The following is a 57091-nucleotide window of genomic DNA, read 5'->3' as shown; positions in this document are numbered from 1 at the left end:
AGACTGTGTAAATCATTGTCGAATAAATACGCAATGTGATAGAATGGGAGAGTATGGCTGGTCCCAGGTCGATATTTTATACTATAAACTCGCTGATTGGGTGAAGCATTGTGGGACTATTGACATGGCTGGACTTAAGCCTCTTTCTTATTCTGTTTATACTATTTATCTACGTTTTCGCTTTTAATGTGATTACGAATTTGCATAAAGTCTATCTATTATTCCACTTCTTTATGATGATTTGGCCCCTTGGACAAGTTGCCGTTCACACGACAGACAATCCTCAACTCCAGCTTACCTACATCACGATTTCGTTTGTCGGCATATCTATGCTCGGCTTTGGTTGGGTTCTTTTTTCCAAGTTTCTGATTGATCCGACCTATGCGCCAAAACGGAAATCACTCTATTTTATGCTGCTGCCGTCTCTGCTTCCTGTAATCGGAATCGTTTGGAATCCGGGCAATGCCTTTATATCCGGGGTCGAGGGAGAGTACGTGACACGGGTTTACGGACCGATATTTTGGTTTATGGTCGCCGTGCTTCTTTGCTATTATATACATTCATTTCGTTTGCTTTGGAGGGCTTTTCGCAAATCTGAACCGCTGCAGGGAAGGCCTCAGATTGCCAACGCGATATTAGGCATCTTCATCTTTGTCGGCTTTGCCGTATTGGACTTGTTATTCAATGTCGTATTTGATTATTGGTTTCCTGTTATATCTGGTCTTACATCAATTGGTATAGTCGTTTCGGATATTTATTTTATTATATCGATTCATAAACATCGTGCATTCGATATTATCAAAATCGCTAAGCAGGATGTTGTGGATACAATGTCGGTAGGCATCATTGTTCTGGATGATCAGGAACAAGTCATTGAAATAAACCGAACCGTCAGCCCTCTGCTGGAGCTTAAAGTCGGTGACAACTTTGAAATGGATAAACTGATCGGCTCTTTCTCGCCAGGCAATCAGGCGTCAGCGTTTCTTGAAGCGTATTGGATGAGTCCGGGTGACCGGCTGCAAACTGAAATTTGTTTAAACACGGAAGATAAACTGCTCTATCTGTCTTTGCATGTAGCGCCGATTGTCATAGGGAACCATATGATCGGAAGAGTCATTACGCTTCAAGATATTTCGGAGCTGAGAAAGCTAATTGATGATTCATACAAGCAATTTGCTGCTCTTCAAGAACGGAACCGGGCACTGATGTTTATGCAGGATGAACTGTTTCAAGCGAATCAGAAGCTCGAGATAATGGCGATTACAGATGGCTTAACCGGATGCTTCAATCGTAGATATCTCATGCAGCAGCTGGAGCATGAAGTAATAACGAATGTAAGATACCGCATTCCGTTTGCTATCTTTTTATTTGATATCGATTTGTTCAAATCGGTTAATGATCAGTATGGGCATCCTGTCGGAGATGAAGTCATTAAACGTACGGCCGATGTGGTACGCGCATCCTTGAGAAGAACAGATATACTTGCAAGATACGGGGGAGAAGAATTCACCGTTTACCTGCCTCATACGAACCGGGCTCAAGCCGAAATATTGGCTCAGCGGATCCGGGCAGCCGTGGAGGGGAACAAAATTCCAACGGGTATCGAACATGAAGCGATTTCGGTAACGATCAGTATGGGTGTACTCGCCGTAGAAGAACAAACCGAGGTTTTTGTTGTGGATGCGAATGCCTATTTGCGAGAGTTGTTTGTTAAAGTGGATTTGGCTCTTTACCGGGCCAAAGAAGATGGGCGTAATCGCATCGTTAATTTCTAAGGAGCGGAGAGGAAGCCTATGTCGTACGAAGGGCGTATTACAGCAGGAACGGCAGCAATTGGCGTTATACTGTTTACGGCCGGATTCAGTTATTGGTCAAATGGACTCAATAGCTTTACGGCGGCTTCTTCTGGCGCAGCGATCGCTGCTTTAGCCGGTTTACCGCTTGCTTGGCTGTTTGGCCGTAAATTTGATCGACTAAAAGCAGAGTCTTTCACCGACAGTGTAACGGGGATTTACAATCGCCGGTTTATTGGATCGGGATTCCCGAAGCTGGGCCGGCAAGCACAGCGCAGAAACAAAAGAATGTCGGTTTTACTGCTCGATGTGAATGATTTTAAAGAAGTGAATGATCGCTTTGGACATGCTCAGGGAGATGCAGCACTCCGGATGATTGCGGAGACATTGAAAGCATGCTCCATCAAAGGTGAGATTGTAGGCAGATGGGGCGGAGACGAGTTCATTATGATTTGTCCTTATGCCGACGACAAAGGGATAGAGAAATTAGCGGCTCACATTCATGATCAGCTGCTGAAGCTTTCCCTGCATGCCGGGATGCGATTATCGGTATCGCTTGGCAGTTCCGTGTTCCCGGAGGATGGGACACAATTGATTCAGCTGGTACAGTCCGCTGATAAACGGATGTATGCAGACAAGCTTGTAACGAAGCGCAGACCAGTCGAGCCTGAGGTAAAGCAAGCTTAGGGCGTAGCAGGAAGTGATTAAAGGCGGGAGTACACAGATGAGAAAATTACACATTCACTCCGTAAAGCCTGGAGATAAATTAGCTCGTGCCGTTCTTCAGGAAAATGGAAATATATTACTTGGATCAGGTGTGGAACTGAACGAACGGTTTATAACCCGCTTAACGGGACTTGGCATTGATACCCTTTACATTGATGATCCGATGACAGAAGGTCTGGAACCGACTAGTGCAGTTCGCGATGATACGCTGAAAAAGGCGACTGAAACGGTCTACAAAACGATGAGCACGCTCGTCGATCAGCCTGTCATTAGAGGCAGAACGATTGCGCCGGAGATGGGTCGCTCGTTTCGTAAGGTGTTCGGGGATATTATGCAGGACCTGATCACACGTGAAGATGTCTTGGTCAGTCTGACGAATATCCATGTCGCAGACGGTTATCTGTTCCAGCATTCGGTTAATGTTGCTATATTATCCGGTATTATGGGACTCGCCAAAGGCTATAATCGAAACCAGCTTGAAGAGCTTGGGATGGGTGCATTGTTATTCGATATCGGAATGACGAAGCTCCCGAAAGAGCTGTTAAATAAGACATCTCCGTTTACAGATGCGGAGAGGGCCGCAATGGAGAAGCATACGGAGGAGGGATTTAATATCATTCGGGCGCAGCATGATATCTCGCTGTTGTCCGCTCATTGTGCTCTGCAGCATCATGAGAGATTTAATGGATCCGGTTACCCCAGGAAGCTTAAGAATGACGCGATTCATGAATATGCACAAATTATCGCAATTGCTGATGTATACGATGCCCTAACCTCCCCCAGACCGTATCGGAAGCGTTATAATCCTTCAGAGGCCATTGAATTTCTGTTTGGAGCGGGAAGTACCTTTTTCGATCTGGAGTTGATTAAAACCTTTTGCAAGCATATTTCGATTTATCCGGTTTCGACTTCGGTACTTCTGAGTTCAGGTCAGGTTGGTGTAGTAGCGCTCAATAATCCGCTGGCTCTTCATCGTCCTACCGTGAGGATCCTGCGTGAAGCTGATGGAACAGTACCTGCTTCACCTTACCAAATTGACCTTAAGGACGAGAACAATCTAATGATTGCCGAAGAACTTTAAACGGGGTCCAATTTCATACCATCGATAATAGCAAACTTGTTGAAAAGCAAGGACGCAAAGCTATAGGGTCTAAGATTCCTAAAGGAATGAATGACAGCCTGGCTGCCGAAAGGAACACCTTGCAGAATAGGTGAAACCAGGGCGGCTTTCAAGTAGGGGAGTCTATTTTTGTTGGCAGAGGTAAACGCCGAAAATCCAATGGAGCCCAAATGAAACGGGAATCGCAGCGGTTTTTGAAATGGGGAATCATGCAGGAACAGAGCAAAGGCGCGGGCGGGTCAATGGCCAGTCGCGCCTTTGTTTTATGGTGATTCGTTATATGTCACGTCTTAGGGCTCGCAGCACATCAATTCGTGTCGCTCTTGAAGCAGGGCGCATTCCGGATAGGATCGCCACACCCAAACTGATAACAACGCTAACCAAGGTTAAGGTGATCGGAATGTCGGAGAAGGTAAAGTTCTCAGGCGGCTTGCTGTCCAGCACGGAGGATAAGATTGGCGGTACCACCCTGTTAATAACTGCACTGAGTCCATAGGAGACGAGCGTTCCGATTGTTATGCCCAGTAAGCCGATACCGAAGCTCTCTAACAAGAATACACTGCGGATGGTCCGCGGATGTGCACCTATCGCTTTCATGATACCGATATCCTGTGAACGTTCGGTCACCGCCATTGTCATGGTGTTATAGATACCGATCGAAGCGATGAGGACGGCAATCGTACCTACGAATATGAGGCCGATTTTCATAACGAGAAAGACAAGATCCATCTTTTTGATGGAATCCGCTACCGAGTAAATCACATAATTCTGCTCCCGCAGCACTTTGGAAATCGTGGTTACTTGCTTTGCGCTATCTGCATAGACGTAAACAGCCGGGAGGTTTTCTTCATTTGGCGGAAACAGCTTGCCCGAGAGTTTGTCGGATAAATAGATATTCGTGCCCTCGATCCATTCTTTGGCCGGCTTTTCCAGTATGCCGACAACGGTTGCTGTGACTGTGCCCAGCTGTATTTCCTTGTTCGTTTGTGGATCATACCCTTTTGCTTGGAAGGTCAATGTTTGACCGATTGGATCGCCCTGGTAGGTTTCCTTGGTTCCGTTCTTGACTAGATTCTTCGCAAAATCAAATCCGACAATGGTCTCCGATTCATCCTTGGGCATCCGGCCTGAAGAAAGCTTTAGCCCTGCTTTTGTTTCTTCTTCGAAGTCGGTCACGACGACATTGGTGCCTGCTTGAAAACCGTCTATGTCAGATTCACCGTTTGCAGCACGCTGCGCAGTGACCGCTTTTACATGGTCGAGCTGCTTCAAACCCTTAATATCTTCAGGCTTAACATTTTCGTAATCATTCCCGTTTTGCTTCGAGTGAACCTGGATTTGCGTTAGTGTCTGATCTTCGAGCATATCGCTCACAATGCTCTTCTGCAGGCCGAAGGCGACCGATGCAATCATGATGAGAAAGGAACAGCCCATAGCGGTTGCGAGCACGGTCATGAAGATCCTTGATTTGTTCTTCTTCATATTCTGTCTGACGAATCTTATTTTATCGCTTGTTTTCATGAGTGAATGACCTCCAGCTTGCGCGTGTCCGTTTGGTTAAGCAGCCTGCCATCTTCAATACGTAACGTTTTATGACCGATTGCAGCAACCTTGTCATCGTGGGTAATAATGAGTAGGGTCAGCTTGCGTTCCCGGTTGAGTGATTTAAGCAGCTGCAGAAATTGCTCCTCATTCTCACTGTCGAGACTTCCTGTCGGTTCATCGGCAAGAACGATTGGCGGATTCAGGATCAGCGAGCGGGCAATTCCGACGCGCTGCTGCTGTCCGCCGGAGAGCTCGCTTGGATAATGGTCGCTGTATTCAGCAATGCCAAGCTGCTCCATCAGCTCAAGCGTCAGCTTGCGGCGGACTGTCGGCGCAGTGCCCTGCAGGACAAGCGGAAGCTCGATATTCTCATAGGCGGTCATACTCGGAATAAGCTGGAAGTTTTGAAATACAACTCCGAGATGCCGTCTGCGAAAATCAGCCCACTGCCCCTCGGTATAAGCGGTCGTATCTTGTGAGGCAATGCTGATCGTACCGCTGGTAGGCCGAATAAAACCGCCCACAATATGGAGAAGTGTGGACTTGCCGGAACCGCTCCTTCCGATTAACGTAACGATTTCCCCGCTGTTTACCGTTAGGTCAATGCCTTTAAGGACGGGCACATGGCGCTCATTTCCCTTGCGTCCAAGCGTAAAGGCGTGTTCGATTTGTTTTAGGTGGATCATCATTGAATTCCTCCATGGGCTGCGGTTTTGGGGTTTGTGCTCTCGTGGTACTTCGTACCAAAGTCGCTCAAACCCTCAAAACCTCCGCTGCAAAGTTAAAGGCTGCGGTTTTGGGGTTTGTGCTCTCGTGGTACTTCGTACCAAAGTCGCTCGAACCCTCAAAACCTGCGCTGCAAATTGGCGCTGCGGACCAAAGTCCCTCAATCCTTGCTTAAATACGCCAAACCTCCGCGGTAGGTTTATTGCGTTTTCGAGCAGGGATAATGATGTGTTTGCTGTGCTGATAACGAACTGTGGAATCAAAAAGTTTTAGACCGCTTATCAACTTTTTTGGAATGAAAAGGCTTTTAATTAGAAACAGTGGGAAGAATGGGTAAAATATAGGTGGGAAAATCGATGAGTCCAAAAAAACTTAAATCATCATTAGGTTTGGGGATTGCTGCGCTGCTAACTGCGTTGGCGCTAGGCTGCAGCGCTTTTGTGTACGGTATGTTTTTTGATGAGAACTTTTATCGTTTGGAAGGGATCATTCTTTTCGCTGTTCTTTTGCTAATCGCAATCAAAATTGTTGATTTCTGTTTAAGCAGACTGGCGGTGACTTCTCCGTTTGCCTCTTTGGGGCTGGCGGATATTCGTATGCCGCGTTTTACAGGGCCTGTACTGGGACTTGTCCTCATCGCGATTCTTTATCTGTCGTCTTTGCTGCATGAACCCGCTTCGGTTCAAAGTACAATCAAGGAGGCGATTCGCTGGTCTGTCTATGCGGCCTACATGTGGCTGATTGCCCTTGCATTTGGATCCGAAAGCAGCCGTATCTGGCTTTCTGCTGCCCTGCAGGCAGCGGGTGCTTTTGTCATATGGGGGGCGCTGGCGGGGTGGATGGGATGGATCTCCTTTCCAGGAATCGTCATGATAACTGGAGATCCCCGTTTGTCGGCAGTCGGCGCGAGATTATCAGGTTTCGTCCAATATCCGAATTTCCTCGGCGCCGCTATGAGCGCCTATTTGGTTTGGTTCTGGCTGCTGCTTGTAAGGACGCGTTCGAATGCGGCCTTCTGGTTCGCAGCCATGCAAACCGTGCCGGCAATGCTGGTAGTATTGCTCACTGAATCCAGAGGTGCATGGCTTGCCGCTGCACTGAGCTGGATGATCGCTCTAGCGCTTGTTTCGAAAGCAGAACGATCCAGCTGGCTGCTGTACAGCGGCTGGACCTTATTGGCAGCCGGGACTGCCTATCGGTTCGTTGTTCGTGCCGGCGCACACAGCGGGAATTCCTTCAGCATCTCAAATAAGCTGCTTGTTGGGGCTGTATTCTTACTTGCATTGATGATTGCCGCCCTTGCAGGGTACGCGCTTCTTCGCAGGCTGATTACGAGAGAAACCGGGAATCGCAGACTTGGGTATTATGCATGGTCCGGCGGGGCAGCGGCGATTATGTTTACTCTGCTGCTGCTTCCGGCAGACATTCATGGACGTGTGGGCAGCCACTTTCAAACTGCAGCGGCGCGTAAGCTGTTTTATACGGATGCACTCATGTTGATTAAGAAAAATCCGCTGCTTGGCCATGGCGGCGACAGCTGGCGGATGCAGTTTACGCAAATTCAAACACAGCCGTATGTGGGAACGGAAGTTCACAGCGGCTATTTGGACCTGCTGCTGGACGTAGGCATTATCGGCTGCCTTCTCTTCCTTCTTGTGCTCGCGCTGATGGCTGGCCGGGTGTGGCTCTATGATCGCGCGGGTCTGCTGCCGGTCATCGCGCTTCTTGCCCATGCAAGCATTGATTTTGATATGTCTTACGGCTATTATTGGCTGCTGCTTTTAAGCTGGGTCGTTCTGTACAGCCGGGCGGATGGCGCCAAAGAGGACAACAGACAAGAGCGCTTGCTGCGGCAGCGCTTCCCGATTAATCAGGCAGCCGCCGTGCTGCTTGCTGCCGCAGTATTCACCGTCAGCGGCTTGTACAGCTGGCGGTTCGACCGCTCCGTGCAGTACCGCGAGTCGGCACTGGCCGCCTCCGGAACTGCACGGGCTGCCGCGCTGCGCGCGGCGCTCGAGACGAATCCGTACTGGAGCCGGATTCGCATCGAGCTGGCCAAGCTCGCGCCGCCGCAGGAGAGGGCGGCGCTGCTCGCTGCCGGACTGCGCTATGAGCCGCAGTCCGTTCCGCTCTTATGGGAGCTCGGCAGTAATGAAGCCGAGCTTGGCCGCTGGGCGCAGGCGGCGGACTGCATGCGCGCCGCCTTGCGCCTTGACCGGTTCAACCGCGACAAGCAATCGGTCGCGGTTGTGACCATGACCCGGCTCGCGCAGCAGCTGCGGGCCGATAAACAGCAAAGCGCCGCGCGGCAAGCGGCGGAGCAGGCTGTGGCATTCTATCAAGCTTATGAAGCGCAAACCCATTATATCAAGATCAACGGACGTGAATTTTATGTAACTCAAGCTGCCAAGGAAGCGGAGGAGGAGAGTCAGATGATCTTCATGAATTTGCTCCGTCCATAGAAGTACTTAAATGATCCTCTAGAATCTGAGTCAGCCGCAGCTGAGCTCTCGAATGTCTCGAATCTCGAACGTCTCGAATGTCTCGAATCTTGAATGTCTCGAATCTCTCTAATGTCTCGAATGTCTCGAATGTCTCGAATCTCGAACGTCTCGAATGTCTCGAATCTCGAATGTCTCAAATAGCGCAGATTAGCCATTTCTCCCGCAAATAAGAATTAAAAAAGGTAAGATTGTCCACTCCCTTGGGGCTGTCCCGGCATATGCTGTAACAAACTCAGGGGAGGAGTGATGACCATGGCATCTTCTCGTGTCAAACCGACTCTTTACGTGCCCAGTTCAGGAAAAGTCATTCGTAAAGCGTCGAGACCAACAAGCTTAAACCAAAGTTCGGGTCCGATCTTCAATCGGCTTACCGTCGTTTGGGTCCAGCAAAATGGGGTACCGTTCAATACGACTGGATTTTTCGCCCGTTTATTCCGGGGCAACCAACTCGTTTCCACAGCAACTTTCGATCGTTTCGGTGTCGTCCGATTCAATAATATCGGCACATTGACGAATGCAGCTTTCACCATTCAGGCCATAAGAAACGATGGAGTTCTGTTTAGAACCCGCAGAATTCCAGCAGGTGTAGAGACTTTCGCCATCATCGGCTAAATCATCCCCGTCACTTTTAATGATCCCCCATTTACGACAACAGCAGCGCAGCTCCTTTGAGGGGGCTGTGCTGCTGTTATTTGTGTTTTCATTTAGCCCCCGAAAGCATCCCGGAAAGCGGTGGACAGCTTCATGTGATCGACTTCCCACAGCTCTGCAATTTCCGCGCAGACATTCTCATCCCACCAGTCCGACAGCAGCTTCCGATTGCTGTAATTCTCATGGATCCACTGCAGATTAAGAATAACCTTCTGAAAATAAAGCTTTTCCGCTTGCGCAAGCCGATCCTTGGGCACATAAACACCCAACCGTTTGATCGTTCGATACAGCTCGTTCTCGCAGGAGCGTCTGATTTTACGGGCGCTTGGATAACCTGAATCATGCTTCTGGGCAGTAGATTTCATCGTGAACGACTCCTCTCTACCCTTATATATGCGCCCTGCTTTTATGCGGTCACACGCTTACTGCACATAGATGTAGCCGACCATCGGGCCTCCGTGCTCCATGGTGGTGTGGGTGAGACAGACGATCGGGAAGGTGCCTTTGGCTGTGGCAGTGAATCGTACAATGGTGGTTTTGCCTTTGGTTACTTCACCCTTAATGCCGAGCTCCTCGATGACAAAAGGATGCGATTTTCCGTTAACGCCTGTGATGTGCAGCTCCACATGATCGCCTTGATGGACAGTAATGGAGCCTGGATCCCAGCGGTACACTTCAATTTCCTTGCCATCATCGGTTGTGGAAGAAAACTCCCCTGTTACGAGCTGGAATATTCGGGTTTCCTGCGGAAGTGCGGAGGCTGCCCGGGATTGATTCCATTTGAGACAGGCCGCGGCGATAATCACAACCAGCAGGAGGATGGAAAATAATCGAAGCTGCTTGCGGCTGACGATAAAAATTTTTGACATAGGGGTTTGTCACCTTCTTTTCATTTTGATAGATTACACTATTCTATGCGGGGGCTTGGCCCAGCATGACTGGTATGGAGGCGGGTCTGGAAGTATGCTAGAATACCGTAAGAGGCCTACAATAGAGACATAGAAGACTAAATGATAGGAGATGGAGAATGAGTTGGTTTCATGATTTGGTTGACAGCCTGCTTCAATGGATCGAAGGATTAGGTTATTTTGGGATCATCATCGGTCTTATGCTGGAAGTTATCCCAAGCGAAATTGTACTTGGCTACGCAGGCTATATGGTATCGGATGCGGGCGGAAACCAATTTACGTTTATTGGGGCTGTGATTGCAGGGACGGTCGGAGCTGTTATTCAGCAGTGGATTTTGTATGGAATTGGCCGTTATGCAGGTCGTCCGTTCTTCGAGAAATATGGCAAAATCATTAAAATCGGCCCCAAACAGCTCGACAAAGCGGAAAGCTGGTTTAATAAGTATGGCGCAGGCATCGTGTTCACCGCTCGTTTCGTCCCTGTCATGCGGCAGGCGATTTCAATTCCCGCCGGAATGGCCCGGATGTCATTTTGGTACTTTACTTTCCTAAGCGCACTTGCTTCGCTTCCGTGGTCGCTGTTATTCGTTTATTTAGGATCGAGTCTGGGAGATCAGTGGGAAAATATCGATGAGAAGGCGGCTCCATACGTACAGCCTGCCATACTGATCGCACTGGCTCTGCTGGTAGCTTATGTCTTGTTTAAAGTAATCAGAAGCCGCGGTAAATCCGTATAATTTGTGATCACTATGCTTCGTTTGGTACAATAGCTTAAGAGACTATCATCGTACATACACCCATATATAATCAATCTAAGGAGGCGCTACCTTGAGCAAAAATGTAGCCAATAAGCTGAACAAAGGAATCAGCCCGCAGCAATTTATTGATTCCATGGAGAAAAACAAAGAGGCTTTTCTGGACTGGTCTAGCCGCTTTGAGTTTGCAAATGATGAAGATCGCGAGTTTTTCGAGTCCTTGAACAACCGCGATGACCTGCGCTGCTTGATTTTGATGGCAGATTGGTGCGGCGATGTAGTTCGCAACATTCCCGTTGTTTTCAAAGTGCTCGAGAATACCGGTATTCCGACTGAGGTTCTGATTATGGAGCAGCACCTGGATACGATGGATCAGTTTCTGACCATGGGCGGACGCGGGATTCCGATCGTCATCTTCGCAGATACCGGCGGGCATGTGCTCGGTCAATGGGGACCGCGTCCTAGCCACGTACAGGAAGCGATGACAGCGTTCAAGCTGGCCAACCCTGACCGCGATGCAGCCGATTATCAAGAAAAGCTTAGTCTGACCCGCCAAGAAATGGGACGCCGTTACGGAGAAGGCGCGGATTACCAGCAAATCATCGTACAAGAGCTGCATAAGCTGCTTGCTGCTTTATAAGATGTTGAAAATCGAGACGTTTACATTAGGACCGCTGCAGACGAATTGCTACCTCGTTACAGAGGAATCCGGCGAACGGGGGTTTATCGTCGATCCGGGCATGCAGCCGAAGCGTTTGCTTGAGAGAATAAAGGATTTGAAGATAGAGGCAATCGTGCTGACGCATGCGCATTTTGATCATATGGGCGGTGTCGATGCTGTCCGCAAAGCGGCGGGCTGTCCGGTTTATCTTCATGATCTGGAAGCCGATTGGCTGACCGATGCGAAGAAGAATGGCTCTGCCAGATGGTCGGATGTGACCCCGCCGCTCACGACGGATCCAGCGGAATTCAGCTTAGCAGAAGGGCAGATGCTGGAATTGATCGGTCATACCTTTAAGGTGATGCATACGCCGGGCCACTCGCCCGGCAGTGTCAGCTTGTTATGTGATCACCATTTGATCAGCGGAGACGTGCTCTTCCGGATGTCGGTTGGACGTACGGATCTGCCCGGCGGCCGCGAGCGTGATCTGTATGATTCGATTCGCGGCAAACTGTATAAGCTTGATCCGAACGTGCGCGTATATCCCGGTCACGGGGGGCAAACCACGATCGGCTATGAAATGGCTAACAACCCTTACGTGCCTGCTTAAGCGGGCAAGTAGGGGTTTTATCCCTTTAAAGGAGAGGAAGTTAAGAAGTGGCTGAGACGAAACAACGGATGAAGGAAGAAGATATGGAAGCAGCTTCTGCGAAGATCGAGCTTACACCCGAGGAAAGAGCGGCAGAGCAGGAACGCATCGTGAAGCGGATTGCTGCGGAGATCAGCTTGCCGATTACGAAGGTGAAGTCGGCGGTAAGCCTGCTTGACGAAGGGAATACGATCCCTTTTATCGCCCGGTACCGGAAGGAAATGACAGGCGAGCTGGATGAGAACGAGCTGCGCTCCATTGAAGAGAAGCTGCAGTATATGCGAAACCTGGAGACGCGAAAGCGCGAGGTTATTCGCCTGATTGACGAGCAGGGTAAACTGACGGAGGAGCTCCGGCAATCCATCGAATCGTCAGTCAAGCTGCAGGAAGTGGAGGATTTATACCGCCCTTACCGCCAGAAACGCAAAACGCGTGCAAGCGTTGCGAAGGAGCGGGGACTTGAGCCGCTTGCCGCCTGGATGCTGTCGCAGCCTCGGCAAGGCGATCCGAATATGGAGGCTAAACGCTACATAGATACCCAGAAGGGTGTGGAAACCGCGGAGGATGCCCTTCAAGGCGCAATGGATATCATCGCAGAACAGCTTGCAGATGATGCTAAGATCCGTGCCTGGGTGCGCCGATTCACCTTTGACCAGGGGATTCTCCGAACCGAAGCGAAGGATCCTAAGCAGGAGACGGTTTACGAAATGTACTACAACTACCAAGAACCGTTCCGCAAGCTGCCGCCTCACCGCATATTGGCCATTAACCGCGCAGAACGGGAAGATGTGCTTCGGGTTTCCTTGGATGTAGCTCCTGAACGGATTCATGACTATATCGACCGCCAAACGATCCGCGGCGGAACGACAGGCGCCATCCGGGACATCCTGCTGCAGACGATCACGGATGCCTATAAACGGCTTCTTGCACCATCGATTGAGCGCGAGGTTCGCGGGGAATTGACGGAGAAGGCAGAGGAGCATGCCATTCAGATTTTCTCCATGAATCTGCGTAATTTGCTGCTGCAGCCGCCTGTCCGCGGTCATGTCGTGCTTGGTGTCGATCCCGCGTTCCGTACCGGCTGTAAGCTGGCTGCCATCGATGAGACAGGCAAGCTGCTCGAGGTTGCTGTCTGCTACCCAACAGCCCCCAACCACAAGATTGCTGAAGCGGAGAAGCTCATTAACGGGCTGATCGATCGTTACAAAGTGGAATTAATCGTAATCGGCAACGGTACTGCATCCCGTGAGACCGAGCAGTTTATTGCTGATTTGATCAGTAAACGCAAAGCTGCAGGCACAGCCGGGGCAAGCGGGCTTAAGTACATTATTGTGAACGAAGCGGGTGCGAGTGTATATTCGGCATCCAAGCTCGCAGCAGAGGAGTTCCCGAAGCTGGACGTAGCAGAACGCAGTGCGGTATCCATCGCAAGACGGCTTCAGGATCCATTGGCTGAGCTTGTGAAAATCGAGCCCAAAGCCATTGGCGTCGGGCAATACCAGCATGATGTCAGTCAGAAGCGGCTCGAGGAGACGCTCGGAGGTGTCGTCGAATCGGCGGTTAACCACGTCGGCGTTGATGTGAATACCGCTTCGCCATCACTGCTGTCCTACGTGGCAGGCATTAATGCAACCACTGCGAAGAACATTGTTAAATTCCGCGAGGAAAAAGGCAAGTTCACTGACCGGAAGACACTGCAGAGCGTACCGCGTCTAGGGGCTAAGACATATGAGCAGTGTATCGGCTTTATTCGCGTACCGGAGAGCGGTAATCTGCTGGACCGGACACCGATTCATCCGGAATCCTACAAGGTTGTAGACGCGCTCTGTAAGGAGCTTGGATTGAAGCTGGAACATTTGGGCACCGATGACTTTAAGGCCGCTCTAAACGCCGCTCAAGCCGGGGAGATTGCGCCTAAACTGGGTGTCGGCGTACCGACTCTGCGCGATATTCTGGACAGTCTGCTTCGTCCGGGAAGAGATCCCCGTGAAGAGCTGCCGGCACCGATTTTTCATACCGACGTTCTGAGCATGGAGGATTTGAAGCCGGGAATGGAGCTTCACGGAACGGTCCGCAACGTCATTGATTTCGGGGCATTCGTTGATATCGGAATCAAGAATGACGGGCTGGTTCATATCTCCCAGCTTAGCAGCAAATTCGTCAAGCATCCGACAGATGTCGTATCCGTCGGGGATACCGTAACCGTTTGGGTGCTCGGCGTGGATGAGAAGAAGGGGAGAGTCAGCTTGACGATGCGCAAGCCTGACTAAGCTCCGCTTAAGAATTCAAGATCATATTCTCAAAAAGAAAGGGCGTTATCTTCAAGCAGTCTTCACGACTGCCGGTAGATAACACCCTTTTTTTCATTCCAATATTCAAGTTAATCCAAGTAGAGTTCATCACTTACAGGCTTGCTGAGTCGTCTTCTGGACGCTGTGTCGTGCGGTAGAAATACCAGCAATCGTTCAATAGACGAATTTGTCGTTGATCTTTCTTCAGAAATGCGCGCATCAATTGGTTGCACAGCCATTGAGGCATGAACTTCGCCCTCCTTCCAGCCGTCACTTGTTGTATTAACAGCATATGAGTTTAGGCGAATGTCCGTGCAGGTCCTACTCCAACTCTTCCTCGTACCACTGCTCAAGCTGGGCTTGCAGGGCGCGAATTTCCGTTAAGAGCGAGATTAGCGGATACGATTTCTCTTGAATGGATGAGAAATCATGCTCCAGCGCATTCAAATAATCCAATCCGGAATAGACGATAACGGATTTGTCATGGAGCTCAAGATCCGCGCATTCCGCGATTGCATAAGGCAGGGACGGAACATTGCTTGCGGTTAATTTGTCGATTTCTTTATGCAGACGCAGATTAAGCGCGCTCAGCTGGTAAGCATGCGATTCAGGCATTTCGACAAAGGTGACGCCTTGACCATCTTGTAATACAATATAACGCATAAGTGCCATTTTTAGGGCCTCCCTCAAATTTAACAGGTTAATACTACTTGACAGTGTAGCGTATCTGTACTTTAAAATTCAAGTAGAACATGCAATATGATTGAAGGAGAATATAACGTGCATGATGATATGCTTCAAGCATGGGTGGAGAAGGTCTCGCTCGAACATTTTAACCTGCCTTTTCGACACAAAGCGACTTTTAACGGAAGACTGACCTCAACCGGCGGCCGCTATTTTACGAAAACGCATCATATTGAGATCAGTCCGCATCAGCTCAAGAACCACGGTATGGAAGAAACAGAGAAAATTATCAAGCATGAACTATGCCATTATCATTTGCATCTTCTGAAGCGGGGATACCAGCATCGTGACGCTGATTTCAAACAACTGCTTGCGAAGGTTGGAGGGACGAGGTTCTGCAAGTCGGTCCCTGAAGGCAGCAAACGAAAGGTTATTCCTTATAAATATAAGCTTGTCTGCCGCAGCTGCGGGATGGAATATTTGCGCAAACGCAAACTGGATCCTAACCGATTTGCCTGCGGAAAGTGCAGGGGAGCCTTGAAAATTTTTGTGCTTGACTTCAAAACCCTCACATGATATATTCTTTCTTGTCACTAAATCACATTCCCTGATAGCTCAGTTGGTAGAGCACTCGACTGTTAATCGAGTTGTCACAGGTTCGAGTCCTGTTCGGGGAGCCATTCATGGAGAGATACCCAAGTGGCTCAAGGGGACCCTCTGCTAAGGGGTTAGACTGCGTAAGTGGTGCGAGGGTTCGAATCCCTCTCTCTCCGCCATCTCATGAATGTAACGAGGGCCGTTAAGCCGGCTCTTTTTCTTTGCTCAAATCTTCATTGTGAGCTAGCTCCTCAATAACTCACTTCGTCAATGATGAAAAAAAAGCTTGCATCAAACATAAGAATTTGATATTATAAATTCTGTTGTTTGGACAACTTATCTCATTGAAGTAATTTGCATGGCCCGTTGGTCAAGTGGTTAAGACACCTCCCTTTCACGGAGGTAACAGGGGTTCGAGTCCCCTACGGGTCACCATTATGAGCCATTAGCTCAGTTGGTAGAGCACCTGACTTTTAATCAGGGTGTCGTAGGTTCGAGTCCTACATGGCTCACCATTTCTCATAATAGCATACATCACTTATAATTTGCGGTCGTGGTGGAACGGCAGACACACCATCTTGAGGGGGTGGCGCCTGTATGGGCGTGAGGGTTCAAATCCCTCCGACCGCATCCTCGAAAAAAGCCTTGATAATAATCAAGGCTTTTTTCTTTGTCGTTATTCTCTTTAACGTCTCAATTCTTGGTATTTTGTGTGATCCGTTTGTTAGGCGCTCCCAAACCGGCTTGGACATTTCAATGGAGTGAATGCTTTTGCGAATCCAATTCGGTTATTCCTCATCATTCATATGTGACCACTCAAGAGCAGTCAATTTTCTTCTTCTGAATCCTCCGATTCATGCGCACTTACGCGATATAATACCATGCTCGAACCGCGGCAGTTATGGTAAGCTCTCCCGGTTGGATAGGCGTAACCGTGCTGTCGGCAAACAGAGCGGCCTTGAAAGGTATTGGCCCGGTTGGACGCGGAAGCTCTTGGACCCGGAAGGGGATAGCGGCAATGGTTGCTCCCAATGTTTGGGCAATAGTCACAGCCTTTTGACGGGCGTTCCGGACGGCAAGCGACAAGGCCTGATTCTCATAGATTTCCGGATTTATCAACGTGAACTGAATGTTTGAGACGGAGTTGGCGCCTTGAGACACAGCGGTATCAACAATGACCCCTGTCTGTTCTACTCGATCCGTGGTGATTTGCAGGAGATGGGTCACTTTATAGCCCCGAAATATTTGTTTCCCATCTTCATAATCGTACTGGGGATCAATTCGAAAATCATACGTTTGTATCTTCTCCTTGGGAATGCCTAAATTCTGCAGAGATTGGATGATATTCGTTACGATCATTGCGTTCTCGGCTTGGACTAACTGCAAAGCGTCCCCTTCTGTTATGGCTCCCAGCACGACTAAGACTCTGTCTGGGGAAGCGGTCACTGTTCCTTCACCTTGCACTTCGATCGTCGAAGGGGATTTTGCAGCCGTATTGTAGAATGGATAACCGTTCATCGCGGAAACTCCTTTCAGGGGTGGAGGTTATTATAATGTATGGGAATCTGCGCCGGATAGAATTTTAAGATAAAAATGAATAAAAGGAATATTGAGTTTTTCTATTATTTATAGTATTGTTATTTCGTTAATATAAATACGAATTTGATTAAAGTTTTGAAAGCGCTTTATAATTTGCTGTTGCTCAGCGTAAGTACGTGATTTTGAGAGAGGTTGCTCCTTACCGCTATGCAGGAGAAACGATCGATAAAGTGAAAAGAGAAGACATCATTGGCGATTACCAGTATATTAACCATGGAAAAGATATTTCTGCAAACATCAAACAATCTGTATACATCCAATTGAAAAAGGATAATACGATATCCGGCGAAATTAGCGGCACGTGGAAAAAAACAGGTCATAACAGCGCCGAATTAACGGTAGATGGAATCCAATATGACGGCGTATTCTTGCGCCAATGGAATCCGACATCGGCAAGCTATGTCATGACATTCAGCGCTTTGTCGAAAAAGGGAGCAGCGATTTGGGGCAGCAAGCTGCAGGATAAACCGGACGCAGAAATCGCAGCCGATGTGCAAAATGATTTGAGCCTTGGGGACACAAGCAGCGTCACGAATAACTTAATACTTCCTAATGAGGGTACCCGTCAGGCTGACATTACGTGGCATTCCTCGGACGCCGGCATTGTGTCCGATAGCGGAGTCGTTAATCGCCCAATTCCGGGTGCAGGGAACGCGGCGGTTACACTCACCGCGACCATTACCAAGGGTGAAGCGACAGCAGTTAAGAAATTCACGGTTGTTGTCAAAGAACAATCGATAGACGGATTAACCGCCCATTACGGCTTCGATAATGATCTGACGGATCGCACGGGTTCTGCCGGAGCGGGTACCGTTACCGGCGGTAAAATCGATGAATCAGGCGGCGCAATCACTTATGCGAAGGGCATATCCGGCAATGCGGCAGCGTTCGATGGAACCTCCGGGGTACGCCTGCCAAACGGCCTCATCTCGGGCAATACGTACTCCGTTTCGTTATGGGTCAATCCTGAGCAGCTTACGGATTACACAACAACCTTCTTCGGCGCCAGGGACAGCGGCAGCTGGGTAAGCTTTCTGCCGAGAGGGCATGAATTTGTGAACAACGATACGATGGTCTGGTCAGGTACAGCATGGTATGATGCCGGTTCCGGCATGAAAATCAATACGGGCGAGTGGTCGCATCTGGCTTTCACCGTTAATAACGGCCGTATAGCCGTATATATCAACGGTGTTCAGAAGTTTTCCGGTACTGGGTTCCCGAACCTATTCACAACAACAGACGGCATCTTCAGCTTGGGCGTTAACTGGTGGGATACTCCGTATAAGGGACTAATGGATGAACTGCGAATTTATGAGGTGGCACTAACGGCAGAACAGGTTGCCAATTTAGCAAAGATAACGCCGTAATCGCAAGATGGTAAAGGCCTCTAGCCCATGCGCTTCAGGCCTTTGCTGTCAATTGGAGGATGGGGGGAATTACCGGATTCAGGCTAAGAGCGACAGCTTCCACAACAATAACCCCGAAGCGAATTTTCCCCCGAGGTTATATCAGAATTGAATATAGGATTGTTCGTCCTTCCAGAAATCCTTTAGGCTCCTAGTCGGTGTCCGTTTTAAAGTGGCGATATCCGGCGGTACGCCAATCACCTGCGCGGCCTCCTGTAAGGTGAGCTGAAGCAGCAATTCGTCTGGAATGAGAAGCTCGGCAACAAATTCATTGGCTTCTCTTTCGATACGATCAATCGAGAACAAGGTGTTGCTTCGGAGAAAAGGGGTATTTACTTTCGGATGAAGCAATGCATGTCCGAGTTCATGAGAGCATGTTAAGCGCTGCTCGCTCTCGCTTAACTGATTATTGATATGAATCATTTTAATACGCTTGTAAGTATTAAAATAACCCATAATTTCACCTAGCGGCTCGTATAGAACTTCGATCTTTCTCTGAGATGCGATCACAAAGGGGTTGTTCGTTCCGTGCTTCTGGGTGAGCTGAGATACTAGTTTTTTGATACCCATTGATTACGCCCCTTTGCGAACTAATTCTTTAGATTGTTCGGGGTGAATTTTTTCTTCGCTATTCCTTTGGCTAACCTTAATGAATTCTCCAATGAAATCCGCATCAGTTCCTTCGTTTCTTCATTCATGGGCTCGCCTTGAAAGGCAAGTGCATTGTTTGACTCCAGATCATTGATCATCCGCTCCAGATCCGCTGCAATATCGCGTTCCTCCCGCGGGGAAAACAATTGTTCCGTCGATGAGGTCGAAGAGGATTTATAGTCGGATGGCTTAGACTCCTCCATGTATCCGGCATGCATCAGTAAATCCGAATAGGTGATGTTCTTGAAGAATTTGGAAAGTGTTTTTAATGTCTCGGGAACAGGCAGCTGCAGGCCTGCTTCAATTCTTGAAAGTGTAGCTTGTGAAATGCCTGAAATATTGGATAATTCCTTTTGTGTGGAATATCCATTGTCGATCCGGATTTTTCTTAAGCGTTGTCCCAAACTCGAAAGAATAAGTTCGTCGTTCATTGTCGATCACTCCTCAAATGGATTATATCCGATAAATTGCGTGCATGCAATTATTTTTATTTATTGTTGCGCACTCGTATATTTTAGTGTTACATTCAATATACGAGCTCGTATAAAATGCGCAGACGAATAATTCGCAGCAATTCAAGTGACTTAGAGGGAGCCGGGTGTCTTGCAGGTGTACCAGCATAGGTTTGAATTCCTCAATAGTTGGGAGATGGACTAGTTATGGATAATGTCATAAGAGAGATACAGGATCAGGATCGGCTCAAACATGTCGAGGATTTAATCGAAGGGCTTCAAGATAGGCAGCTGCAGATGAAGATAGAATTATCAGCAAATGTGGAGCGCTTTAAACGACTCGAAGAGATTAATAAGCTGCACGAAGAAGAATGGTGTGGGCTTAAAGAAGCTGCACAAGGACTGCAGAAGCAGGTGGATCAGTTGGCGCCGAAATTGAATACCCTGGAAATGAAATTGTTTAGCTATTTGCAGCAAATTCAGAAAGATTCCAGCAAGGAGCGGCAATCGAGCCAAAAAGAATGGATGCGTTTCCTGCAAATTGTTTTAGGAGGGACGATCTTTCTGATTGTGGCCTACATTTTTAGTGTGGATTATCAAGGATAGGAGGGGGAAAGAAAGGAATGGCGGTAGCGTTAGCGGCAAGCGGGTCAAATAGGCCAATAATGCGGGACCGGGGCCGGCTAACGATCGGTTAGTTCGTAACGCGGGGAGGCGCTTCGTGTTCCTTCTCAATCGAGTGTACAAGCATAGACGGGAAGCTTCAAATGAGGGAAAATGTCTCTGGCTGCGACCGAGGGATCACAGCCAGAGGTAAAGTCAATTAAAACTTTGAGTTTGGGTCCTGCAACGCTTCTACACTAATGATTTTAGTATCTAAGGTAGTTATCCATTCGCCTGCGGCAGTTTTAATAAGAGTAACGACCAGGCGGACGCGGCTGTTTTGGAACTGTGGCCCCTTTATTTTCTCTGTTGCTTGGGTCAGATAAACCTGTGCCTCTGTGCCGGTATAATTGATGATAGATACGTCCTCGAAACTAAACTTCAGATCATATTGATCAAAGATTTGCTGGGTAGGTGCCAATAATTCATCCAAATGAGGTGTTGCGGGATCAATTGTTTCTTTGTAAGCGGCAAGATCCTCGTTGTTGGAAGCCTCAAGCTGTTTATTAAGTACAGCAATGATTTTCTCTTTGTCGGCTGCAGGCACATCTGCCACTTGGTTAAGAATTTCCTCTGTGTCAATATAGTTCAAGCTGAGAAGCTCTAGATCGGATAAGTCCCATTTCCCGTCGGAACCGCGGACCAATGTCATCTGGGCATCATCTTCGTTATTCAAATAGAAACCGCCGCTAACCTTCTCTGAAAGTTGATGGACGAGAATTGTAGCCGTATTCGGTTGCCATTCAATGATTTGTACAAGCTTAGTCGTTGTATGGACAATTACCTTATTGTATTCTTCAGGAGAAATATTCTTGAAATATGTATACAGCGGAGATGCCGGATCAATCGTTGATAAGAAGCCCTCTCGATCACCGGCCATATCATAGGCGTCCTGCTGTGTAAGAAGGGCTTGAATTTCCTGCTGATCAGCAGCAGTCGGCCCTTTTTCCTTGATTTTAATTGATTGCTCGGATGGATTCCATTCCACAAGCTTGCCGGTTGCTTCACCGACAAAACGGAGCGGAATCAGCGTACGTCCATTCAAGGCAAGCGGCTGAACAGTCTGGGCGGCAGCTTTGCCGTTGACGACAGCTTGTCCCGTTGTCAGATTGATCTTAATAGAGCTCGAGCCTGATTGGCCCGTAACGGTCTTGGTTACAGCCTCATAAGCAATGGTATATTTTAACGCAGTAAACAAGCCTTTGAATTCGACATAGGTGGTATTATTGGCAACGACAGGCGGAATGTCAAATTTAACCTCCTGATCACCCACCCACACGCGAATGGATTTTTGTGCGGCAGCAGATGCTGCTCCGGAGAAAGCAAGAGTGAACAGCGCGAGTACAAGTATAAGGGCTTGGATTTTTTTCAAACGAAGAATCTCCTCTCAAAATAGATATTCTTATACGGTTTGTAGGTTGCTGCAGCTTTCCTTGCGGACGGCATAGCTCTCCCCTCTATTCAGGCTATAGAGAGTATATCTATTTTTCTATCAATCAACAAGAACCAGTTATGTCTTTATTTGTATCGATAATTGGATATCTGTGCCATCCTGCCCGGGGTTTGATTTGTAACTAAATGATGAATAAGCTTATAATCATGATGGAGTCGACCCGAATGTTGATTGTAATTTGCGCATGAAAGGGATGGATCAGCAGAATGAATGCCTTATATCATGTTCTTGGTGCCAAACAATTCGATCGTATAACGCTTGATCAGCTTTTCCTGTCGGCGCAAGAGATGGAGCTGGTTGTCCGGCACGGAGGGACTGGCCGGTTTTCTACTAAAATCATGAGTACGCTTTTTTTCGAGGCCAGCACACGCACCCGGTTCTCCTTCGAATCGGCGATGCATCGTTTGGGCGGCCGTGTGATCGGGACGGAGAATGCCAGTCAGTTCTCGTCAACGATCAAAGGTGAAACGCTAGAGGATACCATTCGAATTATATCCGGCTACAGCGATCTCATCGTAATGCGGCATACAGACGTAGGTGCTGCGAAGCGTGCCGCTGCTGTATCGAGCGTGCCTGTCATTAATGCCGGTGACGGCTCCGGTGAGCATCCCACGCAGGCACTGCTGGATTTGTACACGATCCAGAAGGAATTTGGCCGAATCGATGGGCTGCATATCGCGATGATTGGGGATTTAACCTACGGAAGAACGGTCCATTCGCTTAGCTATCTATTAGCGAACTACTCAGACATACATATTTATTTTATCGCGCCGGATAATGTCGTCATCCCGGAATCAGTTAAACAATACTTGGATGAGAAGAACGTCAGCTATCAAGAGACAACCGATCTCGTGGAGGTGGCGAAGTCAGCCGATGTGTTCTATCAGACGCGAATCCAGAAGGAACGCTTCACTTCCCAGGATGAATATAATAAGGCGGCGGGCAAATATATCATTGACCGTCAGCTGCTTGAGCATATGAAGGAAAACGCAATGATTCTGCATCCGCTTCCGCGTGCAGGAGAGATTGACCCTGAGGTGGATATGGATCCGCGTGCAGCGTATTTCCGTCAAGCCCAGAATGGGCTATATCTTCGTATGGCTGTTATTGAGAAATGTTTGGTTGATTAATAAGGGAAAAGCAAAAGCCTCCAACCGACTGCCACGGCAGCGGGAATGGAGGCTTATTTTGTTTAACTGCAGGTACAATTTAAGACCGGTTTTCGGGCGGCGGCCGTTTCATCGAGCCTTTTGATGACCGTATTATAAGGTGCATTGCGGACGAGCTCCGGCGTATGCTCGGCCTCGTGCGCAATCTGAATCATTTTCTCAATAAAGGCATCAAGGGTTTCCTTGCTTTCCGTTTCGGTTGGTTCAATCATAATCGCTTCTTCGACATTAAGCGGAAAATAGATCGTCGGCGGATGATAGCCAAAGTCGAGCAGCCGTTTGGCCACATCAAGCGTACGAATGCCATAAGCCTTGAGACCTTTGCCGGAGAGGACGAACTCATGCTTGCAGACGCCCGGATAAGGAACCTCGTAGTAGGGGGCCAGCCGGTGCATCATATAATTCGCATTGAGCACGGCGCATTCGGAAACCCGCCGCAGACCCTCCGGCCCATAGGTGCGGATGTAGGTGTAGGCGCGAACGAGAATACCGAAGTTGCCGTAGAAAGCTTTGACTCTGCCGATTGACTGCGGCCTGTCGGAATCCCAGAAGAAGGTGCCGTCAGAGCGTTTGCCGACAACCGGTACAGGCAGAAACGGGATAAGCCTGTTCTTCACGCCGACCGGCCCGGCACCGGGACCTCCGCCGCCATGGGGCGTGCTCATGGTTTTATGAAGGTTGAGATGAACAACGTCGAAGCCCATATCGCCGGGTCTCGTGATACCCATAATGGCATTGGAATTGGCTCCGTCATAATAGAGAAGGCCGCCTGCTTCATGAACGATATCGGCGATCTCGACAATCTGTTCTTCGAATAAGCCCAGTGTACTGGGATTGGTCAGCATCAGCGCTGCTGTATCGTTTCCTACGGCCGCGCGTAATGCTTCCAAATCAACCATGCCGCGCTCATTGGATTTGATTGTTATGGTGTCAAATCCGGCCGTCGTTGCGCTGGCCGGGTTGGTTCCGTGGGAGGAATCGGGCACGATGACCTTCGTGCGTACTTCGCCGCGGCTCTCATGATATGCACGAATGAGCATAAGTCCCGTCCATTCGCCATGTGCCCCGGCTGCAGGCTGAAGGGTAACGAAATCCATGCCGGTCAGAGCAGCGAGATCCTGCTGCAGGGTATAGAGCAGCTCGAGGGCGCCCTGTATGCTCTCTTCAGGCTGATAGGGATGGATTTTGGCGAATCCGGCGAATCTGGCGGTATCTTCATTGATCTTGGGATTGTATTTCATCGTGCAGGAACCAAGCGGATAGAAGCCATTATCAACGCCGAAGTTGCGCCTGGATAATTCGGTATAATGACGAATGACATCGACCTCGTATACTTCAGGCAGCGCTGCCGGTGCGCTTCGCAGCAGCGAAGCTGGAATCACATCAGACGGGGCAATCTCCGGAACATCGCATGCCGGAAGAGAATAAGCGACGCGTCCTCGCTTGCTGAGCTCGAATATGAGTGCTTTCTCGGGTTTCATATACAGGCCTCCAATTCAAGGACGAACCGGTCGATTTCGTCCTTCGTTCTCCGTTCCGTAACAGCAACTAATAGATGACCCTGAAGCTCCGGATAAGCACGGCCAAGATCATAGCCGCCAATGAACCCGGCTTCCAACAGCTTCTTATTGATGACGGCGGGATCGGCACCCTCCGGCAGCCGGAGGACGAATTCGTTGAAGAAGGGGGCTGAAAATGGCAGACTGAGCTTCCCTTCGTTAGTAAGCGTGAATTGTTCCGCTGCATAATGTGCTTTGCGCAAATTGAGCAAAGCCGTTTCCTGCATGCCCTGCTTGCCCATCGTTGACATGTAAATGGATGCACAAAGGGCAAGCAGCGCTTGATTGGAGCATATATTAGAGGTCGCTTTCTCCCGGCGGATATGCTGTTCGCGTGCCTGCAGCGTGAGCACGAAGCCTCTTTGCCCGTTCTGATCGACGGTCTGGCCGACGATTCGCCCGGGAATGCGGCGCATCAGCGCTTCTGTTACTGCGAAGAAGCCGCAGGTCGGACCGCCGAGTGCCGCAGGAATGCCAAGCGGCTGCGCATCGCCGACAGCTATGTCTGCACCAAGTTCCCCGGGGGATTCCAATAAACCGAGCGACATCGGGTTGGTGCTTAAGACGAGCAGTCCTTTCTTGGCGTGAATAAGCGGCTCAATGGCTCTGACATCCTCGATGCAGCCGAAAAAATTCGGGCTTTGGATCAGAACGGCGGCAGTATCCTCAGTAACAGCGGCAGCAAGCTCATTCAGATCTGTTGTGCCATTGCTGCAGCCGATCTCGGTAATCTTAAGGCCCAGACCGTGTGCCGATGTCAGCAGAATTTCTCTAGCCTCGGGATGAACGGTGCGGGAAACAAGAATCTGCTTCCGCTTCACTGCACCGCTGGCCAGCGCGGCAGCCTCCGCGAGAGCGGTTGCTCCGTCGTACATGCTGGCATTGGCCACCTTCATGCCTGTTAATTCACAAATATAGGATTGGAATTCAAAGATGGCCTGCAGCTCTCCTTGGCTGATCTCCGGCTGGTAAGGGGTGTAGGCTGTATAAAATTCGGAGCGGGAAATCATGTGGTTGATGATGACAGGAATATGGTGATCATAGATACCTGCGCCGAGGAAGCAGGCATAACGGTCAAAGTCTGCATTGCGGTCGGATAATTGGCGCATATGCTTCAGCAGATCCGGCTCGCTAAGCGCAGCGGACATGGGGAGGACGCCGGAGTAACGCACGGATTCCGGTATGTCGATGAAGAGATCTTCGATGGAGTCTGCCCCTATCGTCTGGAGCATATCAGCCTGATCCTGCTCCGTCATCGGTAAGTAGCGGTGGTTCATGGCGCAGTCACTCCTTTGCCGGATGCGGGCGTATTTTTGTAAAAAGGGGTTTTCACAATGCGGGCCCTCAGCATCTTCCCCCGGATCTCGACGAGAACTTCCGTATCTAAAGCCGTATAGTCCATTTTTATCATCGCCAGCCCCAGGTTCCGCTTCAGAGAGGGGGACTGCGTACCGGTTGTCACCTCGCCGATGAGTGAGCCGTCCGCATAGACGGGATAATGCGGCCTCGGAATTCCGCGGTCGATCAGCTCGAGCCCGACTAATTTACGCGTTAACCCTAATTTTTGCTGCTCCAGCAATGCCCCGCGTCCGATAAAATCCCCTTTAAGCAGTTTAACGAAATAGCCAAGTCCGGCCTCAAGCGGCGAAATATCAGGAGATAATTCCTGTCCGTACAAAGGAAGCCTCGCTTCGAAACGCAGCGTGTCGCGAGCGCCAAGTCCGGCAGGAATAAGTCCGTCCCCATGCCCGGCAGCAAGCAAGCCTTTCCATACGATCCCCGCTTGATCAGCTGGAGCATAAATCTCAAAGCCATCTTCGCCGGTGTAGCCCGTGCGGGAAACAAGCGCGGGAACACCGCAGACGACGGCTGGATGGATAAAGTGGAAGGAAGCGAGGCTGCCGGTGTCTGCATCGGTAACCCGGGATAATATGGCCGAGGCAAGAGGCCCCTGCAGGGCAAGAAGAGCCGTTACACGGGAACGGTTCTCCATCACAACGTCGCCAATAATATGATCCTGCAGCCAAGCCCAATCCTTGTCGATGTTGGAGGCGTTGACGACGAGCATGAATTGATCGTCTGAATATTTGTATACGAGCAAATCATCTACGACCCCGCCATTCGGATAACACATGAGTGTGTACTGCGCTTGTCCCGCAGCCAGATTCGCGATATCGTTCGTCGTCATCTGCTGCAAAAAAGCTTCTGCATACATTCCGGTTACCAGGAATTCACCCATGTGGGAGACGTCGAATAACCCTGCCTGACGGCGCACGGCATCATGCTCCTGTTGAATGCCGGTAAACTGAACAGGCAGCTCCCAGCCGCCAAAATCGATGCATCGGACGGCTGGGAAGGCGGCATAATGCGGGAAGAGCGGTGTGCGTTGTAAAGGCTCCATCTCATCACCTCTTTCATAAATTAGCTTCCATAACCGACAGGTCACACCAATTAAAAAAGACAGGCAAAAGGAATCCGAATACGCAGCTAAAGCTGCGCAGTCTCTTCCTTCTGCTCTGTCCTTTGTACCTGAGAGTTACCTGTTAAGTTACATGCAAACATAAATTAATGTTATCCACATGTTGCTTAACAGTTTCACCTTGGGTGATCCTAAAGAAATTAGGATGCTCTCCAGAGATGCGTCCGATAAAAGTCCTTTTGCCTGAGAGATTCACCTGCGGGCAGGCTTACTCCTTCGGCGTTACCCCGGTTTCAGGTAATCTCTCCCTCTACCATCATCCGCGTATTCAATTGTCCATTCACACTGATAGCTTTATTATAAACGTTGTGCATCAATCAATGTCAACCTTTGATTATACGAAATCTATTTTTATTGTTAACTATATTGACATAAAAAGAGAGAGTGAACTATGCTTGATGGAGACAACTGGATATGATGCGGATGAAGATAGTCGGGAGAGACCGCTCAGGCAGCTTGCCGATGCGGCACCGAAGGAGCAAGCCGTTAACCCGCCGGTTAACGGGTAATCTCTCAGGTAAACGAACCGGTATCGGACGCAGCTCTGGAGAGCGCGAAAGCCACCCAAGGTGTAAGGACTGCATGGCCTTGAAAGCCGTCATGTCTTAAACTCTCAGGTACCGAGGACAGAGAAGAGGCGCAATTCCTTTTCTCTGTCCTTTTTTTTGGACGGGGAATGATGAATTTTCGCTTCGTTCCCGCTATAGATTTAAGGGAAGAGACTTGTATGACCTCCTTAGCGGATAGCGCAATGGCGTTTCTTCCTGCTTTTAGAACAGCTGATGCTCCTTTATTCTATTCTTCGCTTCACCAACTAATTCGAAAAGAGGCGTGTACCGATGAGTGAGGTTAGAGAAAATCTGGTCTATAGCGATGAACATGAGTGGGTACTGGCGGTTGAAGGGCAAATCGTTCGGGTCGGCATAACGGATTACGCGCAGAGCTTGCTTGGAGACATCGTTTTTGTTGAATTTCCTGAGACGGGCACGGCCGTCACAGCAGGTGAGAGCATCGGATCCATTGAATCCGTGAAGACCGTTTCGGAGCTCTACTGTCCCGTTTCGGGGACGGTCACTAAGGTGAATCAGACGCTTATGGAACAGCCGGAGCTTGTTAACGGCGAGCCTTACGAGGGTGGTTGGATCGTTGAGGTAGAAGTCGATGGAAATGTAGAAAATGCGCTGAACAAACTTTTATCCGCGGATCGATATCGGACGTTGATTGACTAATACGCAATCGAATCAGCAAGACAACCGCCTGTCATCAAAAGGAGCTGATTGAAGGGAGCGTAGTTATGGGTGCACCTTGGAGATTCGTTCATACCGGCAGCCGTTCACCGGAGGAGAACATGGCGATTGACGAGGCCATGCTTATCGCCCACAGCGAGGGCCGCACGCTTCCATCCGTCCGTTTCTATGGCTGGAATCCGCCTACGTTATCGATCGGATATTTTCAACGGGTCCATAAGGAAATAGACGTATCAAGGGTAATGGAGAACGGGATCGGTTTTGTCAGAAGGGCGACCGGCGGACGTGCCGTGCTTCATGATCAGGAGCTGACTTACAGTATCATCGTCTCTGAGAGCTATCCGGGTATGCCGGCAAATGTGACGGATGCTTACCGTGTGCTCAGCATGGGCTTGCTCTACGGGTTTCAAAAATTGGGGCTGCATGCTGAAATGACCGGCCTTGCCGCACAGGACTCCCCCCAGCAGGTTGAGAAGGGGATAACGTCCCCGGCTTGCTTTGATTCGCCTTCGAAGTATGAGCTTGTCCTGGAGGGGAAGAAAATAGCCGGCAGTGCGCAGATGCGAGCCAGGGGAATGATTTTGCAGCATGGCTCAGTCCTGCTGGATCTGGATACGGACTTGTTATTCCGCCTGCTTCTCTTCAAGGACGTGAAGGCGAGGGAGGAAATCAAGCAGACATTTGATCAGAAAGCTGCTGCCATTAATCCTTGCTTACAGTCGAAGAACGGCAGTCCGGTTACGATTAGGGAGGTCGAAGAAGCCTTTCGACAAGGCTTCGCCGAAGGTCTTGAAACGGAATTCATCGTAGAGAAGCTGAGCGGCTACGAGGAGGAGCTTGCGGCTAAGCTTGTTCGGGAGAAATACGGCACGCAGGAATGGAACTTCCGCCGGTAAGTCAGAGAAGCCTGCCGCCTGCATCAATCACATAAGGGCTGTGCCTGTCTGCGGTGATCATCGTCACTGAGCCAGGCACAGCCCTTATTGATTAAAGCTTGGTGAGAATAAATGGTCCATCCTCTGTAATAGCAAGCGTGTGCTCGTACTGCGCAGAGAGCTTGCCGTCAATTGTTCTTGCGGTCCATCCGTCTGAATCCAGCTTGCTCTTCCAAGCGCCGACATTGAGCATCGGCTCAATGGTCAAGACCATGCCTTCCTTCAGACGCGGACCTCTGCCGGGAGGGCCGTAGTGGGGAACTTGCGGTTCCTCATGCATTTGAGAACCGATGCCATGACCGATAAACTCCCGTACAACCGAGAAACCTTCCGCTTCAGCATAGACTTGAATCGCATTGGAGATATCTCCGATGCGGTTGCCTGCAACCGCTTGTTCAATACCTTTGTACAGGGATTGCTCAGTCACGTTCAACAGGCGCCGGGCTTCATCAGAGACTTTGCCCACCGCATAGGACCAGGCGGAATCAGCGAGCCAGCCGTTCAAATTAACGACCATATCGATCGTGACGATGTCGCCGTCTTTAAGCGCTGTGGCAGAGGGGAAGCCATGGCAGATGACGTCATTGATGGAGGCGCATGTTGCGAAGCGGTAGCCGTTATAGCCTTTCTGCTCAGGTGTTGCTCCATGCTCCAGCATGAATTTTTCGGCAAATTGATCGATTTCATCCGTTGTGATTCCAGGCTTGATCAGCTTGGCGATTTCTTGGTGGCAGGAGGCGAGAATGATGCCGGCTTTGCGCATGTTATTTATTTCTTCTTTTGTTTTTATAACAATCATTGTGCACCTCATTATCGTAGTAAACTGTTTTGCTTGTCATGCATCCTGGTCCTGAATTAACCTGTATATATTATAGTCGTTTATTAATCGCAGTGGAACTTTTAATATTCATTTGCCATAATAGGGACTAAAATGTAAGCGCATTAATTTTCGGGAGGGGCCCCAAATGAAGGTATTGGGATTTTATAAATCCAAAAAATACTTGCAGCGCGTATTGATCTCCATCATGCTCTCGATGTTTTTGGTGCTTCTGTCCTTATCGATCGCGAACACTTACATTCTGGAAAGGTCGGTTAAGAACAATCAACAGGAATCTAATCTGAAGGTGCTCTCCCAAATTCAATACAATCTGTCCTATATGAATGAAATCATTACCCATTTATCGAACTTCGTATACAAGGATAACATACTCATTCCGATGATGTTTGATGCAAGGCTTCCTAAGATGGACCTCATTCGCGGGTATCAGCGGCTCAACAGTATTTTGGAAAGCTCATCCTTTCTTCACTCCATGGTTGTCTATAATTCCGCCTCCAAGGAAATTTACGGGACGACGACTCCTTTCTTGCTGGATGACGGTGTAACCAAGTCGGCCATCAAACGATGGCTCTTAAACCCTCCGAGCCCACATCCGACCTCCAAATTAATTCCGACCAGTCTTGAGAAGAAGAACGGGATGATCGATACCTTTGCTTTTATCGTGACGACTTATCTCAAACCCTTCAATCCGAATGAGTCCGCCATCATTTTATATGTGAAATCCGACTGGGTATTCGAGAGCCTGCAGAAGATGAATGTAAGCAATGACCGCGAGCAGGGCGAGCTTTATATCGCCGATCAAGACGGGCGCTTGTATGCTTCTAACCATTATGACAGCTTCGCCAATGAGCCGGATCAGCAGTCGATTAAACAGCTTCTCAGCGGCGATAAGAAGATGAAGAATCGTCAATCAGGCAATGTGATCGGCGAGATCTCCGGCAAGAAAAACATGATTACCTATATGGATGACGGCATCCGCAATTGGACGATTCTCTATATTCAGCCCTATGACAAGCTGATGGAAGAAGTCCGGATGGGGTTAAAGTAGGTTAACAGACTGTTTTGTTAATTCGCTAGCTTGGAGATGACGCTCCAAGGGGAATAGCTCATGCGGACAGATAATTAGGAATGCAACGAAGAGGCTGCGAAGCAGGCTTGAGCGTTAATCCGAAAGAAAGGACGCTGCACGAAGTGTCCTCTCTCGGGTCATCGTTCGACTAGCCCTGCGCAGCCTCTTTTTACCGACGATTCTTTACGTTGTTTGTTCATTCGGTTATATCTTCTTCTGCTTGAAGAAGTTGAGAAAAGAAATGAACGGAGCGACAAAGAACGACAGGTTATAGAAAAAAGAGTGAAATAACGATATAATCTGGAGAGGGATTTCCCAATAAACCAGTTTAAGGAGTTTGATCATGGAAAAAGTACTTATTTTCGGACATAAAAATCCGGACACGGACACGATTTGCTCAGCAGTTGCTTATGCAGAACTTAAGAAGAACCTGGGCGTTGATGCCGAAGCGGTTCGTCTTGGCACTGTCAGCGGCGAAACTCAATATGCGCTGAACCAATTCAAAGTAGAAGCACCCCGTCTTGTTGATACGGTTGCAAACGAAGTAAACCAAGTCATTCTCGTTGACCATAACGAACGCCAGCAAAGCGCTGGCGATATCGATAAAGTTCGCGTTGTTGAGGTTATCGATCACCACCGTATCGCAAACTTTGAGACAAGCCATCCGCTGTACTACCGCTGCGAGCCTGTTGGCTGTACAGCAACAATTCTTAACAAAATGTACAAGGAGAACGGAGTTGCTATCCGTCCGGAAATCGCTGGATTGATGCTTTCTGCAATTATTTCCGATTCCTTGCTGTTCAAATCACCGACCTGCACACCTGAAGACGTTGCTGCTGCCCGTGAGCTTGCTGCAATTGCCGGCGTAGATGCAGACAGCTACGGCCTTGAAATGCTCAAAGCGGGAGCAGATCTGAGCGACAAAACAATCGCTCAATTGATCTCTCTGGACGCGAAAGAGTTCCAAATGGGCAGCTACAAAGTTGAAATCGCACAAGTAAATGCAGTTGACGTGAACGATGTTCTGTCCCGTCAAGCTGAGGTTGAAGCTGCGCTGAATACGATTATTGCAGATAAAGGTCTGGATCTGTTCGTATTCGTAGTAACCGATATCTTGAACAATGACTCCGTTGCATTGTCCCTTGGTAAAGTGGCGAATGCGGTAGAGAAAGCTTATAACGTAACATTGTCGGATAACAAAACGATTCTTAAAGGCGTAGTATCGCGTAAATCGCAAATCGTTCCTGTGCTTACTGAAACATTGAGCAATCTGTAAGCAGCGGTTTTCAATTTCAAAAGGGCAGTTTCCGCCTTCATGCGGAGGCTGCCTTTTTGGTATGGACGTAATTCTCGAATAGTGCGGTTCTGATCGCGGTTTAACGAAAAGGGGCTGTCCCAATTAGTAATTAAGGTCACCTCTTACAAGGGAAATTCGTTGTTTTAAATGAAAAGTGGTTGAACAGGGTATTATACCTGGTCAACCACTTTTTGTTTTTGGTCCACTACCGCTTTTTTCAGTAAATTGCGGGCAAGGGAAAGCCATCCAACCTCAAGACTAGTGGCGAAGCAGGCGGAAACAGTCTGAAGAAGCGTTAGCGTTCGCCTTTGTACCCTGAATTTCACCGATAAAGCACTCCAAGTTCAAAAATTCAGAGGTACAACAGCGATCGGAAGACGTTTCCGCATGAGTAGCCATCTTTTTCACCTGAATTAATACCAGACGGGGCCATCCTTAAAGCCATTGTTAAGGCTTTTGGGACAGCCCCATTTTCCCTCAATCCAGGGCAGCGTGCCCGGATGGAATCAGAAATTGACACGCAAAATGCCATCTGCTACGATATTTTTGAACACGTGTTTATGGAAAGTGGGAAGCAGTTTGAAAAATAATGAGATTAACAGCGTCGAGATCGCTAAGCGTGCTGGCGTATCCCGCAGTACGGTCAGCAGAGTCATTAACAACTATCCGAATGTGCCCCCTGAGACACGGGAAAAAGTCATGAAGGTTATACAGCAATATAATTATTTTCCGAATGTGTCTGCTCAGGTGCTTGCGGGTAAAATCACCAAAACGATTGGACTGTTCCTCATCGAGAAGGGAGAGGTAGCCAGCGATGTTCTGACAAACACACTCGTTGTCAGTGTAATTGAGAACGCTTCCGCAGCAGGGTACTATGTCTTGACGAATATTATCCGCAACACACAGGATGAGGAAGCTGTTAAAGGCGTGAAGGAAATTTTCTATCAACGCCGCATTAACGGCGGTGTCTTTATCGGGGCGGCCAACCATGAGCCATTAATTGAAGAATTGATTCAAGACGGCTTCGTTGTTGCTGTTGTCGATCAAGAGCTGAAGGAGAAATCAGAGTCGAACCGCATCATCGTTAATTTCGATAATGATTTAGGCATGCAGCAAGCGGTTGATTATCTGGTCAGCCTGAATCACCGCAAGATCGGGGTCATTAACGGCGATATGCTGCGTCAATCCGGACCTTCCAAGTACGAGGGTTATCTGAAAGCGATGAAGCAGCATGGACTTTCCATCCGCCCGGAATGGGTGCTGCCGGGTGATTTTAATGAGCATAGCGGCTATCAGGCGGCGAAAGCGCTTATGGAACAGGGCGGCGACAAGCCGACGGCCATTATAGCGGCCAATGACAGCGTTGCGTTCGGAGCGATGAAGGCTTTCAAGGAAAAAGGGATTCAGATCCCGGAGGACATCTCTGTGATCGGGTTTGATGATCATCCAATCAGCAGTATGTACCACCCGGCTTTGACGACGATCAAGGTTGATTTTAAAGAGATGATGAGTGAGCTGACAAGCGCTTTGATCCGGCATATTGAGCAGGGGATTGATGAATGTCAAGCCTTCCGGATCGGCTGTTCGTTAGTGATCAGGGATTCATGCAGGGCCATCCAACCCAAGTAACGAAGAAAGCGGTGCATATCAAATGAATAGCGGACTCCTGGGTAATCACTTCATAACGCAAATCGGAATAGTAGTTAACGATATTGAGAAAACAAGCCAGGCATATGCTGATTTCTTCGGCGTCAATAAACCGGACACGATCATTACGGACACGGTGGATATCGCGCAAACCGAATATCGGGGAAACTCTTCGGTCGCCCGTGCGAAGCTCGCTTTTTTCAATATGGGATCGCTGCAGCTGGAGCTGATTGAGCCGGATCTTCATCCAAGCACTTGGCGGGAGTATCTCGACGAGCATGGCGAAGGACCGCATCATATCGCATTCGTTGTTGAAGGCATGAAGGAGAAGATTACCCTTCTTGAAGGAAAACAAATGCAGCTGTTGCAAAAGGGTGAGTACACCGGCGGGCGTTATGCCTATATGGATACGTTCAAAGAACTGAAAGTCATAGTGGAATTATTGGAAAACGATAAATAAATAGGGCGGGAGCGATGCTTTGGTGAACATATGGATATCCGGCGCCAACCGCGGGCTTGGTTATGAAGCTGCAGCGGAAGCAATAAGAAGAGGGCACTCCGTCATTGCATGCTGCAGGAATCCTCAGAAGGATGGGGAACGTCTCTATGCCCTGCAGGATCACTGTCCCGGGCGGGTAGTCATCGCTGAGCTGTCCATTACGGATGAAGCGATGGTTGAGAAGCATGCTGCACAATTACAGGAGCAAGGTACCCGAATCGATGCCATCATTAATAATGCGGCTGTTCTGGTAGGGCGCGAACATTCACTTGAAGAGCTGCAGCTGGACAATATGCGATCTTCCTTCGAAATCAATGTGTTTGCCCCGATGAATGTGGTGAAGCACCTGCTTCCCTTCATGAAGCAGCGCGCCGATGAGTCAGCAGAACCGGCTGTAATCATGAATGTGTCTTCCGAAGCAGGCAGCATTCATCATGCCTATGGAGGCGATTATCCGTATGCGATGTCCAAGGCGGCGCTCAATATGTTCTCTCAGCAGCTGAGAAGCTACGTTGAAGCGCGGGGGATTCATGTATACAGCGTGCATCCCGGCTGGATGCGAACCGACATGGGAGGCGCGAATGCACCGACGGATCCAGCGGACAGCGCAAGGGGGATGCTTGATCTGATTGAACAAAGGGTAGAAGCACATACACGACTTGCTTTCATTGATTACCTGGGGCGTCCGATGGATATTTAGGACGTGGCAGGATGAGGAGAGGGAGCAGAATGAAGGCTGTTTATGCAGGCAGTTTCGACCCTATTACGCTTGGACATGTATCCGTCATCGAACGGGCGTTCAAGCTTTTTGAAACGATCCATATTGTTGTTGCGAACAATCGGGCGAAACAGCATTTGTTCACCTTGGAGCAGCGCACCGATCTCGTTCGAAGATCCATCCCTGAACAGTTTGCAGATCGAATCGTCATTGCCCCCTTCGAGGGGATTGTGGCTGATTACATTAACGAGCATCAGATCGAAGCCGTCATCCGGGGAATTCGTAATGCGACCGATTTGGAATATGAGCTGCAGCTCGAACAGTATATTCGCCATACGACGACAGCTGAAACGGTATACTTGTCTCCTTATACGAAGCATATGCAGACCAACAGCTCGCTTGTCCGAATGTTCTTTCAGTCCGGCAAGCATGAGCTGGCAAGTCATTACATGGCTGCAGATGCTTATGAGCTTGCTTTGCTGTATGAGCTTGGCGGTCATTAACGCTGGGAATCTCGAAAGGCGGCAGGAGAGATGCCATGCTTTTGGCGAAAGACCCGAAAGAAATAAGAGTAGCTGCCAAAGCCGCAGGTTTCGGCGATCTGCTCCAGTGTCATCCTGCTGAATTTGATTCGTTCCGTAGCCATGGATAAACGGACATTCTGCGTATACTGAATAATGGTCATTCCGAAGCACTCCTTAAACAGATGGACCGTGCGCGAGACGCTCAGACCAACGTGATCGGCCACCATGGGAATGGTAAACGCATCACCGGCCCGCTCATCGATGAAATTCTTCATCCGGGTGGCGATAAAGGATCTTCCCTGAAGCACGGATTGCGTTTTAATCGCACGATCGAGGCCGAGGCAGAGAGAGCGCAGCAAGTAATCGGCAAGCTCTTGATCCTCTTCCTGGAAGCGCCGTTTCTCCATAATGAGTGCTTGCCAGATGGAGAGCCACCGGTCGTCAGGCACCACCTTTACACGCCCCGGACGATTCTTCCGGCTCCACCATTCGTCGAGCCACTGTCCGCTGCATACGACATAATAATCTCCGCTGGAAATGCCGGTTTCGGCACTGTTTGGTTTGGTTTGCATCTCGGTGACGTTAAGTTCATAGCCATCTCCGGGTTTGAACAGCAGCAGGTCGCCTGCATCGATGCGCTGCATGCGCCCGTCGACCAAGGCTTCGCAGCAGCCTTCGGTTTGGAAACGGAAGAGATAGGTCTTCAGGCCGTCAGGAAATCCGGTTTGAAAAGGTTGAGTGTGGTAGGAATAGCCGCAGTCCATAATTTCCGTATGCATAGGTGCTCCTTTATTTGTAGCAAAATCGTACATGTCATGATTATATTCTACATCTATTAACAACGGCTTTTCCACTATAATTGGAATCAGATTCGCAAACTAATATGGATGACGAGAGGAAGATATAAAAGTGAAAATCGGATTGCAGTTGTATACGCTTCGCGACGAGACAGCAAAGGACTTCACAGGCACGCTTCGCCAGGTTGCTGAAATGGGCTATGAAGGCGTTGAATTCGCTGGTTATGGAAACGCTTCGGCTGAGGAAATGCGCGACTTGCTGAATGAGATTGGTCTTGCTGCTTTCGGAAGCCATGTCAGCCTGCAGCGTCTGGAAGAAAACCTGGATGAAGAAATCGCTTATTTGAAAACCGTTGGTGCTAAATATGTCATCTGTCCATACTTGACCGCTGAGCACCTGGCTGGCGGAGAGGCCTTTTGGCGTGAGCTGTTCGTGAAATTCAAAGGCATCGGCGAGCGTCTGCGCGCAGAAGGTCTGGAATTCGCTTACCACAATCATGCTTTCGAATTCGAAAGCAAAATTGACGGTGAGTTTGTATTCGATGCGATGTACAGCGCGGTTGATGCGGATTTACTGAAGGTCGAAATCGACCTGGGCTGGGTTCAATACGCGGGTCAAGATCCGCTTGCTTATATTGCAAAATACGCGGGTCGTCTGCCGCTGCTTCATTTGAAGGATTTCCGTCAAGGCAAGCCGGGTGAGGCAATCGACACCGTTGAGCTGGGTCAAGGGGATCTGGCACTGAACGAGTTGATCGCCGCTGCTGAGAAAGCGCAAGTGGAATGGTTGATCGTCGAGCAGGACCGCTGTGCGAATCCGCCGCTGGCTTCCGTTCAGACAAGCATCAATTGGCTCAAAGCAAACGGGCATAAAGCTTAATTAATCATCTAATCATCTGAAATAGAGGAGCTGTGTAAGGTGAGTAAAGTTAGAGTAGCGGTTGTTGGTTGCGGTTCGATCTCCAAGTACCGGCATATCCCTGAATATGCGGCCAATGAGAACGTAGAGCTTGTTGCTTTCTGTGATCTTGTCGGAGAACGTGCGCAGAAATACGCTGATCAATACGGTGCCAAAGCCTATGCGAACTATGAGGAAATGTTAGCTGAGCTTAAGCCGGATGCTGTCAGCGTCTGCACGCCGAACTATCTGCATGCAACGGTGGCCATTGCTGCCGCTAATGCAGGAGCTCACGTTCTTGTTGAGAAGCCGATGGCTTCGACGGATGAAGAAGCAGCTGCGATGATTGAAGCTGCAAGCAAGAATGGTGTATACCTGATGGTAGGCCACAATCAGCGCTTAATGCCGCCGCATGTGAAAGCGAAGGAGATCTTGGCCAAAGGCGAGCTTGGCAAAGTACTGACGTTCCGTACCTCGTTTGGACATCCGGGGCCTGAAGGCTGGAGCATCGATGGCAGGGGAAGCTGGTTTTTCCGTAAGGAAGAAGCAGTTATGGGCGCAATGGGCGATCTCGGCGTGCACAAATCAGACCTTATCCGTTACCTGCTGAATGATGAAGTGTCGCAGGTCACTGCATTCATCGATACCATTGATAAAGAAGGTACGGATGTTGACGATAACGCGACCGTCCTTCTCCGGATGAAGAGCGGAGCAATCGGCACGCTTGTTGCAAGCTGGACGTACTATAAAGGCGAGGACAACAGTACGGTGCTGTGGTGCCAGAACGGGGTTATGAAGATCGGTACGGATCCTAATGATCAAATTATCGTCGAGCTTCGTAACGGAACCGTAGAGCGTTATAACGTTGGCGCCATTTCTACCAATGACAAGCAAGAAACGAGCGGCGTTATCGATGCGTTCATTACGAGCATTACAACGAACACCCCTCCTAGCATTACCGGAGAAGAAGGCCGCAAATCCTTAGCCGTAATCCTCGCTTCATTCGAGGCGCAAGCAACGGGTAAAGTAATCAGCCTTTAATCCGCCAAAGAATAGAGCAAAGCCCGGTTCCTGAGCGGAATCGGGCTTTTTGGCGTTCGCCTATTTGAAAGCGTCGGCTGTGAAATTTGTCATTTGAAGAACAGGAAGTTCGTCGGTACCGGTCTGAGGACGCCATCAGAAGGATGATTGACGACTTGTCCATTAAATACAAGCGATGAAGAACCGCCCCCGTCCAAATTATAACCGTCGATAGCGCCGAAACGAGCAAGCAGGATCTGAATTTCCTTCAGTGTCGCACCAGAACCGCCGCTCTCGTTATAACCGTCAATGACGAGGAAGAGAAGCTGGTTATCCTTATAATTCGCCACGACAGTTCGAGGCGCCCTGGTGGGACTGGACTGCCATTTGGCCGGAATCGACTGCGGGATGCCGTTCTTCATGAGAACGGGGACAAAGGATGCGCCGAATTTAGGCTGCTGCTGGTCCAGCTGGCTCTTATCATTGAATTTGCCGCCGATCAGCTTCAAATCCTTATTAAGTCCGACGAAGAAAAGATCCTTGTGGGTAGGCTCAAATCCACTCAAGTATTTGCCGTTTAGGACCGTGGTGCTGAGCGGGTATCGCTTGCCGTTCTGATCGGCGAAGCCGCCGGCATTAATACCGGCAACAGCCTGGTAACGCCTTGCTGCGGCCAGCGTAGTTTCGGCACCGCCATATTTGTCTTTACCGAGGACCATCTGCATGCTTTTATCGGATTTCAGCTTTACTTTTAAAGCATAGCCGCTGAAGTTTTGCGCATGAATGTTGAACAGCTGGGCTGTTATTTTATCGGATTGGACTGAGCGGGCCGGAGAGCCGATTGCCCGTGTAATCCGCCGGTCATAGACAAGAGCAGGCCTGCCGGCTTGCGAAGAAACGGTCTTCACGATATGGCTCATACTCTCATTCGTGGCCTTATAGAGCTTAATGGTTCGCTTTATGGATGACGCCGTATGTAGAGCCGTCTGCTTCGCCTGATCGAGCTGAGTCAGTAAAGATTCCGTTTGCGCCGGAATGACGGCGGTCTCCGGAAGCTGCTTCGGGAATGACTCGCTTGGAAGTGAGATGGACATATTCGCTGTGACAAGCCATAGGATAAGCCCGATGAAGGGGGCCAGGGTAAGAAGCGCGAGCCGGTTTAATTGTTTCACGCTTAGGGTCATTTCAACACATCCAAACTTTTCTGCAGCTCATTCAGCTGCTTCTTCACTTCACTAAGCTGGCTGAAGAGCTTATTGCTGTTGTCGGTCTTGTTATTGGCATTGTCCTTGGAGAATTCGAGCAGCTCGTTAAGGGCGTCTACTTTTCCCTGAACCTTGGTGATTTCGCTCGTGAAATTCGTCTCGAGCTGTTTGATTTGGGTTTCATAATCGGTTTGCATCGCCTTTATCTGCTGGGCCGTCTGCTTGCTGACCTCTAGCGTCAGCTGCTCTTTCATCTTACCGGTATACCAGATCATTCCCAGCACGCCGGCTGCGATCAGGAGAATCCATATGCACAGGAATAAGATAACGGACGGTTTGGATCTGCGAGGTTGAAGCTCATATCCACGGGGTGTCGACGACTCGGTGTTGGCAATCATGGTTAATCAATCTCCTCTTGAATTACTATGGATAGAGACGTAAACTCTACCATCAAATGTTGCAGTTCTATGAAAGTGAATCTATATTTTAACATAAAATGTGAGGGGGAGGGGGGCGGAGGACGTAAAAAAGACTAGAATTAACAAAAATGACAAATATGAAAGAGTTCACTCCAAAGGGTGCCTCAAAACTTAAAAAAGAGACTTCGGGTGCAAACCTCGCTTTACAATGGATTGAATGATTATTACGTATTGGCCGGTTGGGGAGCGCGCATCTATACTGGATTTATACAGCTATAGGGGGCTTAATTTGTTCAAACGGGCGGCTATACTGGATATTTCCAACTGGATATGCCTAGTTGAGCTCCATAAGGCTGATTAGGGGCATTTAACGGTATGGATTGCAGTATAGAGGCAGCCTTAATAGGATGGTAATCTTTTAACTGTACCAATTCCAGTATAGGCTAAGGAGGAGCAAGCATCTTTTGCCGGGAAGGGAAAATGTGATTGACTGACACACAGCTCTGCTACTGAAGCAAGTAGAGGACTGATGGCGGTCGCTTGCACAGCTGCTTATGTAAGCAGCGATCGACCAAAAATAGAAACGGGACGAAGCAGGAATAAAGCTGCTCCGTCCCGTTTTCTTTTTAATAAATCAAGGTTTATCGACTATAGAGAAGCGGATTGAGCGGCGAAACTGCCAATTCACCCGGCTTGACACCCGGAAGCCAGCCGGCCAAATCATTTTCTCTAGCGCTGCTGTCCGGCTCCATGGCACGGGTTCCATCTGCGTAATAAATAATGGTCATGACTTCCCGCATCTGATCGGTCGGATTGCCGGGCGCCGAGTGGAGCGTCCATCCTGCATGAAACGTAGCGTCTCCGGCTGACATCGCGCCATAGTTGGTCGTTGGCAGCCCCTTGCCTGCAATGTAGGATCCCAGTGTTTTGTGGGATTCGTCCGAAATAAACTGACGGGTCATATAGCCTGAGTTGTGGGAACCATCCACGAACGTCATCGAACCGACTTCCTCAGAGATGGAGACAAGAGGCATCCATAGTGTGATGGTGTGCTTCGTATCCAGCGGCCAATAGACTTGATCCTGATGCCAAGGCGTGTGACCGCCCCCCGGTTCCTTGAACAAGGCTTGGTCATGGTATAAGCGCACGCCGTTTACACCCATCAAGTCAGCGGCGATTTTTGCAAACCGTTTAGCTAGAACGAATCGTTTGGCTGCTTCATTCTGCTGCCAGATGTTTCCCACTTGAATGAAGGCTTTGCCGTAGGTATCACGCTCCCCCACCGGCTTGGTATGGTGATTGTGCTGACGCACATATTGTTCGATGGCAGGCTCATAGCTGTTGATTTCTTCGGCGGAAGCGACGCTGCGGAGCATAATATGTCCGTTGCTTTGGTAAGCGGCGATCTGCTCCTCCGACAAGTGATACGGATCTTCCAAGGAATGTAATTGTGAGCTATTCACATTCGAATGCATGGCTGACTCCCCTTTAATGCTTAATAGCTTGCATACTTTCATTATAAAAGGGGAAGCTGGAATTGGATTTGCTCAGCTCAATTAATATTTTTGTCAAAAACAACTGTTAATGGTTTATACTTATACCTATCCAATAGTCCGATCAAGGAGTTGAGCTTATGTATTTGTCCGAAATTATGGTCAAGCACCCGGTTGTCCCCTTTATACGGGAAGGAGATTTTGCCGTACGCAAACCTTGGATTTACCCGGAACGAAGACTGCTTGATTATTTGCTGGTGTATTTTCAGGAGGGGGAATGCATGTTTCGTGTGGATGGGGTGGACTATGAATTCCGCAGCGGGGATTTTTGTCTCATTCAACCGGGAATCTTAAACCAATTAGAAGGGCGGACGAATACGATTACGCCTTTTGTTCATTTGGACGTGTTCTATGACAGCAGACGTGAGGAACGGTTCCCGACCAAAGGCGGTCAGACGGATTTATCCGCTTACCTGCATCTCATGCAGCCAAGGCTGAATGACTTGACCGGAATCGAGCTGCCGGTCAAGCTGCATCCTAAGCATCCAATCGCGTTCCGCGATACATTTGTGCGTATGGTTGAATGCTGGCAGTATAGAGATCCGCTCATGCAGCTAAGAGCGCAGTCGCTTGCAACGGAGATCATACTTACGGTGCTCGAGGACCATACAGATCTGAGAGCCGCAGAGAAAGCAGCCCCACAGCCGCTCAATTGGATAACATCCTTCTTCTCGTTTCGTTTGTCAGAACCGCTTAGCGTGAATGAGATGGCTAGAAGGGCCAATTTATCACCCTCGCGTTTCAGTGCCAAATTCAAGGAGCAGTTCGGTATTGCGCCGCATCGGTATTTGCTGGGATTGCGTATTCACCATGCGAAGGAGCTGCTCGCGACAACAGATCTTCAATTACATGAAATCGCCGATTACTGCGGATTTGCGGATATTCATCACTTTGCTAAAGCGTTCAAAAATCAGGTCGGAGCTGCGCCAGGCGCCTACCGCAAAGGCAATAAATAATTTATATATATATAAAATCTATTAAGTATATAAGGAATATGCTATAATCCATTTGAGTTATGAATTTATTACTTGGAGGGATATGTGTAATGCTGCAATTCGAAGTTGATAAAGAGTACCCAAGACCGCAATTTTATCGTCATCCATGGATCAATTTGAACGGAGCATGGGGATTCCGGTTCGACGATGCTTTTGAAGGGGAGAAAGCGCAGTGGTTTAAGAGTGTTCCGGCAGACAAACAAATCAACGTTCCTTTCACATATGAGACGAAGGCAAGCGGCATCGGTGAAGAACAGTTCCATCCTTGCGTATGGTATGAGCGTGAGATCGCGGTTCCATCCGAGTGGAACGGCAAGCTCGTTAAACTGCATTTTCAAGCGTCCGATTATTTGACTAAAGTATGGGTCAATGGCAGTTTTGTCGGGCAGCATGAAGGCGGTTACGCAGCATTCGCGTTTGATGTTACGAATTATCTGTCCGGTACGGGCTCTGATAAGCTGGTCGTACGCGTAGAAGACGGCAACAGCTGCTCTCAGCCTCGCGGCAAGCAGCGCTGGGTTGAGAATAATTTCGGCTGCTGGTATGTTCAGACGACGGGAATTTGGCAGTCGGTTTGGATGGAAGCGGTTGCTGAGCAGTATGTGCAATCGGTCAAGATTACGCCGGATGTCGATAAGAACGCCGTCCTTTTCGAATATGTGATACCGAACTACAAACAGCAGGATCAACTATCCCTGAAGACAAGAGTGACATTCAAAGGACAGCTGGTCCGCGAAGTTACGATGTCGGTCGATCGCGCAAGAACCAGTGTTGAGCTTAACCTCGTAACTGACCGCGTCGCAGAGTGGAAGTCCGTTCATACCTGGTCGCCAGGCAACCCGAATTTATACGAAGTGGAATTCACGCTGCTCTCTGATCATGTTGAAACCGATCACGTGAAATCTTATTTCGGTATGCGTAAGGTCTCCATTGTGAATGGAAAAGTGCTTCTTAATAACATTGAAATTTATCAGCGTCTGCTGCTTGATCAAGGCTACTGGAAGGATTCCCATCTGACTCCGCCGTCGGTTGAAGCCTTGATTGAGGATATCGACAAAACGATGGAGTTTGGCTACAACGGGGTCCGCAAGCATCAGAAGCTGGAGGATCCAAGATTCTTGTACTGGTGTGACCGCAAAGGGCTGCTTGTTTGGTCCGAAATGCCGGCAACCTATGAATTTAATGACGATGCGATTGACCGGTTCACGCGCGAGTGGATGGAGGTTGTTCAGCAGCATTACAACCACCCGAGCATCATTACATGGACACCATTCAATGAATCATGGGGTGTTCATAATATCCTGACCGAGGTTAAGCAGCAGCAGCTGACAGTAGCTGTTTATCACTTGACCAAAGCATTCGACTCCATGCGTCCGGTTATCGTTAATGACGGCTGGGAGCATACCGTTTCGGATATCATTACCCTTCATGACTATGAAGAGCGCGGCGAAGTTCTGAGCAAGCGTTATGCATCGAAGGAAGAAATGGTCGGCTTCAATAGAAGCTTTAACAATTTCAAATTCGCGCTTGCACATGGTTATGAGTATAAAGGCCAGCCGATCCTGATGAGCGAATACGGCGGCATTGCCTTCAAATCCGAAGAGGGCTGGGGCTACGGTAATCAAGTGAAGACGGACGAGCAGTTCATTGAGCGCTTCCGCAGCATTACGCAAGCCATTAAAGACCTTCCTTATATGGTGGGCTTCTGCTACACCCAAATCACCGACGTCCAGCAGGAAGTAAACGGTCTAATGACGATCGATCGCCAGCCAAAGATTGATCCGAAAATCATCCGCGACATTAACCTGGCCTAAGACGCGTAATCCAAGACTTCGTTCCATGCACCGAGCAACCGGTTGACTTGGGACGGAGTCTTTTTTTTGCTTGAACCATGAATGATGTTGAAAAATCCCTGAAGCGGACAATCTGGAGATTAAAACTAATCCTGGTGGGTAATAGAAGATACACCTGCTAAGCAGGAGTGTTTACCCAAAATGGAAAGGAAGTGCACCTTATGACTGATCAAGCGAAGAAGGTAGCTTTCTTATTAGCCAATGACTTTGAAGATTCCGAGATGAGAAATCCATATGAAGCCATTACCAAAAACGGGCATGCAGCCGTTATTATCAGCCTGGAGAAGGGTGCTGAGTTAACTGGGGAGCATGGAACGATATCTTATACTTCCCATTTATCTGCAGATGAAGCGAACGCAGCAGATTATGACGCAGTCGTTATTCCGGGCGGCAAATCCCCTTCACATTTGCTCGAGAACGAGCATCTGATCGCGTTTGTCCGGCAAATGGACACGGACGGCAAGACAATTGCCGCCATCTGCCATGGACCGCAGCTGCTCGTCAAAGCAGGATTGCTGGATGGGCGTAATTTGACAGCTTATCCGGGACTGCATCAACAAATAAATGATTCAGGCGGCCGGTTCATCGATAATGCTGTCGTGGTGGATGAGAATTTAGTTACCTCGCGTACACCGGAGGATGAACCTCATTTTATTGAAGAAACGATCAAGAAGCTCGGCGTGGCCGCTTATTAATGAATCGAATATTCAAGCGTGCAGGAAATCAAACAGCACTGGCCCGTAAGTAAAGGGCCAGTGCTGTTTACATGCTAAGGACGAATAAACATTTGCGACCAATACGGGCTCATATTTCCGCCGGGACTGCAGCCGATACCCATTTGAGTAAAGTTCTGGCTCAAGATATTGGCTTTGTGGCCAGGACTGTTCATCCAGGCAGTCATAACAGCTTGAGGCGTTTGCTGCCCGGCTGCGATGTTCTCCCCTGCATACGAATAGCTGATACCGAACTGTTTCATCATATCGAATGGGCTTCCATACGTAGGTGAATCATGGGAAAAGTAATTTTTGTCGCGCATATCCGAAGCTTTGGTCTTCGCTACACTAGATAGCGACCCATTCATTGTAAGCGCGTTTAGACCTGCTTTGGCACGCTCGGCGTTAACCAGCTGCAGAACCTGAGCTTCAACTGTACCGGTAGTGGGGGTTTTGCCGGCTCCTGCGCCAGCGCCATTCCCTGCGTTATTTCCCGTGCCTGTCGGTGGTGTATATGGCTGCCCTGCCGGCTGTCTATTGGGCTGTGCCGGTTGTGCTGGCTGTGCTGGCTGTGCCGGTTGATTCGGTTGGCCAAATTGCGGGAATTGCTGCTTCAACCAATCCGGAAGCTGATTCCAGTCGTCAATTGTGATCACCCTTGTGGTTGTACCTGTCGTATTCATGTTCAGCTTATGCGGGGCAATCGGCTTATTGCCGGTACTGATGGAGCTGCTTCTTGTCGTATGATTGTCATCATTGTCATGGGTCATCTGATAGACAATGGAACTGGCACCTACGATGAGAACAAGCCCGCAGAGTGTTAACAGAAATCTTTTCATTAGTAATGAGCTCCCTTCATGCGAATGATTCATCAACTAATATGTTCATTCGCGTGAAGGACTACCCTGATCAAATTTTGTGAAAGAACTATTTTATTTCCACAATCATTACATCATATCCAGCCAGCTCGGTTTGCCTCGAAACAGCTTGACCCGTCAGCAAATTAATGCCTGTCTCGGAGCCAAGATCGATGACTGTGCTGCCGGCTTGATGGTTCATAATAAAGAGATAGCCGATCCCGTCTTTATCGCGGCGCGTTACTTCAACATTCGGCTGTTTGCCTGGCAGTGCCTCAATATGATGCTGCTTGCAGAGCTCTCCAAGGAAGCCTTGAAGGAAGCTTGCTTCCGGACTTGAGGCGATATACCATGCTTGACCGGCACCGAATTGGTTGCGTGTCAGCACCGGCATACCGGCGTAGAAATCATCTCCGTATTCAGCCAGGATATCAGCGCCTTCGGAGTGAATTAAGTCACATAACAAGGAGCATTTGAAGGTTTCATTTGCGCCAAATGAGCCAAGTGATTCTTTCATGATGATGCGGTTTGTTTGATCCGGAAACAGTGCATCGATTTCTTCCGCCCAGATACCGAGCAGATTTCTTAGTTCGCCTGGATAACCGCCGAGGGTGACGATGTCATTCTCATTGACGATTCCGCTGAAGTATGTGGTTACGAATGTTCCGCCGTCTTTTACGAACGCTTCAATACGTGAGGCCATTCCTGGTTTAACCATATACATCACAGGAGCGAGCACAACTTGATACGAACTGAGATCGTCTTCGAATGAGACAAGATCCACTTGAATCCCTTGCTGATAGAGCGCATCATAGTACTTATGAACTTCGTTCACGTAGTCAAGTGCAATAGTTGGTCCGCTCGAGAATTCGACCGCCCACCGATTATCCCAATCATACATAATCGCAACCCTGCTGGATTGACGGGCTCCGATTACCTTGTCTCCCAGCTTTTGCAGCTCTTCCCCAAGTGCCGCACATTCACGGAATACTCTTGTATGCTCGTGACCGACATGCTCGATCAGAGCGCCGTGGTATTTCTCGCAGGCGCCCACTGAACGGCGAAGCTGGAAGAACATCACGCTGTCAGCTCCGTGAGCTACAGCTTGATAACTCCATAAGCGCATAACACCGGGACGCTTCAAGGTATTATAAGCCTGCCAGTTCTGCTGGCTCGGCGTTTGCTCCATAAGCAGGAAAGGGGCGCCGCCTTTGAGTCCGCGCATTAAGTCATGCGTCATAGCGGTAAAGCTGGTTTTGGTATCTGCAGAAGGATAATTGTCCCAGGAGACGATATCCATATGCTTGGCCCACTTGAAATAGTCAAGCGGTTTGTAGGTGCCCATCAAGTTGGTCGTTACCGGAATATCAGGGGTATGCTGCTTAAGAGCGTCATATTCCAGCTTGTAGCAGTCTAACATGCTGTCCGAATTGAATCTCGCATAGTCAAGCGAGATGCCCTGGAAAGATGTCCGGTTGCTGGACCACTGCTCAGAAAGAACGTTCGGAAGGACGATCTCATCCCAATCGTAATAGGTATGACCCCAGAAACGGGTGTTCCATTGTTCGTTAAGCTTGTCCAGCGTTCCATACTTCTGCTGAAGCCATATGCGGAAAGCTGCTTCGCAATTGTCGCAGTAGCATTCTCCCCCGTATTCGTTGGAAACATGCCACAGAAGCAAAGCCGGATGATCCTTGTAGCGCTCAGCGAGCTTCGAAGCGATACGAGTGGAATAAAGGCGGTAGGAAGGACTGTTGGGACAGGAATTATGTCGTCCGCCGAATTTGCGCTTGCGGCCTTCAAAATCGGTTCGAAGCACATCCGGGTGCCTGCGGGCCATCCAGGCAGGATGCGCTCCCGTGCTCGTTGCCAAACAGGCGTAAATTCCATTCTGGTGAAGCATATCCATGATGGCATCAAGTGTCTCGAATTGATAAGAGTCCTCACTCGGCTGAATCATCGCCCATGAGAAAACGTTGACGGTTGCAATATCCATCCCGGCTAGCTGGAGCATACGCATATCCTCAGGCCACACGCTCTTGTCCCACTGTTCAGGGTTGTAATCACCGCCATATAACATTTTGGGCAATTTGGAAGTATTCAAGTTTATTCGCTCCTTCTTTGCGGATATCTGCTTATAAGTAAGATAAGCATGCATAAGTTATGATGATAGCTCCATTTTATGATATGATTCGACTAAGAAGATATATAAATAAATAAAAGGCAGGATATGATAATATGGAACAGATTATGGAGCGGAAGGAATGGGTGGTTGATGGTTCACTTCGCCGTTTCTTGTTTAAACACTGTGAAGTTGAGCTCCCGCTTTATATTGAAAGCATAGGTCTTAATCCGGAACAGGAGCCGCTTGTCAGAGCGAAAGGTTATCCCGTGTTTCACTGGCTCCAAACGCTTGAAGGCGAAGGTGAATTTGATCTCGGCGGGAGACGCTTCTCGCTTCCGGTAGGAAACGGTACCTTGCTGTTTCCGGGAGTACCGCATAGTTATTCGGCAAAAGGGAAGAAATGGAAAACAATGTATGTGACCTTTGGAGGTTCGATTGCGATGTCCATGCTGGCCTCGCTTGGTATCCGTCATACGGAATGGCTGCATTGGAACGAGGATGCTCCGGTTACCGCGCAGCTCATGGAAATGGTTGAACAAGCGCAGCATGACGATGACCGAACGGGACTTAATGCATCTGCGCAGCTGTACCGCTTTTTGACAATGATTAAGATCTACGGTCAAACCGGCGGGCGTTCCTCTTTGATGCAGCATTTGGAGAAGCTGAATCCTCTTCTAATGTGGCTGGATTCCAAGTTTGGCGACCCTGAAATCGGATTAACGGATATGGCAGATCAGCTAAACATAAGTCCGCGGTATCTTAATTCCTTGTTTCGTCAAGCATTTGGCATTACGGCATATGCGTATCTGATTCAACTGCGGATTCGAAAAGCCAAAGAATTTATGAGTGCCAGCGACCGGATGTCGATTAAAGATATTGCCCATCTGTCCGGCTATCGGGACACAAGTCATTTCATCTCCGTATTTGGCAAGACAGAAGGCATGACGCCTGAGCAATTTCGAAGGCTGCACGGACTTCATAGTTAGTCTTAGCCAGCCTACTTGAACGGAGCGGAAGAAAGCGATGGATGTGAAACAATGCGCGGGCTGCGGGCAGGAAAAACCGTTATCCGCCTATACGAAACGTTCTGGCAGCACCAGCCGGCGCGGCACATGCCGTGCTTGTCTGCGCAGACTTAAGCGAGATCGACAACAGGCTCCTCCCCGGTTGGAATTTGAGCCTAATGAAACAGCAGTGGAGGTGGAAGCCGGCGATGCTCCGGCTGCCGCCAAGCCCAAACGCAAACGAAGACGCAGACGCCGCAAGACCGGAGCGGTTTCTGGCGGCAGACCCGGTTCATGGAAAACGAAAACTCCAGCAGGGACGCCGGCAGTACGTCCGCCTGAAAAGCATATCACCCCGCTTGAAGGGCCGTTTACGTATAAGACATCCCTCTTGAATGACAGAGGCAGGGGATGGATCAGACTGCGCGGTTACCGGGACACGGGCAAACACTGGTCTACCGAGATTCCAACCGAGATGGCAGTGCGGATGGTCAAGGAAGGTGCGGCCGGCATTATTGGTCCGGGATTGATTCATAAACTGTATACGAAGACGGATTTTCGCTTACTCATTCTGCAGAGGGATGATTATGTATGCCACTATTGCGGCCGCTATGGTGACACGATTGACCATGTGCTTCCGAAGTCCAAAGGCGGATTGTCCACTCCGAGTAACTGCGTGTGCGCCTGCGCGGACTGCAACTTAAAGAAAGCCGACAGCCTGGAGTATAGATACGATGATTATATCTGACCTAACACAGCAGGAAAGGATCCGCGATGAACAAAAAAATTCTGGTCGTAGATGATGAGCAGAGTATTGCCGGCGCGATTGTTTATGCCTTCCGCCGGGAAGGCTACATTGTCGAAGCAGCCTATGACGGAGAAGAAGCGCTGAAGCTTGCTTCAAGCTTCAAGCCGGATGTCATGATACTCGATGTGATGATGCCCAAATTAAATGGTTATGATGTATGCCGCAGGCTGGAGAATCGAATTGGTATGGGAATCATTATGCTGACGGTGAAAAATGATATTGTCGACAAGGTCATTGGTCTCGAGTTAGGGGCGGATGATTATATGACGAAGCCGTTTGATCTGCGCGAGCTTGTTGCCCGTACGAAAGCGCTGCTGCGCCGGCTTGAAAATAAGCCGGAGGAAGAGGTTCAGCTTACTGTAATCAAGGATCTCCGCTTAAATAAAATAAACCGGTCCGTTCAATTGGGAACGGAGACACTCGAACTTACGCCCAAAGAATTTGATTTGCTTGCTCTGCTGATCATGCATCCTGACCGGGTATATACGAGAGACGAGCTGCTGGATCTTGTTTGGAGCATGGATTATGCAGGGGGGACACGCACGGTCGATATTCATATGCAGCGGCTGCGCAAGAAGCTGGGCGAACCGTACCAGCAGCTTTTGCAGACCGTCTATGGCGTCGGTTACAAGGCACTCCGGGAGCTCCCCTGATGCGGGGGAACAAGCCAGCCTTTCGATTAAGTCTGAAGTGGCGTTTCACTATAGGCCTAGCCGCCCTGCTGCTGTTGACCGTTGCGGCTCTAAGCTGGCTGGTTCTGCGTGAAATCAAGCAGGATCAGATGCAGAAGGTCGAGAGTGATCTGAAGCAGCGAAGTGATCTTGCCAGCCTGCGGGTAAGGCAGACCTACTTAAGCGGAAGCGCACTCGATAATATTCCGGGATTTCTACGGCGAAGAGGGACTGAATTGGCTGCTGATCTCAGTGCTCTGTTAAGCGGTGCCCATGTCATCTTGTATGATGCGAAGGGCAATGAGATCGGCAATTCCATGCCGCTGTCGGAAAGTCCGGACGTCAAGGACATTATGGTCTATGCCACGCAGGGAAAAATCGTCTATGAGCAATCCGGCGATTCTCTGATTTATTTGGCCCCTATGATATGGTCGGTCGGTCAAGTCGGCATTGTGCAGCTGCAGCTATCTTTGAAAGCGGATCATGCTTTCTACAGCTCCATAGCGAAATCGCTTCGCAATATCGGACTCGGTTCCTTGGCCGTGAGTTTCCTGCTCGGTTTTCTTTATCTTCAGCGGGTAACCGCCTCCCTTCGCAAACTGCGGGAAGCCGCAGATCAGATTCGGGATGGCCGCTTCCTCACGCAATCGCCTGTTCGCAGACATGATGAAATTGGCGAGCTTAGTGAAGGAATTACCTATATGAGCCGTGAAATTGAACAAAGCTTGGCCAGACAAAAGCAGTTTATCGGCAATGTCAGTCATGAATTCAAGACCCCTCTAACCTCCATTATCGCTTATTCGGATCTGCTGGATATGTACCGTGACGACCCCTTACTGCTGGACGAAGCAAGAGCTAACATCCGTCAGGAATCAGGCAGATTGCTTGAGATGGTGGAGAAAGTGCTCCATCTCTCAGAGATGGAGCAGTATGAGTTTAATTTGAACGCAGAGAAGCTGGATGCGGCTGAAACGCTTGTTGAGGTGTGCGGGAGATTGAAAGGAAAAGCGCAACAATTTCAATTGAACATTGAGACCGACCTGCATGCTGCCGTTATAAAAGCGGATCGTGAAAGTCTGATTCACATTTTCCTCAATCTGCTTGATAATGCAATCAAATATAACGTGCCTGGAGGAAGCATTCAGGTTTCCTGCCATACCGAAGCAGATAGCGCAGTCATTGTTTTTCGTGACACGGGGATCGGTATTCCAGCGGAAGCAAGAGCGAAGCTGTTCGAGCCGTTCTATACCGTGAGTAAAGACCGGGCCAGGTTGACAGGGGGAACTGGTCTTGGATTATCGCTCGTAAAGCGGCTTGTGGAGCTGCAGCACGGTAAGGTTGCTTTCTCGCCGCATTCAGGTGGACAGCAGGGATCGCAGTTTACGGTTTCTTTTCCACTGATTAAGTAACAAGAATGTATTCCTGGATAGACCAATATAATGAATTCATGCAAAAATAATTTACAAGCTGGAAACAAGTTTTGCTCATTCCGGATAAATTCATCCTGTACGATAAGCAAATCAGCCTTTGCAGGAGGACATCATTATGACAATCAAGCCGAAACAGCGATTTAGGAATAGGACAAAACTCATTACTTTGGCTGGACTTGTATTCACATCAGCGCTGACTGGCTGCGCCAGTTCGGCTCCGAGTGACAATATTGAGGGTTCGAATCATGAAGTTATTCAGAAACAAGAGAAGACAATCACGGTCGTAGACACGGAATCGACAGCAGCGAGTACGGCCATAGATGTCGTCAAAATCGACGAGCTGAAGGGCATTCGCGGTATGGACTGGCTCGGTGAGGACAAGTTGATTATTGATAAAGAGAATAGAGAGATGAAACCGGTCACTGTTGAAGGCGAGCAGCGGTACCCGCATAATATGTATATTCACAGCTTGAACGGTGGGGAGCAGACTGGAGATAATGATATGCTGCTGAAGAGCGGAGCCGTAAATCAAGGCTTTGCCATGCTGTCTCCGGATAAGAAATATATGTTCTATAAGGAAACGGAAGAGACGACTGGGCGCGGTTATATCATGGATCTTGTGACACGTGAAACTGCGGCTGTCGGTATGGAACAAATCTCCGCGCAGGAAGGCAGCTGGAATGGAAACGAACAGATCGTTTTTCCGGTTATGACGGGGCAAATTCTTTCTTCCAATATTCAAGGCAAGACGGATCTCATTACAATAACCAAGGATATAACCGTCTATAACGTCATTCAGCGCGGCGCAAATGTGTATTATATCGGCATCAATAATAACTTGTTTCTGTATAACACGGTCAGCAAACAGACGAAGAGGCTTGATAAAAGGGTTATCTGGCTGATTCCTTCACCGGACGGAAAGCAGCTGGCCCTGGTGAAACGAACTTCGGATACGGAAATGGAGCTTACAATAACAGATTCTTCATTGACGAAGAAGGTCTCGCTGGCAAAAGGAACACAGGTATTCGGTACGAGCTGGTCACCTGATGGAACGGAGCTCGCCTATACGGTCAGTTCTGAGACAGGCGGTGTCAAAGGAGTCTTTGTAGCGGATGCGGTATCCGGTAAATCAACACAAATTTCGGTGGATGTGGAATATGCATCAGATCCTCTAAAATGGAGCCCGTCCGGACATAAAATTATGACGACTACCGGCAAGATTCAGGATAATAAATACGTTTTTTCAACGTATATCATTACTTTAAAATCCTGATTAGCCGGCGTAATAATAACGGCTGTTAAGAGCTGACCAGCCTGCGCGAGCAGCCCGGTTGAATGGTTTTGGAATATTTTATGGCATGAAATGATGAATCCCCCTGTGTTAACATGGGTGGCGTCGGGAAGGACGTCATCTGGTTTCAAGCGTATGCTTCCGATGTGAGTTTTTTACTCGCATAGAGGTTTCTCAGGGAAGTAACGCAAATAAACTCTTAGGAGGATTCATCCATGAAGATGCAAAAACCATTTCGCGTAGGTGCAGCAAGCGTGCTAGCAGCGAGTTTAATCGCTTTTGGCGGAGGAGCAGCCGTACAGAAGGCCAATGCAGCCTCCATGAACGGAGCCCCTGTCACGTATAAAGTGACGAGCAATGATACGATGTATAAAATCGCCAAGAAATATGGCGTTAACTTGAGTAAGCTGATTGCGGCAAATCCTTGGCTTTACAATCCAAACGTGATCTGGCCTGGCTTGACTATTAAAGTCCCCGTCTATAACGGAACTGGCACTGGAACTGGAACTGGCACTGGAACTGGGACAGGCACTGGATCAACCGGGACTGTAACACAAAGTCAATTTGCGGCACAGGTGGTTACGCTTGTAAACAAAGAACGCGCCAATGCGGGATTGTCTGCTTTGAAATCCGATGCTCTTCTGACGAAGGTTGCAACGGATAAAGCCAAAGATATGTACACGAATAATTACTTTGACCATACATCGCCGACTTACGGTTCACCATTTGATATGATGCGTGCTTATGGGGTTTCCTATTCTTATGCTGGTGAGAACATCGCCAAAGGACAGCGTTCTCCGCAAGAGGTTATGACAGCTTGGATGAACAGTTCAGGTCACCGTGCGAATATCCTTAACGCTAATTTCAAGAAAATCGGTGTTGCTTATTACAACGGCGAGTGGGTTCAGGAATTTACTTCTTAATCGAATGAAACAAACAGCATGTTAAGGAAGCGGCCCATTGCGGCCGCTTTTTTTTGATAGCTCTGAATGGTATCGCCAATAGTGGCGGCCGGCGGTAGATAATAGGTATCCGCTTGATTAAATAATAACCATCGGTTATAATATAACCAATGGTTATTATTTTTGTTTGGAAGGATGTGTCTTTACATGACTTCGAGAAGGAAACAATTGACGGAGGAGATGAAGGCTGCGGTTCGGACGGCAGCAGCATCTTTGTTTGCGGAGAAAGGGTATCATTCGGTTACGATGAGAGAGATTGCCAAGGAAGCCGGATGCTCGCATACGGCAATCTATTTATATTTTAAAAATAAAGAGGACTTATTGCAACAAATCGCAATTCCTCCCCTCTTGGAGCTGGAGCAAAGAGTACAGCAGATTATATCGAATCAATCGCTGAACAGCATGGACAAGGTGATTGCCGCCTGCTCGGATTATGTTGTTTTTTGTCTCACGAATGGCAGTCTTCATACGGTACTGCTTATGTCGGGCTCGGTACGCGTGGATGATCCAAACCCGGAACTGGAGGTTAACCATATCCGGAACCGGTTGTTTGGTCATATCATGAAGCAGCTGCAGGAAGCGGTGCAGACATCTGATTCGGATAAAATATTGAACAACGGACGGGTATTGGTTTACTATATGCAAGGTTTTATCAGTACCTATGCCGATCACAGCGAGGAAACAACGGCTTTGCTTGAGCGCACGCTGCCTATTTTCCAGGAAGGAATACGGCTTCTTGTTAAGGGGATGAGGCCATAGTCTCAGTGATGCGACGAAAATAGGGTGCTGAGAAGGAAAGGTGTTTGATGGAAAATAGCGAATTGTTGATATATGGAGCTTCTTCGTACATCGGAGGATGAATGATGAGATGAGACAGAAAGCTGTTTATGCCAACAAATTGCTTGCCAAGAAATACAAGGAAATGAGTAAATCTATAATAAACCGGCCAGAGGGGAATTTTACGATTTGGAGCCATTTGAATGAGCTGCTCGACGAATCGCTCACCTGTGTGTATCTGACACAGGAAGATAAAATTATTTATGTCAATAACAACCTTTGCAGGATGTTTGGCTATACCCAGCAGGAAATGCTTCGGATGCACCCAACCGAATTTGTACATCCTGATGATCATGAGAAGCTAAATCAGGAAGTAAGGAACAGGCTTCAAGGCGAGGAGCGTAAAGCGTATACTCTTCGCGGCAAACGTAAAGATGGGAGTCTATTCTATTACGAGACCAAATCCAGGGCGTTTAAGTATCGCGGACAACCGGCGCTTCTGGGAACACTGGTGGATGTTACGAATTCGGTGCAAGCCAATCAGATGATCCAGGAGAATGATTTGCGTTACCAACGCTTGATCCGTTATCTTCCTGAATCCATTGTCGTTCATGACGGCCAGTATGTTCTGTATGTCAATAATGCCGGGAAAGCCTTATTCGGAATTACAGAAGAGGATATACAGAGTCTTTGTTATATTTATACACTCATTCATCCCGACTCTTTGGAACAATCCATTGAGCGGGTCAACCGCGTCTTACAAACGGATGATCCGAATGATTTTACAGACGTGAAGCTGATTACTAAAGACAGACGTGTCATAGATGCTGAGGTTTCCAGTATTCGAATCCACAATTTTCAAGGGCATGAATATGTGGTTCAATCTGTTTTCCGTGACCTTACGGATCGGAAGAAGGAAGAGGAAGCACTTATCAAAGCAGAAAAGCTGTCCATTGCCGGACAGATGGCGGCCGGAATTGCGCATGAGATTCGAAACCCGCTTACCTCATTGAAAGGCTTCTCCCAATTTCTGAAATCCAAGACAAGTAATTATCATGAGTACTTTGATATCATGCTTACCGAGCTTGACCGCATCAATGCGATAGTCCAAGAATTCATGGCACTGGCCAAGCCCCAGGCGAATCAATTTAAAAGTCATGATTTAGTTGATATCCTGGAGAGCGTTCATACATTGCTGGAGACACAATCCAATTTGAATAATGTTCAGATTGTAACGGGAGTAAATTCAGATCATACCCGGATAAGCTGCGACGAGAATCAATTGAAGCAGGTGTTCATCAATATCATTAAGAATGCAATAGAAGCCATGCCAGGGGGCGGAAAAGTTGTTATTAATCTCCACAGCAAGCAGGCGGGAGTCGTCATGATTCAAATTACCGATCAAGGAGTTGGAATACCCAGTGAGCTGCTGGATAAGCTTGGAGGTCCTTTCTTCACAACCAAAAGCAGCGGAACCGGGCTTGGGTTAATGATTTGTCAGCGGATTATTCAAGCGCATCAAGGCACGCTGTCGATAGAAAGCGAGCTTGGCAAAGGGACGACGGTGACGATTGAGCTGCCGATTCACTGTTCCAATACATAGAATTCCTTAAAAAAGTGCTGTCTCAAATCTTAACAAAAAGACTTCGGGAGCAGCCGTTATATATTTGAGTGTATGACTCTCCGCGTGTTTGGCACCCTGCGCAGCTCCCAGCGCTTGGCGGGGTGATACTGTTGGCATTCAACCATGCGAAGACGCATGTGCATCTATACTGGATATCTACAGCTATTTCGGGCTTTAAATGTTCGAAACGAGCGCTATACTGGAAATTGGACCTCTGTCAAGAAAGTGGACACCCACATAAGGCACTTAACGTGCTCGTTTGTAATACATCGAT

55 protein-coding genes, 5 tRNA genes and 5 riboswitches (1 of these 65 cut by a window edge) are annotated in these 57091 nt (G+C 48.8%); of the genes, 40 read left to right on the top strand and 20 right to left on the bottom strand.

Features of this window, described 5'->3' with window-relative positions; all coding sequences use genetic code 11:
- The 4 genes from ACFPYJ_RS27750 to ACFPYJ_RS27735 all read left to right on the top strand — a co-directional run.
- A protein-coding gene (locus ACFPYJ_RS27750; protein WP_379191482.1) for a class I SAM-dependent methyltransferase crosses the window boundary here: on the top strand, position 1 shows a 1-nt sliver of it. 1187 nt of this gene lie to the left of the window's left edge; only 1 of the gene's 1188 nt is visible here; the start codon falls outside the window, past its left edge; the stop codon is cut by the window's left edge — 1 of its three bases falls inside, at position 1.
- Between the two features lie 109 nt (positions 2-110).
- Positions 111-1775: a histidine kinase N-terminal 7TM domain-containing diguanylate cyclase gene (locus ACFPYJ_RS27745; protein ID WP_379191481.1), complete on the top strand. Its 1665-nt coding sequence runs from the start codon at positions 111-113 to the stop codon at positions 1773-1775.
- An 18-nt stretch (positions 1776-1793) separates the two neighbouring features.
- On the top strand, positions 1794-2480 hold the full coding sequence (locus ACFPYJ_RS27740; protein ID WP_379191480.1) for a GGDEF domain-containing protein: 687 nt from the start codon (positions 1794-1796) through the stop codon (positions 2478-2480).
- A 37-nt stretch (positions 2481-2517) separates the two neighbouring features.
- Positions 2518-3600 (top strand): HD-GYP domain-containing protein, encoded by a 1083-nt coding sequence (locus ACFPYJ_RS27735; protein ID WP_379191479.1) that lies wholly within the window; start codon positions 2518-2520, stop codon positions 3598-3600.
- A 19-nt stretch (positions 3601-3619) separates the two neighbouring features.
- Positions 3620-3710: riboswitch (cyclic di-GMP riboswitch) on the top strand.
- Positions 3711-3915: 205 nt separating this feature from the next.
- Here ACFPYJ_RS27735 and ACFPYJ_RS27730 read toward each other — a convergent pair.
- The gene (locus ACFPYJ_RS27730; RefSeq protein WP_379191478.1) at positions 3916-5160 is read right to left on the bottom strand and encodes an ABC transporter permease; all 1245 of its coding nucleotides are present in this window, start codon (positions 5158-5160) and stop codon (positions 3916-3918) included.
- Positions 5157-5870 carry an ABC transporter ATP-binding protein gene (locus ACFPYJ_RS27725; protein ID WP_379191581.1) on the bottom strand — a complete coding sequence of 238 codons (714 nt, stop codon included), beginning with the start codon at positions 5868-5870 and terminating at the stop codon, positions 5157-5159. The genes ACFPYJ_RS27730 and ACFPYJ_RS27725 overlap by 4 nt, the downstream gene beginning before the upstream one ends.
- A gap of 396 nt (positions 5871-6266) precedes the next feature.
- On the opposite strand from ACFPYJ_RS27725, the gene ACFPYJ_RS27720 reads away from it, so the two are divergent.
- Together ACFPYJ_RS27720 and ACFPYJ_RS27715 are read left to right on the top strand one after the other, a co-directional pair.
- Complete coding sequence (locus ACFPYJ_RS27720; protein WP_379191477.1) at positions 6267-8372, top strand: O-antigen ligase family protein; 2106 nt, start codon at positions 6267-6269, stop codon at positions 8370-8372.
- Between the two features lie 294 nt (positions 8373-8666).
- Positions 8667-9026, top strand: coding sequence for a hypothetical protein (locus tag ACFPYJ_RS27715; RefSeq protein ID WP_379191476.1), 360 nt, complete (start codon positions 8667-8669; stop codon positions 9024-9026).
- A 92-nt stretch (positions 9027-9118) separates the two neighbouring features.
- On the opposite strand, the gene ACFPYJ_RS27710 is transcribed toward ACFPYJ_RS27715, so the two are convergent.
- Together ACFPYJ_RS27710 and ACFPYJ_RS27705 are read right to left on the bottom strand one after the other, a co-directional pair.
- Positions 9119-9430: a dehydrogenase gene (locus tag ACFPYJ_RS27710; RefSeq protein ID WP_379191475.1), complete on the bottom strand. Its 312-nt coding sequence runs from the start codon at positions 9428-9430 to the stop codon at positions 9119-9121.
- A 57-nt stretch (positions 9431-9487) separates the two neighbouring features.
- Positions 9488-9934, bottom strand: a complete 447-nt coding sequence (locus ACFPYJ_RS27705; protein WP_379191474.1) for a cupredoxin domain-containing protein — start codon at positions 9932-9934, stop codon at positions 9488-9490.
- 158 nt (positions 9935-10092) lie between these two features.
- On the opposite strand from ACFPYJ_RS27705, the gene uptA reads away from it, so the two are divergent.
- The 4 genes from uptA (at position 10093) to ACFPYJ_RS27685 (ending at position 14308) form a co-directional block, all read left to right on the top strand.
- Positions 10093-10710 carry an undecaprenyl phosphate transporter UptA gene (uptA, locus tag ACFPYJ_RS27700; protein ID WP_379191473.1) on the top strand — a complete coding sequence of 206 codons (618 nt, stop codon included), beginning with the start codon at positions 10093-10095 and terminating at the stop codon, positions 10708-10710.
- 91 nt (positions 10711-10801) lie between these two features.
- On the top strand, positions 10802-11368 hold the full coding sequence (locus tag ACFPYJ_RS27695) for a thioredoxin family protein (protein ID WP_379191472.1): 567 nt from the start codon (positions 10802-10804) through the stop codon (positions 11366-11368).
- A 1-nt stretch (position 11369) separates the two neighbouring features.
- A complete protein-coding gene (locus tag ACFPYJ_RS27690) occupies positions 11370-11999 on the top strand; it encodes an MBL fold metallo-hydrolase (protein WP_379191580.1) in 630 nt (209 codons plus the stop codon).
- Between the two features lie 83 nt (positions 12000-12082).
- Positions 12083-14308, top strand: coding sequence for a Tex family protein (locus ACFPYJ_RS27685; RefSeq protein ID WP_379191579.1), 2226 nt, complete (start codon positions 12083-12085; stop codon positions 14306-14308).
- 133 nt (positions 14309-14441) lie between these two features.
- Here ACFPYJ_RS27685 and cmpA read toward each other — a convergent pair whose 3' ends face one another.
- Both cmpA and ACFPYJ_RS27675 read right to left on the bottom strand, forming a co-directional pair.
- Positions 14442-14576: a cortex morphogenetic protein CmpA gene (gene cmpA / locus ACFPYJ_RS27680; protein WP_379191471.1), complete on the bottom strand. Its 135-nt coding sequence runs from the start codon at positions 14574-14576 to the stop codon at positions 14442-14444.
- A gap of 74 nt (positions 14577-14650) precedes the next feature.
- Complete coding sequence (locus ACFPYJ_RS27675) at positions 14651-15001, bottom strand: hydrolase/acyltransferase (RefSeq protein WP_379191470.1); 351 nt, start codon at positions 14999-15001, stop codon at positions 14651-14653.
- A 108-nt stretch (positions 15002-15109) separates the two neighbouring features.
- Between ACFPYJ_RS27675 and ACFPYJ_RS27670 the strand changes: the two genes are divergently transcribed.
- The 6 genes from ACFPYJ_RS27670 (at position 15110) to ACFPYJ_RS27645 (ending at position 16240) form a co-directional block, all read left to right on the top strand.
- Positions 15110-15589: a SprT family protein gene (locus tag ACFPYJ_RS27670; RefSeq protein ID WP_379191469.1), complete on the top strand. Its 480-nt coding sequence runs from the start codon at positions 15110-15112 to the stop codon at positions 15587-15589.
- Positions 15590-15617: 28 nt separating this feature from the next.
- Positions 15618-15693 (top strand) — tRNA-Asn (locus ACFPYJ_RS27665).
- A 5-nt stretch (positions 15694-15698) separates the two neighbouring features.
- Positions 15699-15789 (top strand) — tRNA-Ser (locus ACFPYJ_RS27660).
- Positions 15790-15970: 181 nt separating this feature from the next.
- A tRNA-Glu gene (locus ACFPYJ_RS27655) sits at positions 15971-16045 on the top strand.
- A gap of 4 nt (positions 16046-16049) precedes the next feature.
- Positions 16050-16125, top strand: a tRNA-Lys gene (locus tag ACFPYJ_RS27650).
- Between the two features lie 32 nt (positions 16126-16157).
- Positions 16158-16240, top strand: a tRNA-Leu gene (locus ACFPYJ_RS27645).
- 234 nt (positions 16241-16474) lie between these two features.
- On the opposite strand, the gene ACFPYJ_RS27640 is transcribed toward ACFPYJ_RS27645, so the two are convergent.
- Positions 16475-17128, bottom strand: coding sequence for an SIMPL domain-containing protein (locus ACFPYJ_RS27640; protein ID WP_379191468.1), 654 nt, complete (start codon positions 17126-17128; stop codon positions 16475-16477).
- 203 nt (positions 17129-17331) lie between these two features.
- Here ACFPYJ_RS27640 and ACFPYJ_RS27635 point away from each other — a divergent pair, with 203 nt between their 5' ends.
- The gene (locus ACFPYJ_RS27635; protein ID WP_379191467.1) at positions 17332-18576 is read left to right on the top strand and encodes a LamG-like jellyroll fold domain-containing protein; all 1245 of its coding nucleotides are present in this window, start codon (positions 17332-17334) and stop codon (positions 18574-18576) included.
- A gap of 141 nt (positions 18577-18717) precedes the next feature.
- Here ACFPYJ_RS27635 and ACFPYJ_RS27630 read toward each other — a convergent pair whose 3' ends face one another.
- Positions 18718-19185, bottom strand: coding sequence for an ImmA/IrrE family metallo-endopeptidase (locus ACFPYJ_RS27630; RefSeq protein ID WP_379191466.1), 468 nt, complete (start codon positions 19183-19185; stop codon positions 18718-18720).
- 20 nt (positions 19186-19205) lie between these two features.
- Complete coding sequence (locus tag ACFPYJ_RS27625) at positions 19206-19697, bottom strand: helix-turn-helix domain-containing protein (protein ID WP_379191465.1); 492 nt, start codon at positions 19695-19697, stop codon at positions 19206-19208.
- Positions 19698-19925: 228 nt separating this feature from the next.
- Between ACFPYJ_RS27625 and ACFPYJ_RS27620 the strand changes: the two genes are divergently transcribed.
- Positions 19926-20324 carry a hypothetical protein gene (locus ACFPYJ_RS27620; RefSeq protein WP_379191464.1) on the top strand — a complete coding sequence of 133 codons (399 nt, stop codon included), beginning with the start codon at positions 19926-19928 and terminating at the stop codon, positions 20322-20324.
- 217 nt (positions 20325-20541) lie between these two features.
- On the opposite strand, the gene ACFPYJ_RS27615 is transcribed toward ACFPYJ_RS27620, so the two are convergent.
- A complete protein-coding gene (locus ACFPYJ_RS27615; RefSeq protein WP_379191463.1) occupies positions 20542-21753 on the bottom strand; it encodes a copper amine oxidase N-terminal domain-containing protein in 1212 nt (403 codons plus the stop codon).
- 287 nt (positions 21754-22040) lie between these two features.
- Between ACFPYJ_RS27615 and pyrB the strand changes: the two genes are divergently transcribed.
- The gene (gene pyrB, locus ACFPYJ_RS27610) at positions 22041-22964 is read left to right on the top strand and encodes an aspartate carbamoyltransferase (RefSeq protein WP_379191462.1); all 924 of its coding nucleotides are present in this window, start codon (positions 22041-22043) and stop codon (positions 22962-22964) included.
- 62 nt (positions 22965-23026) lie between these two features.
- On the opposite strand, the gene gcvPB is transcribed toward pyrB, so the two are convergent.
- The 3 genes from gcvPB to gcvT are packed head-to-tail and all read right to left on the bottom strand — an operon-like array spanning position 23027 to position 26963.
- Positions 23027-24484: an aminomethyl-transferring glycine dehydrogenase subunit GcvPB gene (gene gcvPB / locus ACFPYJ_RS27605; protein ID WP_379191461.1), complete on the bottom strand. Its 1458-nt coding sequence runs from the start codon at positions 24482-24484 to the stop codon at positions 23027-23029.
- Positions 24481-25839 carry an aminomethyl-transferring glycine dehydrogenase subunit GcvPA gene (gene gcvPA, locus ACFPYJ_RS27600; protein WP_379191460.1) on the bottom strand — a complete coding sequence of 453 codons (1359 nt, stop codon included), beginning with the start codon at positions 25837-25839 and terminating at the stop codon, positions 24481-24483. Before gcvPA ends, gcvPB begins: the two co-directional genes overlap by 4 nt.
- Positions 25836-26963 carry a glycine cleavage system aminomethyltransferase GcvT gene (gene gcvT / locus ACFPYJ_RS27595; RefSeq protein WP_379191459.1) on the bottom strand — a complete coding sequence of 376 codons (1128 nt, stop codon included), beginning with the start codon at positions 26961-26963 and terminating at the stop codon, positions 25836-25838. The genes gcvPA and gcvT overlap by 4 nt, the downstream gene beginning before the upstream one ends.
- A 113-nt stretch (positions 26964-27076) precedes the next feature.
- A riboswitch (glycine riboswitch) is annotated at positions 27077-27199 on the bottom strand.
- A 3-nt stretch (positions 27200-27202) separates the two neighbouring features.
- Positions 27203-27301: riboswitch (glycine riboswitch) on the bottom strand.
- Positions 27302-27465: 164 nt separating this feature from the next.
- A riboswitch (glycine riboswitch) is annotated at positions 27466-27580 on the top strand.
- Between the two features lie 3 nt (positions 27581-27583).
- Positions 27584-27673, top strand: a riboswitch (glycine riboswitch).
- A gap of 207 nt (positions 27674-27880) precedes the next feature.
- Here gcvT and gcvH point away from each other — a divergent pair.
- Positions 27881-28270: a glycine cleavage system protein GcvH gene (gene gcvH, locus ACFPYJ_RS27590; RefSeq protein WP_379191458.1), complete on the top strand. Its 390-nt coding sequence runs from the start codon at positions 27881-27883 to the stop codon at positions 28268-28270.
- Positions 28271-28335: 65 nt separating this feature from the next.
- On the top strand, positions 28336-29184 hold the full coding sequence (locus tag ACFPYJ_RS27585) for a lipoate--protein ligase family protein (RefSeq protein WP_379191457.1): 849 nt from the start codon (positions 28336-28338) through the stop codon (positions 29182-29184).
- A gap of 91 nt (positions 29185-29275) precedes the next feature.
- On the opposite strand, the gene map is transcribed toward ACFPYJ_RS27585, so the two are convergent.
- On the bottom strand, positions 29276-30022 hold the full coding sequence (gene map, locus ACFPYJ_RS27580; RefSeq protein WP_379191456.1) for a type I methionyl aminopeptidase: 747 nt from the start codon (positions 30020-30022) through the stop codon (positions 29276-29278).
- A 166-nt stretch (positions 30023-30188) separates the two neighbouring features.
- Here map and ACFPYJ_RS27575 point away from each other — a divergent pair, with 166 nt between their 5' ends.
- The 6 genes from ACFPYJ_RS27575 to coaD all read left to right on the top strand — a co-directional run bounded on the left by ACFPYJ_RS27575 (position 30189) and on the right by coaD (position 35794).
- Positions 30189-31109 (top strand): cache domain-containing protein, encoded by a 921-nt coding sequence (locus tag ACFPYJ_RS27575; protein WP_379191454.1) that lies wholly within the window; start codon positions 30189-30191, stop codon positions 31107-31109.
- 364 nt (positions 31110-31473) lie between these two features.
- The gene (locus ACFPYJ_RS27570) at positions 31474-32406 is read left to right on the top strand and encodes a manganese-dependent inorganic pyrophosphatase (protein ID WP_379191453.1); all 933 of its coding nucleotides are present in this window, start codon (positions 31474-31476) and stop codon (positions 32404-32406) included.
- 600 nt (positions 32407-33006) lie between these two features.
- A complete protein-coding gene (locus tag ACFPYJ_RS27565) occupies positions 33007-34056 on the top strand; it encodes a LacI family DNA-binding transcriptional regulator (protein WP_379191452.1) in 1050 nt (349 codons plus the stop codon).
- Positions 34057-34078: 22 nt separating this feature from the next.
- Positions 34079-34534: a VOC family protein gene (locus ACFPYJ_RS27560; RefSeq protein ID WP_379191451.1), complete on the top strand. Its 456-nt coding sequence runs from the start codon at positions 34079-34081 to the stop codon at positions 34532-34534.
- Between the two features lie 22 nt (positions 34535-34556).
- Positions 34557-35273 carry an SDR family NAD(P)-dependent oxidoreductase gene (locus tag ACFPYJ_RS27555; protein WP_379191450.1) on the top strand — a complete coding sequence of 239 codons (717 nt, stop codon included), beginning with the start codon at positions 34557-34559 and terminating at the stop codon, positions 35271-35273.
- A gap of 29 nt (positions 35274-35302) precedes the next feature.
- A complete protein-coding gene (gene coaD / locus ACFPYJ_RS27550; protein WP_379191449.1) occupies positions 35303-35794 on the top strand; it encodes a pantetheine-phosphate adenylyltransferase in 492 nt (163 codons plus the stop codon).
- Here coaD and ACFPYJ_RS27545 read toward each other — a convergent pair.
- Positions 35791-36594: a helix-turn-helix domain-containing protein gene (locus ACFPYJ_RS27545; RefSeq protein WP_379191447.1), complete on the bottom strand. Its 804-nt coding sequence runs from the start codon at positions 36592-36594 to the stop codon at positions 35791-35793. The two genes, coaD and ACFPYJ_RS27545, sit on opposite strands and share 4 nt — an antisense overlap.
- Positions 36595-36718: 124 nt before the next feature.
- Between ACFPYJ_RS27545 and ACFPYJ_RS27540 the strand changes: the two genes are divergently transcribed.
- Positions 36719-37492: a sugar phosphate isomerase/epimerase family protein gene (locus tag ACFPYJ_RS27540; protein ID WP_379191578.1), complete on the top strand. Its 774-nt coding sequence runs from the start codon at positions 36719-36721 to the stop codon at positions 37490-37492.
- 39 nt (positions 37493-37531) lie between these two features.
- On the top strand, positions 37532-38551 hold the full coding sequence (locus tag ACFPYJ_RS27535) for a Gfo/Idh/MocA family protein (protein ID WP_379191446.1): 1020 nt from the start codon (positions 37532-37534) through the stop codon (positions 38549-38551).
- An 89-nt stretch (positions 38552-38640) separates the two neighbouring features.
- Here ACFPYJ_RS27535 and ACFPYJ_RS27530 read toward each other — a convergent pair whose 3' ends face one another.
- The 3 genes from ACFPYJ_RS27530 to ACFPYJ_RS27520 form a co-directional block, all read right to left on the bottom strand.
- A complete protein-coding gene (locus tag ACFPYJ_RS27530) occupies positions 38641-39714 on the bottom strand; it encodes a phosphodiester glycosidase family protein (RefSeq protein ID WP_379191445.1) in 1074 nt (357 codons plus the stop codon).
- Positions 39711-40133, bottom strand: a complete 423-nt coding sequence (locus ACFPYJ_RS27525) for a hypothetical protein (protein WP_379191444.1) — start codon at positions 40131-40133, stop codon at positions 39711-39713. Before ACFPYJ_RS27525 ends, ACFPYJ_RS27530 begins: the two co-directional genes overlap by 4 nt.
- A 662-nt stretch (positions 40134-40795) precedes the next feature.
- Positions 40796-41629, bottom strand: a complete 834-nt coding sequence (locus ACFPYJ_RS27520) for a phytanoyl-CoA dioxygenase family protein (protein ID WP_379191443.1) — start codon at positions 41627-41629, stop codon at positions 40796-40798.
- 158 nt (positions 41630-41787) lie between these two features.
- Here ACFPYJ_RS27520 and ACFPYJ_RS27515 point away from each other — a divergent pair, with 158 nt between their 5' ends.
- From ACFPYJ_RS27515 to ACFPYJ_RS27505, 3 genes are all read left to right on the top strand, one after another.
- On the top strand, positions 41788-42663 hold the full coding sequence (locus tag ACFPYJ_RS27515) for a helix-turn-helix domain-containing protein (RefSeq protein ID WP_379191442.1): 876 nt from the start codon (positions 41788-41790) through the stop codon (positions 42661-42663).
- Positions 42664-42752: 89 nt separating this feature from the next.
- Positions 42753-44516: a glycoside hydrolase family 2 protein gene (locus ACFPYJ_RS27510; protein WP_379191441.1), complete on the top strand. Its 1764-nt coding sequence runs from the start codon at positions 42753-42755 to the stop codon at positions 44514-44516.
- Positions 44517-44716: 200 nt separating this feature from the next.
- A complete protein-coding gene (locus ACFPYJ_RS27505; RefSeq protein WP_379191440.1) occupies positions 44717-45250 on the top strand; it encodes a type 1 glutamine amidotransferase domain-containing protein in 534 nt (177 codons plus the stop codon).
- A gap of 74 nt (positions 45251-45324) precedes the next feature.
- Here the strand turns inward: ACFPYJ_RS27505 and ACFPYJ_RS27500 are convergent, their stop codons facing one another.
- Both ACFPYJ_RS27500 and ACFPYJ_RS27495 read right to left on the bottom strand, forming a co-directional pair.
- Entirely contained in the window at positions 45325-46107 is a 783-nt protein-coding gene (locus ACFPYJ_RS27500) for a CAP domain-containing protein (protein ID WP_379191439.1), read from the bottom strand.
- A gap of 88 nt (positions 46108-46195) precedes the next feature.
- Positions 46196-48229, bottom strand: coding sequence for a beta-galactosidase (locus tag ACFPYJ_RS27495; protein ID WP_379191437.1), 2034 nt, complete (start codon positions 48227-48229; stop codon positions 46196-46198).
- A 134-nt stretch (positions 48230-48363) separates the two neighbouring features.
- On the opposite strand from ACFPYJ_RS27495, the gene ACFPYJ_RS27490 reads away from it, so the two are divergent.
- From ACFPYJ_RS27490 to ACFPYJ_RS27455, 8 genes are all read left to right on the top strand, one after another.
- Entirely contained in the window at positions 48364-49236 is an 873-nt protein-coding gene (locus tag ACFPYJ_RS27490; RefSeq protein ID WP_379191436.1) for an AraC family transcriptional regulator, read from the top strand.
- 37 nt (positions 49237-49273) lie between these two features.
- Positions 49274-50002, top strand: coding sequence for an HNH endonuclease (locus ACFPYJ_RS27485; protein WP_379191435.1), 729 nt, complete (start codon positions 49274-49276; stop codon positions 50000-50002).
- Between the two features lie 26 nt (positions 50003-50028).
- Complete coding sequence (locus tag ACFPYJ_RS27480) at positions 50029-50715, top strand: response regulator transcription factor (RefSeq protein ID WP_379191434.1); 687 nt, start codon at positions 50029-50031, stop codon at positions 50713-50715.
- Positions 50715-52142, top strand: coding sequence for a sensor histidine kinase (locus tag ACFPYJ_RS27475; protein ID WP_379191433.1), 1428 nt, complete (start codon positions 50715-50717; stop codon positions 52140-52142). The genes ACFPYJ_RS27480 and ACFPYJ_RS27475 overlap by 1 nt, the downstream gene beginning before the upstream one ends.
- A 136-nt stretch (positions 52143-52278) precedes the next feature.
- Positions 52279-53436 (top strand): hypothetical protein, encoded by a 1158-nt coding sequence (locus ACFPYJ_RS27470; RefSeq protein ID WP_379191432.1) that lies wholly within the window; start codon positions 52279-52281, stop codon positions 53434-53436.
- A gap of 233 nt (positions 53437-53669) precedes the next feature.
- Entirely contained in the window at positions 53670-54377 is a 708-nt protein-coding gene (locus ACFPYJ_RS27465; protein WP_379191431.1) for a CAP domain-containing protein, read from the top strand.
- 186 nt (positions 54378-54563) lie between these two features.
- Positions 54564-55175 carry a TetR/AcrR family transcriptional regulator gene (locus tag ACFPYJ_RS27460; protein ID WP_379191430.1) on the top strand — a complete coding sequence of 204 codons (612 nt, stop codon included), beginning with the start codon at positions 54564-54566 and terminating at the stop codon, positions 55173-55175.
- Positions 55176-55284: 109 nt separating this feature from the next.
- A complete protein-coding gene (locus tag ACFPYJ_RS27455) occupies positions 55285-56796 on the top strand; it encodes a PAS domain-containing sensor histidine kinase (RefSeq protein WP_379191429.1) in 1512 nt (503 codons plus the stop codon).
- Positions 56797-57091 lie beyond the last annotated feature (295 nt).

This window comes from Paenibacillus solisilvae, from assembly GCF_042656405.1.
Lineage (GTDB): Bacteria > Bacillota > Bacilli > Paenibacillales > Paenibacillaceae > Paenibacillus_Z > Paenibacillus_Z solisilvae.
Note: the sequence above shows the minus strand (reverse complement) of the source record. Positions and strands in the feature narration are given on the sequence as shown.

Coding starts and splice junctions, on each gene's coding strand:
- gcvH (WP_379191458.1), top strand. CDS start 27,881: ATGAGTGAGGTTAGAGAAAATCTGGTCTATAGCGATGAACATGAGTGG.
- ACFPYJ_RS27490 (WP_379191436.1), top strand. CDS start 48,364: ATGGAACAGATTATGGAGCGGAAGGAATGGGTGGTTGATGGTTCACTT.
- ACFPYJ_RS27620 (WP_379191464.1), top strand. CDS start 19,926: ATGGATAATGTCATAAGAGAGATACAGGATCAGGATCGGCTCAAACAT.
- ACFPYJ_RS27730 (WP_379191478.1), bottom strand. CDS start 5,160: ATGAAAACAAGCGATAAAATAAGATTCGTCAGACAGAATATGAAGAAG.
- ACFPYJ_RS27500 (WP_379191439.1), bottom strand. CDS start 46,107: ATGAAAAGATTTCTGTTAACACTCTGCGGGCTTGTTCTCATCGTAGGT.
- ACFPYJ_RS27725 (WP_379191581.1), bottom strand. CDS start 5,870: ATGATCCACCTAAAACAAATCGAACACGCCTTTACGCTTGGACGCAAG.
- ACFPYJ_RS27575 (WP_379191454.1), top strand. CDS start 30,189: ATGAAGGTATTGGGATTTTATAAATCCAAAAAATACTTGCAGCGCGTA.
- ACFPYJ_RS27480 (WP_379191434.1), top strand. CDS start 50,029: ATGAACAAAAAAATTCTGGTCGTAGATGATGAGCAGAGTATTGCCGGC.
- ACFPYJ_RS27560 (WP_379191451.1), top strand. CDS start 34,079: ATGAATAGCGGACTCCTGGGTAATCACTTCATAACGCAAATCGGAATA.
- ACFPYJ_RS27640 (WP_379191468.1), bottom strand. CDS start 17,128: ATGAACGGTTATCCATTCTACAATACGGCTGCAAAATCCCCTTCGACG.
- ACFPYJ_RS27705 (WP_379191474.1), bottom strand. CDS start 9,934: ATGTCAAAAATTTTTATCGTCAGCCGCAAGCAGCTTCGATTATTTTCC.
- ACFPYJ_RS27720 (WP_379191477.1), top strand. CDS start 6,267: ATGAGTCCAAAAAAACTTAAATCATCATTAGGTTTGGGGATTGCTGCG.
- coaD (WP_379191449.1), top strand. CDS start 35,303: ATGAAGGCTGTTTATGCAGGCAGTTTCGACCCTATTACGCTTGGACAT.
- ACFPYJ_RS27485 (WP_379191435.1), top strand. CDS start 49,274: ATGGATGTGAAACAATGCGCGGGCTGCGGGCAGGAAAAACCGTTATCC.
- ACFPYJ_RS27465 (WP_379191431.1), top strand. CDS start 53,670: ATGAAGATGCAAAAACCATTTCGCGTAGGTGCAGCAAGCGTGCTAGCA.
- ACFPYJ_RS27520 (WP_379191443.1), bottom strand. CDS start 41,629: ATGCATTCGAATGTGAATAGCTCACAATTACATTCCTTGGAAGATCCG.
- ACFPYJ_RS27505 (WP_379191440.1), top strand. CDS start 44,717: ATGACTGATCAAGCGAAGAAGGTAGCTTTCTTATTAGCCAATGACTTT.
- ACFPYJ_RS27735 (WP_379191479.1), top strand. CDS start 2,518: ATGAGAAAATTACACATTCACTCCGTAAAGCCTGGAGATAAATTAGCT.
- ACFPYJ_RS27515 (WP_379191442.1), top strand. CDS start 41,788: ATGTATTTGTCCGAAATTATGGTCAAGCACCCGGTTGTCCCCTTTATA.
- ACFPYJ_RS27475 (WP_379191433.1), top strand. CDS start 50,715: ATGCGGGGGAACAAGCCAGCCTTTCGATTAAGTCTGAAGTGGCGTTTC.
- map (WP_379191456.1), bottom strand. CDS start 30,022: ATGATTGTTATAAAAACAAAAGAAGAAATAAATAACATGCGCAAAGCC.
- pyrB (WP_379191462.1), top strand. CDS start 22,041: ATGAATGCCTTATATCATGTTCTTGGTGCCAAACAATTCGATCGTATA.
- cmpA (WP_379191471.1), bottom strand. CDS start 14,576: ATGCCTCAATGGCTGTGCAACCAATTGATGCGCGCATTTCTGAAGAAA.
- ACFPYJ_RS27545 (WP_379191447.1), bottom strand. CDS start 36,594: ATGCATACGGAAATTATGGACTGCGGCTATTCCTACCACACTCAACCT.
- ACFPYJ_RS27470 (WP_379191432.1), top strand. CDS start 52,279: ATGACAATCAAGCCGAAACAGCGATTTAGGAATAGGACAAAACTCATT.
- gcvPB (WP_379191461.1), bottom strand. CDS start 24,484: ATGAAACCCGAGAAAGCACTCATATTCGAGCTCAGCAAGCGAGGACGC.
- ACFPYJ_RS27625 (WP_379191465.1), bottom strand. CDS start 19,697: ATGAACGACGAACTTATTCTTTCGAGTTTGGGACAACGCTTAAGAAAA.
- ACFPYJ_RS27570 (WP_379191453.1), top strand. CDS start 31,474: ATGGAAAAAGTACTTATTTTCGGACATAAAAATCCGGACACGGACACG.
- ACFPYJ_RS27455 (WP_379191429.1), top strand. CDS start 55,285: ATGAGACAGAAAGCTGTTTATGCCAACAAATTGCTTGCCAAGAAATAC.
- ACFPYJ_RS27510 (WP_379191441.1), top strand. CDS start 42,753: ATGCTGCAATTCGAAGTTGATAAAGAGTACCCAAGACCGCAATTTTAT.
- ACFPYJ_RS27530 (WP_379191445.1), bottom strand. CDS start 39,714: ATGACCCTAAGCGTGAAACAATTAAACCGGCTCGCGCTTCTTACCCTG.
- ACFPYJ_RS27740 (WP_379191480.1), top strand. CDS start 1,794: ATGTCGTACGAAGGGCGTATTACAGCAGGAACGGCAGCAATTGGCGTT.
- ACFPYJ_RS27585 (WP_379191457.1), top strand. CDS start 28,336: ATGGGTGCACCTTGGAGATTCGTTCATACCGGCAGCCGTTCACCGGAG.
- gcvT (WP_379191459.1), bottom strand. CDS start 26,963: ATGGAGCCTTTACAACGCACACCGCTCTTCCCGCATTATGCCGCCTTC.
- ACFPYJ_RS27690 (WP_379191580.1), top strand. CDS start 11,370: ATGTTGAAAATCGAGACGTTTACATTAGGACCGCTGCAGACGAATTGC.
- uptA (WP_379191473.1), top strand. CDS start 10,093: ATGAGTTGGTTTCATGATTTGGTTGACAGCCTGCTTCAATGGATCGAA.
- ACFPYJ_RS27715 (WP_379191476.1), top strand. CDS start 8,667: ATGGCATCTTCTCGTGTCAAACCGACTCTTTACGTGCCCAGTTCAGGA.
- ACFPYJ_RS27630 (WP_379191466.1), bottom strand. CDS start 19,185: ATGGGTATCAAAAAACTAGTATCTCAGCTCACCCAGAAGCACGGAACG.
- gcvPA (WP_379191460.1), bottom strand. CDS start 25,839: ATGAACCACCGCTACTTACCGATGACGGAGCAGGATCAGGCTGATATG.
- ACFPYJ_RS27710 (WP_379191475.1), bottom strand. CDS start 9,430: ATGAAATCTACTGCCCAGAAGCATGATTCAGGTTATCCAAGCGCCCGT.
- ACFPYJ_RS27675 (WP_379191470.1), bottom strand. CDS start 15,001: ATGGCACTTATGCGTTATATTGTATTACAAGATGGTCAAGGCGTCACC.
- ACFPYJ_RS27460 (WP_379191430.1), top strand. CDS start 54,564: ATGACTTCGAGAAGGAAACAATTGACGGAGGAGATGAAGGCTGCGGTT.
- ACFPYJ_RS27685 (WP_379191579.1), top strand. CDS start 12,083: ATGGAAGCAGCTTCTGCGAAGATCGAGCTTACACCCGAGGAAAGAGCG.
- ACFPYJ_RS27525 (WP_379191444.1), bottom strand. CDS start 40,133: ATGATTGCCAACACCGAGTCGTCGACACCCCGTGGATATGAGCTTCAA.